The sequence below is a fragment of the Micromonospora ureilytica genome (assembly GCF_015751765.1).
Lineage (GTDB): Bacteria > Actinomycetota > Actinomycetes > Mycobacteriales > Micromonosporaceae > Micromonospora > Micromonospora ureilytica.
In genome coordinates, this window is record NZ_JADOTX010000001.1 from 57672 (window position 1) to 113280 (window position 55609).

The following is a 55609-nucleotide window of genomic DNA, read 5'->3' on the forward strand; positions in this document are numbered from 1 at the left end:
AGTTCGCGGAAGCCCATGTCTCTTACCCGCTCTGCCAGGTCAGGGGGCCCGGCGAGCTTCCCCGTGCTTTGTTTGATAGTGATCTCCCAAAGAGTGACCGGGGAGAGAAAGATGTCCGGCTCATGACGTAGCCGGTCGAGAAAGTCGGCGCCCAGTGTCGCGTCGCCGGTGATGGCCCAGAGCGCGACGTGGGTGTCCAGGAGCAGGGTCATGCGCCGATGCCGAAGTCGGCCGCGATCTCGGCGTTGGTCTGTGGTGAGTCCCAGTCGCCGGAGAGGTCCAGTTGCCCGGCGAGGGAGCCGATCGCGGTGCGGTTGGCCCGCCGGACCAACGGCACGACCTTTGCCACCGGCGTGCCGGCCCGGTCGATGATGATCTCCTCGCCGTGTTCCACCCGTTCGATGATTCGCGACAGATGGGTCTTGGCGTCGTGCATGTTGTAGTGCGCGGCCTCAGCCGACATGGCGCAACCTCCTCGGTTAGCTAGGGACTTAGTCTACCCTGCTTGGCCCCATGCGCCAGCGGTTCGCCAGCAACCACGGGATGGCCCAGAGCAGCAACCAGAGGGCGCCTGAGATGACCACATGCCCCCGATGGATGATCTGGGTGCAGAGCTGCGGCACGCTCGTACCGAGGCGGGCGGCACGCTCGCCTCCATCGCGGACAGGTCCTGCTACTCGGCAGCCCACCTCAGCAACGTCGAGGCAGGACGACGGACCGCGACGCCAGACGTGGTGCCGGACGGGCCTGGTTGCACGTCGCAGTACTCGTCTCCGGGTTCAGCTCACTGAGGCGCACGGCGATCGGGGCTGCGACGTCCACGGTCAAAGTCGGTCTACATCTGTCGGTCGTCGTTGATATCTTCAGCCCGCACACCATTGGGGACGCGCCGCCGGGTGTCCTGGCTCGACGCGTCCAGCTCAAGAAACGGGGAAATATGACGCGTAAGGCGCTGCGCATCCTCGGCGCAGTAGCGGTCGCCACCATGGTGGCCATCACGGGCCTGACCGGCCCGGCCGGCGCAGCTAGCTCTGCCGGCCTGGACGGAGTCGTGGTCGACAAGGTGACGGGTGCCCCAGTCTCCGGCGCCGGAATCGTCATCCAGCAGCAGGATGGCTCCGGCTGGAACTTCACCAACAGCGACTCGCAGGGGCGGTTCGCCTTTCCGGACACGGCAGCCGGCCAGTACATCGTGCAGGTCATGGCCAACGGTTACGTCGAGCAGTGGCTCAACGGCCACCAGAACCAGTGGGAGGCGGACCCCATAACGGTCCCCGCCACTTTGCGCGTCCCGCTCATGCCCATTCAGTACGGCAGTGTCGCGGGTCGGGTCGTCAGCAGCACGGGTGGCGCCATCGCCAACGTCAACGTTCAGTTGCGGCGTGGCAGTAACTGGGTGGCCGACACAGGTACTGACTCGAAGGGGCGGTATCGCTTCGACCAGGTCGAGACCGGTTCCACCTACACGGTGCAGTTCACCTTCCCCAGCGGTCAGGTCCTGTTCAACGGTGGGGCCAACTCGGAGTACGAGGCCCCGCCGCTGACTGTTTCCGCCACCGAGACGACACAGGTCAACCTCACCCGACCGCCGGTGGGACACCTGACGGTACGGGCGCTCGACGCGGTCACCCGCAAGCCCGTCGTCAACTTCTGCTGGTACCCACAGGAGGGTCCGCTCAACTTCCACACCACCTGCACGGATGACACCGGTCGGGCCCGGCTGCGGGACCTGCCGATCGGTACCTACCGCGGCGGCGGCTACGACCCGAACAAGGTCTATGCCAACGCCTTGTTCGGCCCGACCCAGGCGGTCGAAGGCAAGACGGTGAGCACCACGGTCCTGCTGGTCAAGTCCGTGCATCTGCGCGTCGATTTCGTGAACGCGGTGACCGGTGACCCCGTTGACGGCGCCTGTGTCACGCTGGCCCACCCGGTCCGCGCCGACGTCGGCCAGAGCGGGCAGTGCGGTTCGTCTGTCGAGTACGACTCTCTCTTCGCCGGAGAGGCGTTCCGGCTCTTCGTGGCCCCGTACGACGGGACGCACGGGGCTCAGTGGGTGTCCACGACCGGTATCGGGACGGGTGACCCTGCTGCGGCCCGGGTCTTCCGGCCGGCAGCCGGCGAGCAGGTCCAGGTGACCGTCAAGCTGGAAGCGGGGGGAACGGTCACCGGCGTGATCAAGGACGCCGCAACCGGCAACGGCGTCCGAAGTGTCTGCCCGACGGCCACCGCGCCGCCGTCCTCGTACGGCCCGAGTGCGAACTCGTACTGCACTGACGACGACGGACGATACAGCATCACGATGTTGGGCCCGTACGAGTGGAAGCTCGCATTCCCGACGTATGGCGGCCAGCACGCGTGGACCTGGTCGGGGGATGCCCCCAACCGTGCCTCCGCCACCCCGGTCCGGGTCATCGCTGGGCAGAGCACCACCCTCGACGTCAGCCTGGTCGCCACCGGCACCATCAGCGGCACGGTCACCGTGCCCGCAGGCCAGTGCGTCACGTGCGTGACCATCCAGGCGGTGGACGCGTCGACCGGTGACTATGCCGGTGTCAACCCCCGGGTCCGGGCTGATGGGACGTTCACGATGACGGGCCTCAACTCGCAGGAAATCAGGCTCTACTACAACGTCGGGGACGACCTCGTGGAGTATCCGACCCGGCTGCGTACCAAAGCGGGCGAAGCAGTGACCGGCGTCGCGATCGTCGTTCCTGCAGCCTGACCACGACGGGCGCAGGGTCCCGCCTTCCCACGGAGGGTGGGACCTTGCGCCTGCTCCGGCGTGGTTCGCCTGTCGCCATCACTGCCCCTGCGGCGCCGGAGAAGACAGTGGATCGTGCCGTGATCCGCGAGCGCCGGGTGTCGACTCGGGCCGACGTCGAACGGCGTTGGCGCGAGCGTTACATCCCCTCGCAGCAGCTCTACTTCGCTACGGTCCGCCCGACCCAGCACGCCGACATCGTCGTGCACAACGACGAGCCCCAGCACCCGGTCTGGGAGACCGCCCGACGTGTGCTTCAGCCCTGATATCGTCACCGTTCCCTTATCCGTTGCCGCCACCACGCCTGCGCGTGCCACGCGCTCAACTTGGCAGCTCGGGGGTCAGGCAGAGTCTTCCGGCGAAACTCCTCGTCCAACGGCTCGACGACACGTCGCAGCTCGCGGCGGCGGCCGTTGGCAGTCGGCGCATCGCGTCGTCCAGGACGTCTCGCTGGTACAACACATCGCAACCCGGACAGGAACAGTCATCCCCTAGATCCAGCCACCGTCCCGAGCGTCGAATGGCGCTACGGTAGCCGTCCAGCGCGGTCGCTACTGGAACGAAACCCGGATGGGTGCCTTCGAGCCTGATGATCGCCGCGTTCGCGCCTTTCGACAGGCCATCGATGGGGCGGAGCTTGACCGCATTCCGCCCGGCTGACTTCAACGGTGCGCGCAGCGCACCCGGCGACCTACGCGCCATGGACCTTTCGGGGCTGAGTCATGACGAGCACCCTGCCACACCATCGCCAAGACCTGCCAACCCATTGATCTTCTGGGTCAGCCCGGCGGGCGCCGATCGCGTACCTTGCAGGAATGCCACTGGCACCCGCTGACGTGTTGCGACGCACGGGCGTTCTCGCGCCACGTCGTCGCCTCGTGACGATCGCACTCTCCCTGGCGCTGGTCGCCGTAGGGCTGGTCGGCGGCTTCGGAGCGGCCAAGCTTGCCGACGACCCGCACACCGCCCGGCCGGAACTGCTCGTCGGGGTGGTCACCTGGTCGAACGAGCAGACCAGGTTGGTCGCCTTCGAGGAAGACGAGACCGCTCGCCGCCCTCTCGACGGCGACACCTTCTACTCGGTGGTCGCCGAGAGCTGGCAGGACGTGGGCGGGACACTGCATCACGGCGGTACGTACCCGACCTGCCTGGCCGGCGAGAAGGACGATCCCGTTTCAACGGACCGACACCGGGTCGAGCTCGAGGTCCTGCACCGCGACACTGGTGGTCAGCCACAGCACATCGCCGTCCATGTCCGCTGCCTCGACTGATGGCATGAGCCCAGTCGGTCTCAGCCGATGTTGATCAGCAGGATCTGGTCGTCGCGGAGTTCGGAGATGGTGTCGCGCAACAGCCGCAGCGTGTCCAGACCGGCTGCGCCGCTCTCCTCGAAGGCCACGCCCATCTCCTCGAAATGGGCGACCAACTCGTCCTCGCGGTGGGCGCTGGGATCGAGCTGATCCACCAACCGCCGGGCGGGAGCGACGAGCGTGGTCAGGCCGTAGGCGCTGTTGATGGCCTCCGACTCGGCATTGAGCTCCGGCTGCTCCAGGTCGATGCCGCGTTCCTCCAGATAGGTCAGGACGTAGAGCATGCAGTACCCGGACCAGTCGTACTCCTGCCGCGTTTTGCCCCCGTGTTCCGCCAGGTACGTGTGGAACGACGACGGCGATGTGCGGGCCAGGCGGGCCAGTTCGGTGATGCTGTCCCTGGGGACCAGTGTCAGTGACGCGATAGCAGACAACGCATCCTCCGTCGGTTCAGGAGAGCACGCGGTAGGTGACGTGCAGGACCGAGCTTGCCGCCCGCGACGTCACCTGTTCGAGGGTCAGCGGCGGGACGCCGTCGAACAGCCGCACGCCGGAGCCGAGGGTGATCGGCACGATGTGCAACCGCAGCTCGTCGACCAGACCGGCGGCGAGGTACTGGTTGATGGTGGTCGCGCCGCCGTGGATCAAGATGTCGCCGCCACCGGCCGCCGTGCGAGCCTGCGCGAGCGCCGACTCGATTCCGTCGGTGACGAAGTGGAAGGTGGTGCCGCCCTCCATCGGCTGCGGCTCGCGCGCGTGATGGGTGAGCACGAACACCGGCTTGTGGAACGGGGGGTCCTCACCCCACCAGCCATTCCACTGCCGATCCCAGGGGCCACGCACGGGACCGAACATGTTGCGCCCCATGACGACCGCCGAGGCGCTTTTGATCAGGTCGAGCTCGGCCTGGTTCTCGTCGGCGGCGTCGAACATCCAGGCGTGCAGCCCACGGCCCCAGCCGTCACCGCCGTCGTCGCCGAACGGGCGTTCCTCGGTCTGGTTGTGCCCGGCCGAGTACCCGTCGACAGAGATGGTCTGGTCGACGATCACCGTGCCGATACGTGCGTTCACAGCGCTCCCCATTGACGACGCGTGGGCGAGAGATCAGCCTACGACCACCCCTGCGCGCCGCACAGCCTGCCTCGCGCCCGAGCCGGTACGCCGATGGCGGACATCGCCTCCCCGTAGCGTCGGTACGCCTGTGCGGCCTCGCCGTGCCGGCCCGCATCGGTAAGCGTCCGGATGAACTCGCCGTGCACACCCTCGTCGTGGGGTTCCAGTTCGAGGGCACGGCCGAGGTGCCGGATGGTCTCGTCGATGTCGCCGGCGTCGCGGGCCAGCGAGGCCAGCTTGCGTACCACGCGCAGGTAGACCCGGCGTGCCTCCTCGCGGGTCGGTCGGGACCAGTCGTCGTACGGCTCGTCCTCCAGGAAGTCTCCCCGGTAGCGCTGCTCGGCGAGGAGCAGCGCGGCGCGGGCGTCGTCGCTCTCGCCCTGCTCGGCCAACCGGAGGCCGTGTGCCGATTCGGTGCGGAACTCCTCGACGTCGAGTTCGACGTGACCGACGTCGAGGGCAAGGCTCGGGTGCGCGGCGATGACGAAGTGGTCCGTCGGGCTGCGGCGCTGCGGATCGAGCACGCCGCGGGAGCTGCTGTCGGAGCCGCCGGCCGGCACGCCCACCCCACCGGAGCTGGCCAACCGGACCATCGCCGCGAAAGTGGTCGTCGCCGACGATCTCGCCGTGCCGACGTCGAGTGGCATGGCCAAGGCGGCGACGATGACCTGCTGGGACCTGTACTGGAACTCGTACAACTGGGCCGAGCTGCCCGGCTACCCGAACCCGGGCTCGTTGTGGCACCAGCCGAAGACGTACTACTCGTCCGACTTCGGCGGCATGAAGATGTACTCCTACAGCTACCTCGCCAACTGCGGCGGGTACGCCCGGCACCGGATCTACTACAAGTCGGCCGGTGACTACTACAAGCACCACGACTACGAGGTGGCGGCGGATCACTGGCAGGCGGTCAAGAAGGGCTCGGTGCACCGCTACCGCAAGGTGTCCTACGACGGCACCTCGGGGGACACCCGCAACGGCAAGTACACCGGCTAGCGGCGTCGGTGGCGGTAGGCCCTGCGTCACGCCCACCGTCACCCGGCGTGCCCGTGGATCGTGTCCATTACGCGACGAATAGATCGAGTTTGCTGGGCTGGGGACGTTAGTTTGATTCGGTGATGTCAATCGCTGGCACGGGCGTGCGCGTCAGGCTGCTCGGGCCGGTGGAGGTGATCGTCGCCGGCAGTCCGCAGGCGGTGAACGGCCTGCGCCGCAAGGCGGTGCTGGCGACGTTGGCCCTGCACGCGGGCCGGGTGGTAAGCGTCGACCGGCTCATCGACGTGGTCTGGGGCGACCAGCTACCGGCCACCGCGGCGAACACGTTGCAACGCCACGTCTCCTACCTGCGCGGGGTGCTCGGCGAGCCCGGATCGATAGTGGCGCGCCCGCCCGGTTATCTGCTCGACACCGGGCCGGATTCCACTGATGTCCAGGCCGCCGAGCGCCTCATCGAGCTGGCCCGGCGCTCGACGGACCGCAACGAGCAGGTGAAGCACCTGACGGCCGCGGTGGCGCTGTGGCGCGGCCCACCGCTGGCCGACGTGGCCGGATCCGCCTGGCTTGAGGAGCAGGCGGAACACCTGGCCCGCCTGCGGTTGGAGGCCGAACGATCCCTCGCCGAGGCCCGGTTGTCCGTCGGTGAGCACGCCGGGCTCGTCCCCGGGTTGGAACGGCTCGTCCGACAGCACCCCTTCGATGAGCACCTGCACGCGCAACTGATGCTCGCCCTGTATCGCGACGGCCGCCAGGGCGAGGCGGTCGCCACGTACCGGCGGCTGCGCGACAACCTGCGGGAGAACCTCGGCATCGACCCGGGTCCACGGCTACGGGATCTGGAGTGCGCCATCCTGCGCCAGGACACCGCGATCGCCGCCCCGGCGCCGGCCCCGGCAGCGGCGGTGCCGGTCGCGGCGCAACTGCCTCCGCCCGTACCCACGTTCACCGGACGTGACGCGGAGATCGCCGCCCTCGACGCGCTCGTCGACCGGGGCGGCGCGGTCGTGGTGTCCGGGACCGCCGGCGTCGGCAAGACCGCGTTTGCCGTGCACTGGGCGCACCGCGCGGCCGCGCGCTTCCCCGACGGGCAGCTCTACGTCAACCTGCGCGGCTTCGACCCGGCGGCCACGCCTACCGAACCGGCGCGAGCGCTGCACGGATTCCTGGAGGCACTCGGCGTTCCGGCGGCGCGGATGCCCAGCGATCCGGACACCATGGTGAGCCTCTACCGCACGACTGTGGCGGGCAAGCGTCTGCTGGTGGTGCTCGACAACGCGCGCGACGCGGAACAGGTCCGGCCGTTGCTGCCCGGCTCGCCGGACTGCCTCGCGATCGTCACCAGCCGCGACCAGCTCATCCCGTTGGTCGTCACCGAAAGCGCCCAACCGGTGCCCCTCGATCTGCTGAGCCCTGGCGAAGCCCGCGACCTGCTGGTCCGCCGTCTCGGGGAGCGCCAGGTCGCCGCCGAACCCGCAGCGGTCGACGACATCGCCGACCGCTGCGCGCGGCTGCCCATCGCCCTGGCCATCGTCGCGGCCAGAGCCGCCACCAACCGGCACTTCTCGTTGGCCGCCGTCGCCGGCGAACTGGGCGACCTGGACGCCTTCCGCGCGGGCGACGAGGCCACCGACGTCCGGGCGGTCTTCTCCTGGTCGTGCCGCACGCTCAGCCCACCCGCGGCCCGGCTGTTCCGGCTGCTGAGCCTGCATCCCGGCCCGGACGTCGCCGCCCCGGCCGTGGCCAGCCTGGCCGGCGCCGACGGGCAGACGACCGGTCCCCTGCTGACCGAACTGACCCGGGCGAACCTCTTCACCGAGCACACCTACGGGCGCTACGCGTTCCACGACCTGCTGCGCGCGTACGCCGCCGACCTCGCCGACGAGACCGAGCCGCCGGCCGAGCGTCGGGACGCCGTGCACCGGCTGCTCGACCACTGCCTGCACACCGCCCACGCCGCCGACCTCGCACTGCACCCGCACTTCAGCGCGATCAGCCTCCCGCCACCCAGGGCGGGAGTGACCCCGGAACGCCCCAGGAGCCGGTCGGCCGCCGCGGCGTGGTTCACCGCCGAGATCCCCGTCCTGCTCGCCGCAGTACCGCTCGCGGCGCGGTCCGGTTTCGAGGGACACGCCTGGCGCCTCGCCTGGACCCTGGCCGGCTTCCTGCACCGGCAGGGGCACTGGCAGGACTGGCTCGGCACGCAACAAATCGCGCTGGCCGCCGCGTCCCGCATCGGGGATCAGGCGGGGCAGGGCCACGCGCACCGCAGCCTCGGTCTCGCCTGCTCCCGGCTCCGACGGTACGACGAGGCCGACGACCACCTGCGGCGCGCACTCGACCTGTTCAGCGACGTCGGCGACGACGCCGGCCGGGCGCACACCTGCCTGAACCTTGGGCAGCTGGCCGAGCGGCAGGGCCAGCACCAGCAGGCACTGCACCACTCCCGGCGGGCACTGACCCTGTTCCGGGGGACGGGAAACCGGGCCGGGCAGGGGTACACCCTCAACGCGGTCGGTTGGCAGGAAGCGTTGCTCGGCGACTACCACAGTGCCCTTGCCTCGTGCGGCGAGGCGCTGCGGATGTTGCAGGAGGTCGACGACGTCCAGGGCCAGGCCGACACCTGGGACAGCCTCGGCCACGCCCATCACCAACTCGGGGACGACCGGCGGGCGATCGCCTGCTACGAGCACGCCCTCGAACTCTTCACCCAGGTCCACGACAGGTACGCCGAGGCGAGCACGTACGTCAATCTCGGCGGCAGCCACCGGGCCCTCGCCGACCTCGGCGCCACCCGTGCCGCCTGGAGTCGAGCCCTGACCATCCTCGACGAACTCGGTGATGCCGACGCCGACTCGATCCGCGCCGACCTCGAACAGCTCGACACCATGCGGCAGCACTGACGTACCCCGCTTTCAGCGCCGTTTCCGGGCCGCTTCAGCGCGGCCCGCCACTCTTCGGACACCAGTTTCTTCCGCATCAGGAATGGAGCGTTCGATGAGTCGTTTGGCACACCGCCTCGCGGTGATCGGGGTGGTCAGCGGGACGGTGCTGGCCATGTCCTCCGCCGCCGTGGCCCAGACCGAGAAGCCGCCGCAGAAGGGCGCCGACTGCGTGGTCCAGCACGTCGACGAGCGCGGCAAGATCCTCCGCACCGAGACCGCGTCCGAGGGTCGGGAGTACGGCCAGTTCCGCTGCGTCGCCGGGAAGTGGACGTTCGCCTGGGCGCCCTTCGGAGCGGACGACATGATCACGGCCGACGAGATCCAGATCAACCCGGCCGGCACCGCCTCGGTCCGACGGTTCACCGGTCCCGCGCTCGGCAACGACCTCACGGTTGGCGAGATGACCGGCATCGCCCAGGCCGTCAGCGGCAGCCGTGAGGTGCTGATCGACCGCGCGATCGTGGCGGTCGACGACGGCAAGGAGCGGACCCCGGAGCAGGTCGAGGCGCTGCTGGCCGGCAAGGACACCACAGGGGTACGGGTGCTGGACATCATCGAGAAGCCGAATGCCGCCATGTCGACGAAGGACGTCATCGACGAGGCCGGCGGCACCCCCGAAACGACAGTCGTCTACTTCAGCATCTGGGGCGCGATCAAGGCGGCCATCGCCTGGATCGTGGACACCCTCGGCGACATCGGTGAGTGGATCGACGACCACTGCGACCTGGGATCCCCCAACGACTTCGGCGACATCGTCACGTGTCGCTGGTAGCCCGCCCCACCCCGCCGACACCGATCACCGAGATGAGGACAGGATGACAACTCTGCGGGACATCGCCAGGCGCGCCACCATCGTCACGACCGCCCTGATCGTCGGGCTGACCGCGTCGTACGCCCCGTCGCAGGCCGCCGAGGGTGGTGAGGCCCGGACGACGGTCACCGACCACCCCGGCGCGCCGGGGACGATGCTGCAACAGTTCGAGGACCTGACCGGCCGGCCCGTCGGCGACCTGGACAAGGTGCTGGCCTTCGACACCGGCGGCCGGAACCTCACCGGCGACCAACTCGAAGCGCTCGCCGCCGGAAAGGAGGTCGACGGTGTCAAGGTCGTCGGCACGATTCCGGGCAGTCGGGACGTCCTCGGCACGACCATGGCCGACCTCGCCGACGGGGCGTACGACGGCAGCGGCGACAGTGCGACGGCGACGTCCCTGCTCTTCGCCTCGTCCACCCCCGACGGCCGGGAGTGGTGCCTGACCATGTGCGTCGCCTCGGGCAAAACAATCTGGGAGTGCCTGCTGTCGCGCCTGACGGGCGGACCGATCCTCGCCCTCGACCTCGCCGGCAGCACCACGGTGGGCGGTACGAAGGCCGCCTTCGAGAAGGCCAGTGGCGTCGCCGTCGAAGGCCCGTACACGGTGGAGACGCTGGTCGGCGACGGTGAGCCCTCGGCGGACGAGATCAGGACGCTCCTCGACGGCAAGGACATCGAGTCGATGCGCCGGGTGGCGACACTGGATGGACCGGACCCTGGATGGGCGCTGGCCGACATCGCCGAGAACTCCGGCGTCGTGTACGCGAAGAACAGGGGCCACGTCTTCACCCTCAACCTTCCCGTCCTCGGCAAGATCATCATTTGGTGCAACTCAAAGGATGGCGGGAAGACCTGGAAATGCTCGGCCTACAAATGGAGCGGGTTCTAACGGGTAGCCCGCCGACACCCCGCTCCGCGTCGACCCCAGGGGACGACGCGGAGCGGATTCTGCGCTCGAGTTGTGCAGTGGCTGAGCCTGGATCTACCTGCGGGTGTACTAGCGTCACAGGTGTGAAGGATCGTGCTGCGGCCTATGAGCCCCTGACGGTGGAGCGACTTGGTGCCCTGCTTGTCGGGGTTGACGAGACGCGACGGTGGCGGTTGGTGGCGGAGTTCCTGGAGGAATACCGATGGGAACCGGCCGGCGACCGCGCCGGTCTGCTGGACGCGGAGCCGGCTCTAGTCGGTGACGAGCACTGGGACGTCTTCCTGGCGGCGCTGGCGGAGCATTTGGCGGCAAAAGATGGGCGAGGCGCGCCGCCGTGGGTTGCGACGCGCTCGCTGCGGCAGTTCTGGTTCCCCTTCAACACACGTGCCGCACGTGTCGACGCGGTGGTGCACGCGCCAGCGGCGTTCCGGCGTCGCGGCATTTATGTGGCGGCCCAGGAGTTGAACGTCGCGTGAGCGCCGATGACCCACTGCTGGACCGTACTGCGATCGAAGATGCCTTCCACCGGCTGGGCGACCGGCTTGCTAAGCGGGGCGTGGTTGCGGATATCTACATCTTTGGCGGGGCAGCGATGGCTCTGGCCTACGACGCGCGCCGCGCGACCCGGGACATCGATGCTGTCTTCCAGCCGCACGGCGTCGTGCTCGACGAAGCGAGGGCCGTCGCCGATGAACTTGGTCTTCCACACTGGTGGCTCAATGAGCAGGCGAGCGCCTACGTCGCGCCGGGCGGCGATGCGATGGCTCCTCGCGTCTTCGACCACCCAGGCCTGCGGGTGTTGGCGGCGTCGCCGGAGCACCTGTTAGCTATGAAGGTGCTCGCCGCGCGTCGACGGGATGCCGATGACATCCGTTTCCTGGTCGAGCGCCTCGGTCTGACCAGTTCGGCGCAAGTCCTCAGTCTCTGTGCGGAGATCTTTCCGGACGAGGATGTTCCAGGGCGGGCGAGACTCGTGCTCGATGACGTCTTCGATGGTCAGTAATGATGTCATCGGGCTTCCAATCGACCACAAGTCCCGACCAGCAGTAGTGGCCAGCCGTCACCGAGCGGCGTTCTGCGGCCTTCTGACCCCCGGTCGGGGGTCAGAAGAGGTATGCCTGCCCGACGAGAAGATCGCTGGCGTCGACCAAGCGAGCCGCTGATACTCGTCAGGTGATCGGCAACGACCCTCGCGTCCCTTGGCCGCCTCGCGCGTCCCACCCGGCAGACAGTTCGACACTGCCGCTCTACATGGTCTTGTTCTTCCTTCTGGGCCTCGTCAGCTTCGTGATCTATGGGCTGAGTGACGGCCAGGGAGCGCTCGTTCTCGCGAGCATCATCTCGGGAATGTTCTTCGGGTGCTTCATGATCCTTTTCGCGATCTACTGGATCGGATACCTGCTCAAGGGACATGCCATCTGGCAGGCCGAGCGTCAGGCTGAGTCCGATGGGCCGTCCAGGGGCCAACAACCAGAGGATTGAGCCGTCGGGCTTGGGCCCGGCGTGCGATCTTCCACTCAACCCCGGAGGCCGCAGGTGGCGTCTCACTCTGCGTCCGCAGTTGGACGCGAGGTGGACGCGACCTGGAGGTGGAGTGAGTCGGCACGAGGACGATGAAGAGTTCCGGCTGTTCGTCCAACGACAGTGGGGATCGCTGCTCCGCACGGCGTACCTGCTGACCGGTGACCGGGGGACAGCCGAGGACCTGACGCAGTCGGCGTTGGAGAAGACCCACCGCCGCTGGGGGCGGGTGCTGCGCAGGGACGCTCCCGAGGTCTACGTACGCCGGGCGATGGTCAACACGGCGATCTCCTGGCGGCGTCGACGGCGGCCGTTGGAGGTGCCGCTGCTGACCGGCGACAGCAAGCCGACGCATGACGCGTACGTGCAGGTGGAACAGCGGCAACTGCTCCTCGCCGCGTTACGACGGCTACCGCCCCGGACGCAGGCGGTGCTGGTGCTGCGCTACTTCGAGGACCTCAGCGAGGCGGACACCGCAAAGGTTCTCGGTTGCTCCGTGGGCGCGGTGAAGAGCCAGGCGTCGCGCGGGTTGGCCCGACTGCGGAGCGATTTCGCCCCACCCGCCGCACAGTCCCCGGCACGGCTCGAGGAGGAACTGGCATGACCGGAAGCTTCGCCAATTCGACGCTCAGTCCCGCGCTGCGGGAGGCCGCGCACGGAGTCGACGTACCCGAGGATCCCTGGCCCGGGTTCGCGCGCCGCGAGCGACGGCACCAGCGGACGCGGCTGATCCGGACGGCCTTGGCCGCCGCGGTCGGGGTCGCGCTCGTCGGGGTCCAGACCAACGTGGTTCCCCTGCCGGGATGGGCACCTGGCATCGCGGTCGCCGCCACTCCGGCGGCGCTACTCGACGCGCCACCGCGGGGCGCGCTGGCCGGGGATCGGGCCTGGCTGGACACGCTCCGGGCGCGGATCAGCGCCGAGCCGCCGGTGAGAACCGACGCCCCGGTGGGTGCCTGGAAGATCGGCGACCGTGACCGGATCCGGCTGGTCTACGGCAGCGACCAGCCGGGCCACCGGGTCGCGCTGGTCGCGGTGCCGCTGCGCTTCGGCCTGCTGACCAGGGAGGCGCTTGTCTGGTACGTGGGCCCGGCCGGGGCCGATGCCCGGCAGATGCGGTACGGCGGCCACAGCGAGGGCGACGACGAGCCGGTGATGACGCTGATGCAGGCATACCCTGGCCAGGCCGGGTTCGCGGTCGTCGTCGGTCCGGCCGAATCCACAGTGACGATCAGTGGCGACCCTCGATACACGTCGAGGGGGACTGTGGAGTACCAGGACATCGCCAGGGCGGACGGAGGAGGAGTCGGGTTCGCCGTCCTGCCTCCCGAGCCGCTGTCGCAGGAACCTGTTGTCCGGGTCAGCCGAGGCGACCAGGTGTTCTTCCAGGAAGGCCTGGGCGGCGGCCCGTACGCCGGGATCGACCCGACCGGGCCGGAGATGGAATCCCTGGTTAGCGCCGCTCGCCGACCCGCCCGAGGTGCGCCGCTCGACGACGCCAACCTCCGCAACTTCGTCCAGACGGCACTCCAGGACAGTCACCTCCCGGCCGCCGGCACGACGGTGCGGATGCGGTGGTCGGGGCGCGTACACGGCCAGGCCGCCGCGCTGCTCACCGTGCAGCCGACCGGCGGGGGAGTGATCGCGTACGCCATGCACGGCGACGATCGGACCGGCTGGTGGACCGACCTGCGGCTGCTGTTGCCGGCCGACGGCGTCGACAGGCGACCGATCGGCTGGCGGGTCCGGACCGAGGACGGCGCCCGGCCCCCCACGGGCGAGGTGCGGGTGATCGCCCCGCCGGGCGCGGCCCGCGTCACGGTGACGGTCGCAGACGCACCCCCGGCCACTGTCGTCCTCGACGCGTCGAACGCCGGCACCACCCGGGTGCCGCCGGACCAGGCGGCCACTCTCACCGCGTACTCCAGGGACGGCGGTGTCCTCGGGACCACCCCGTTGCCGCCGGTGGAGTCGGACCGCGACGCGGGAGGTCTGCCGGGCGACAGCCCGGCCACCCGGGTGACACCCTGAGGCGGCGACGAGCGGGCCGAGTCGTCCGAGGGCGGCTCAGCCGCGCCGAGCATGGTGGCCAGGCGGGCCAGGCCCGGGTCGGATCAGCCGTGCAGGGTGACAGTGGGAGAACGGCCGTACGCCGCCCGATAGTCGGCCGCGAACCGGCCTGCGTGCACGTAGCCCCAGCGGTGCGCAATCGCGGCCACTGTGTCCCCCTGGGCCGGATCGGCGTCGAGCAGGTCCTGGTGGGACCGGTCCAGCCGGGTCCGGCGAAGGTACGCCATCGGAGTGGTGCCCAGGTGGCGGCGGAACGCCGCCTGCAGGGCGCGGGGCGTGACGCGGGCGGCGTCGGCGATCTGGGTGGCGGTGATCGCTTCGCCGGCATGTGTCTCGATGAACGACACGGCGCGGCGTACCGGGCCGGTCGGTAACGGGCTGGCGTCCAACCGGTAGGACAGCGTGATAGCGGTGTTCGGAAAGGCGGCGAGAGCGGCGGAGGCGGCCAGGTCGGTGGCGGCACGGATCACGAGCGGGCTTTGTAGCGGCTCCGCAGGGCCCGTGAAGAGGCGGTAGATATGGGCCGCGGTGTGGTGCCAGAACTGGCCCATCTCGTCGGACACGGGCGTCATCGACTCGAATCGGAAGTCGGCGGGGTCGATTCCTGTCCGCTCGGTGGCCGCCTCGGTCACCATGGCCAAGTCCAGGTTCACGCTGTAGAGATCGAAGTGCTGGCCAATATTGATGAGGGGACGGCCGGGCTTTTGCAGGAGCACCTGGCCGGGGCCTGTCCGTGCCTCGTTCCGGCCATCCCGTGCCTCGGCCCGCCCGCTCACCATCGCGACGATCAGCAGGTCAGCCAGGGGCTCAAGATGCATCTCGACGTCCATGGCGCACTGCACCCGGGTCGCCAGGATCGACCCGACCTGGACCATCTCCTCGCGGTAGGTGAACTGGTCGGCGACGCTGTGCGGCCAGAGCTCCAGCCCCGCGCATCTCTGCCGGATCACATCGTGCGCCTGCGAGACCTCGTGCGTGACGAACGTGTGCCGAGTGACGGAAGTGCCTGTCCCGAGGTCTTGTTGCAATCTGTCTCCCTCATGGCAAGCCGGCTGCGTCCGCCACATGCGTCTGCTCGGCGGACCTGAGGTCGGCCGAGCAGATAAGACGTGAGAACGCTGCTATTACTACGTACAACGAGGCGAAAGCATTAGCCGACACGGTCAGGCACTGTCGTGTGCCGGACGCGAAGGACCGGCCGACCGGGGTCGCAACGTCGCGGACCCCGATCGGCCGGCCGATCGGGCCGAGCCAGGATGAGTGGCTCGGACAGGCAGAGGTTAGAGCCGGTGAGCGGGGACGGCCGCGTGTGCCAAAGAGTCAAGTACCCGACAATTTTGCGATGGGAAACTCGTTACCACAACGTCACATTCATCCCGCCCGACCGGAAGACCGCCTCGGTGCAGCCGGGGGCGCGATGTGAACGATCTCGATTGTGGCCTGGTAGAGAACCATCACGCGACCCATGGTTCGCGAAACGGCCAGCCTTGTTCGGGAAGCGGATCGGCCTGCGAACTCAGCGTGTCGCGTTGACGTGGAATGTCGCTGCCGTCGTCCTGGCGTCGCCGACAGGCCGTTGCGTACCGCTGAGTATCACGTTCAATCAGTTCGGGCCGGATTAGCGGCCCGACGGAGGTGACGGCCCATGCCGTGGACGGGGAACCCTGACGGGCAGGAGCCTGTGACCCGAGATGTCGTCGAGACCGACGACCCAGAACGAGCGCACCATCTGCTCGCGGAAAGGTTTGGAGAACACCGAGTTCGCATTTCCGGGCCGCCGGCCCGGTTCCGCTACCGGCAAGCCGTGTTGCGGGCCGACGAGCTGGAGATCGGCGAGACCCGCTACACCATGCGCTGCCGCAGCGAATCGTTGCCCTATCCCGATCTGGCCGTGGCGACTGTGACGCACGGCCGGTACGCGGTGCGCACCAACGACGAGGAACTGCGCCTCGGGCCCGGCACAACCGGCCGCTACCCGGAGGCGGGTGCAGTCCACCTCGTCGACGATCTGGCGTCCGTCTTCGTTCGGCTGCCTATGCAGCGGGTCGCGGCGACCGCTTCCGCTCGAACCGGCCTGCCCGCCGCGAATTTCCACTTCACCACGATGGCGCCGCTCTCCCCGTCGATGGCCCTGCTCTGGCAGTCGATGACGGCGTTCGTCCGGCGACAACTCGCGGTCAACGCGGTGGTTGCCAGTCCACTGGCCCGAGCGGGCCTGGTGGACCTGGTGGCGACCACCGCCGTCGCGGTGTTCCCGAACACCACGATGACCGTCAACTACCTGCCTGGGCAGGCTGGCGTGGGCCGCGCGATCGTACGCCGGGCCGCCGAGTTCATCGAGGCGCATGCTGCGGTCCCGCTGACAGTGGGCCGGATAGCGGAAGCCTGCGAGGTCAGCCAACGCGCGTTACAGGTGGCGTTCCAGCGTTACCACGGCCAGAGTCCGATGGCGTTCCTGCGTGCCGTCCGATTACGCCAGGCGCACTGGGACCTGCAACACGCCAAGCCGGGGCAGACCGTGGCGGAGACGGCCCGACGCTGGGGTTGGACCCACCCCGGCCGGTTCGCCCAGGCGTACCGCGAGACCTACGGCTGCCATCCCTACGACACCCTGCGGGCAACGGGAGTATCGGCACCGGCAGAGCAGGACCGCTGACGAGTGATGTCGGCTGGATGGCTTGCCGAAATGGGTGCGAGGCGCTCGAGCAGCCTCTGGGTGCCGACCTGGTGACGGGGAGCCGCGACGCCGGCCTCTAGTATCGACAGCCTTGACAGCGAAGGCGGCCTACTGGAGCGCATGGTGACGATCGAGGCAGAACGGCCACCCGACCGGCTCGCCGACATCGCCGAGCGGGCCGAAGTCGTACTCGTCGACTTCGACGGTCCGATCTGCCGCCTGTTTGGCAGCAAGGCCGCGCCGCGCGTCGCCGCCGACCTGCGTCAGCTGATCCTCAGCCGGGGCGTCGTCCTGCCCGATGAGCTGCGCGACGGAATCGACCCGCTGGAGCTGTTCCGCGCGACAGCTGTGTTCGCACCCGAGTTGGTAGGCGTCGTCGGTGCGGCCCTGGAGGCGGCGGAGGTCGAGGCAGCGGCGTCCGCGGAGACGACGATCGGAGCCTTCGACATGGTCGCGGCGTGCCTGGCGACCGGACGCCCGCTCGCCATCGTCAGCAACAACTCGGCCGCCGCCATCGACGCCTACCTCGGGCGCCGCGACCGTGCCCGCTACTTCGCCGCCGTCGTCGGCCGAGGCGAGCATCCCGATCTGCTGAAGCCCAACCCGGCGCCCGTTGTGCAGGCCCTGCAGGCGTTGAAGGTCGCACCCGATGCCGCCGTTCTGGTCGGTGACTCCGCCACCGACGTCGCAGCCGCCCGAGCAGCCGGTGTCGCCTGTGTCGGGTACGCCAACAAGCCCGGCAAGGCCGAACGTCTCGCCGCCGCCGGTGCCGACGCGATCGTGACCGACATGACCGATCTGGCTGGCGTCCTCGCTCGTACGCGCAGGCCGGTCAGCCAGCTGCCGTGGGTTGATTCGGGCGGCGGGCCGCTCATCGCCGTGCCGACGTCAGCGCTCGGCGAGTGGACGGGCGCGTCGATGGACGACGGTGATTCCTGGGGTGACTACGACCGGGCCTGCCAGGTCGACGGTTACATCGGAGTGCTGGATGTCGGTGCCGACCAGGCGCTTGTTCTGGCCGACGAGCCGGCTTCCACCACGTACCTCCCGGACCGGCGGATCTTCGTGCGCTGGATCTACGCCAACTCCGAGGCGGAAGTCGTCCGCCTCGTTCCCCGGGCGCTCAAGATCGCCGACTGGAAGGACGCGGGCACGTGGACGACCAGTGGGCCAGCCCAGCTGTTCGACTCCGGCTACACCGGCGACGGGCTGGAGCACACCACCCACCTCACTGTGGACGTGGCCGCCGGCACCTACCTGATCCGCACCGCGTCTGTGCAACCCGACAGGAGAACGGCGCTGGTGCTGGTGCAACTGGTCGAGCAGACGCAGCCGGTTCGAGTGGTCGAACAGGTCCGAACAGGCCCGTGAGCAGCCCGGACAGGCGCACGGCTGTTCGGAACAGGCACTGACCGTAGCGAAATCCTGACTGGCGTCAATACGCTGACGTCCAATCACCCAGGACGCCGGCGAACGACATTGGGTGACGAGTTTCGCGACATGTGGGGGCCTCCAACCATCCGTCAAGGCTGTCGCCTATTCACACGGCAGCAGCACACACCCTTGAGAGGGAAGCTCATGCGAATTCGTCGTTTCATCTACGCAGCGACCGTCGGCGCCATCCTGGCGGCCACCTGGATGGCCGCGCCAGCTCAGGCCGGTTGGGGCCACGGCGGGTAATCGACTCCCGGGCCGAATGCGGGCGGGCCGCTCCCAGCGGGATTCCGGCCCGCCCGACCGCCGCGCTGTGCCTGAGCCGCTTGTCCTTGGTCTCCACGGAGAACCGCACCGACAGCGGCTCCGGCCGGAACGCGGTCGCGAACTCCAATCAGGACGCGGCTGTGCGGATCTCCGTTCGGGTCGGGACGGTCCGGTGGCGGCGGACCGGGTACAGGACCGGGTGCGTGATGCCCCAGGCTGCGCCCGTGCAGACGAACTCCTTGTACCGGGCTGCCAGCTTGCCGGTGAGGAGGGACGGCCTGGCCCGGTCGTCGGCGGTCACGTACTGGATGATGCCGTCGTGCCGGCCGAGGCTGATGCACTGGTTGAAATAGCGCAGCGGGGCCTTCGGAAACTTCGCCCGACCGGTCAGGCGGGCGGCGATGGCGTCGGCTGCCTGCCAGGCCATCGGGATGCCCGAGGCGCAGGACATCCGCAGTGGCTTGCCGCCCGGTCCTTCGGCGATGGCGGCGTCGCCAACGGCGTACACCTCGGGGTGGGATACCGACCGCATCGAGGCGTCGACGATGATCTGCCCGGTTTCCGCGACAGCCAGGGTCGTGGCGGCGGCGATGGGGTGGACGGCGAAGCCGGTCGTCCACACGGTCACCTGGGCCGGGATCTCCCGACCGTCGCGGGTGACCGCACCGGTGGCCTCGACCCGCGCGATGTCGCTGTGCTCGTGGACGGTGATGCCGAGCCGGTCGCAGACGCCGCGAAGGTGCTGCTGCGCCTTGCCGGTGAGCCAGTCGCCGAGACCGCCGCGGGCGGCGAGCGCGACGTCGAGGTCCGGTCGGGCCTCCGCGATCTCGGTGACCGCTTCGAGGCCGGTGAGGCCGCCGCCGACGACGAGCACCGTCCCGCCGGCCGCGAGGTGGGCGAGGCGGTCGCGCAACCGCAGCGCCGAGGGCCTGCCGGCGATGTCGTACGCGTGCTCGGCGACCCCGGGGACGCCGTGGTCGGCGGTGGCGCTGCCGAGGGCGTAGACGAGCGTGTCATAGGCGATCTCGTCGGTGCCGTGGTCGTCGGCGAGCGCGACTGTCCTGCGGTCGGCGTCGACGGCGGTGACCCGGGCCAGCCGAGGCTTGACGGCGGTGCCGGCGTAGACCTCGCTCAGTGGGCGTGGTTTGAGGTCCTGCCCGGCGGCGAGTTGGTGCATGCGGACCCGCTCGACGAAGTCGGCGTCGGCGTTGACGACGGTGATCTCGGTGTCGTCCGGGTGTAGCCGCTTGGCGAGGCGCCCGGCGGCCATGGCTCCGGCGTAGCCCGCTCCGAGGACGACGATGCGGTGCTTCATGGTGGCACTCCTGTCTCGGTGGGTGGTCGCTTCCTGAACCGGACAGCGACGCGATTCCTGACAGGAGTTGGCTATGACCTGGGTCACCAGACGTGGAGGGTGGGTTCCTCGTGCTCGGAGGCGGACCACTGCCGGCTGGCGCGGCCGAGCTTGTCGGGGTTGACCTGGTTGTGGATGGCCGTGACACCCTCGGGCGTCACCTCCACGGACATCACGCCGATGACCCGGTCGTCGATCACGACCACCACCGCCGGAGCGCCGTTGGCGGTGGTGACGTACATGGCCGGGCTGCCACCCACCAGGTCCCGTTTGACGTCGGCCGGCTTGAACAGGCCACGCAGGAACTTCGCCACCGCCAGCGCGCCGACGATCGGCGCGGCCCGGGCCGGGATCGTGCCGCCGCCGTCGGCGGTGCTCGTCGCGTCGTCGGTCAACAATTCCACCAGCCGCTGGATCTCGCCGTTGTTGGCCGCCGTGAGGAACTCCGCGACGATCTTCCGGGCGGCGGCCTGGTCGACCTCGGCGCGGGCCCGCTCCGCGGTGACGTGCTGCTTGGCACGGTGGTAGGTCTGCTGGCAGTTCGACTCGGTGATGCCGAGGATCTCGGCGATCTCACCGTGCGAGTAGTCGAAGGCCTCCCGCAGCACGTACACCGCGCGCTCGTTGGGCGACAACCGCTCCAGCAGGGTGAGCACCGCCATCGAGACCGACTCGCGCTGCTCGGCGGTGTCGAGCGGACCGAGCATCCGGTCCCCGGCGAGGACCGGTTCGGGCAGCCACGTGCCCACATAGGTCTCCCGCCTGGCCCGCGCCGACGTCAGCTGGTTCAGGCACACGTTGGTGAGGACCTTCGTGAGCCACGCCTCCGGCGTCTCGACGTGCTCCCGGTGGGCGCCCTGCCAGCGCAGGAAGGTGTCCTGGACGGCGTCCTCCGCGTCGCTGGCCGAGCCCAGCAGGCGATAGGCGATCGCCTCCAGGCGGGCCCTGGAGTGCTCGAACACCTCGACCTCGTCCGGACTGAGCGGCATGACTAGACAGTATCCAGGCGGATGGCTCAGAGCTGGCTCACGCTCGGGCTGGAAGCCCGGCTCGGTTCCCGTCGCCCGGCGTAGAAGATCACCCCGGCCCACAGCAGGACGAGCGCCACCGGCACCAGCACGGGGGCGAGAGCCGGCCAGATCGTCCACGCCGGCTCCGTCAATCCATGCGCCATCAGGCCCTGCCAGGTGGGGACGACGCCCGGGAGGAGAACGATCGTCACAAGCGTGCAAACCAGTCGGGGTACGGGTGGACGCTGTCGTCCTGTCAGCCAGAACAGCGCCGCCCCAGCGGCGGCACCCAGGGCGGCGGCGGCCAGGGTGACGGCGAGGTAGCCGTCGGGCGCGGCTGGCGTGAACCTCAGGATCGCCAGGCGGTCCACCTGGGTGAGCCTGGCCGCCAGCCCGTCCCGTTCGGCTCGCCAGCCACCGCATGGCGTGCCCGTCACCCGGTGGCTGCCCTGCCAGCCCACCGCGGTGGCGTTGCGCTGCACCAACTCGGAGTGCGCGCAGGCGGCCGTGTCGCGGTAGTGGAATTCCGCAAACGACGACCCGAAGTCGTTGGGGCCCAAGACACCGTAGACGTAGTCGTGGCCCTCCCCTGACGCGACTGGTTCGCTGTCGGGAAGCAGCTCCGCCGCCATGCTCTGTGCCTGGTCGAAGGTGACTGGCGCGGTGCCGCGGCCGGCGTACCAGGAGCCGAGGCTCAGGCCGGCGGTGCCGAACAGCGCCGCGCCGAGCAGCACCATTGCGACCTGCCGTAGTCGATTTCTCACCGATGAGCCCCTTCCCTGGTGCGGGGGAGCGTAGCCAAGACGAACCGGCTCTGGCTGCCCCGCGAGAGGGGAGGGGAGCGCGAGGTGGTCGTACCCTTGGCGCGGTGACGTCCGATTCGTTGCGCCGCGCCCTCACCGCCCCCGCGGACCCGCCGCTCCGGCCTTTGCCCGACCAGGTCGTGGCCCTGCTGGAGGCGCTGCACGCGCCGCCGCGCCTCGCCGCGCACCTGCGGGCCGTGCACGACGTGGCCGCGCAGCTCACCGATGCGATGGCGCACCGGTTCCCGCAGCTCCCGTTCGACAGCGAGGCGGTGCTCTTCGGCGCCGCCACCCACGACATCGGCAAGGTCCGGCATCCGGAGGAGCTGTCCGGGCCCGGTTCCGCGCACGAGCCCGCCGGTTACGAGCTGCTGCTCCAGCACGGCGTCACCGAGTCGTCGGCCCGGTTCGCGCGCGACCACGCGTCCTGGCACCAGAACGGCGTCGGCGTCGACGACCTGCTGGTCAGCGTGGCCGACAAGGTGTGGAAGGGAAAGCGGGTCACCGACCTGGAGGAGTTGCTCGTGGACCGGCTGGCCGACGTCACCGGCCGCGAGCGGTGGTCGGTCTTCCTCGACCTGGACGACATCCTCGACCAGATCGCGGCCGACGCGGATCGCCGACTCGCCTTCCAGGCAACCCATCCGGTACGCGGGTGAACCCGGTCAGCGGCTCGTCGGACCCGTTCCCGCCGTTCGGCGCGGCGCCGGCGCGGTCGACGTATCGTCGGACGGCGTCGACCGGTGGTGGAGCGTGGCCGCCACCACGGCTGTCAGGCAGATCGCTGCGGCGGCGATGAGCGGCGGGCGGGCGCCGAGGTGGACGGCCGCTGAGCCGAGGGGGATCGCCACGACGAGGGGCCCGAACATCGCGGTGTTGGCTGTCGCGGAGACGCGTCCCAGCAGCGCCGACGGCGTGTGGGTCTGTACGGCGGTCACCGCCGCGACCAGGGCCCAGGGCAGGCCGACGCCGATGACCACCGCTCCGACGACAGTGGCCGGCCACCACGGCAGGCAACGGACCAGGCAGCCGATCGCGAACAGCGTAGTCCCGGCGACACCGACGGCGACGGGACCTCGTGCCGTGATGAGCCGGCCGACGATCAGGCCACCGAGAATGGAACCGGCGCCCTGCGCGCTGGCCAGCACACCCAGGAACGTCGTCGGCAGGCGCAGTTCGGTGACGACGATCGCGTAGGCCCCCGCCGTCGTGAAGCCGGACATGGCGATCGACACCGCGGCGAGCACGATCGGCAGACGTGTCGCTCGCTGTCCGAACAGGACCACCAAGCCGGTACGCGGGCCGCCGGCGCGTTCGGTGGGCTGGTCGGGGGGCGTCCGGTTCAGGCGGAGCACCGCGTACAGGATGGCGACCAGGACCGGCATGGCCGCGCTGAGGACGGCGACCGCGTGGCCGCCCCGCCACGCGTAGAGGCCGGCCCCGGCCAGGGGAGCGACGAGCTTCATGCCCTCCTGCGCGCTGGAGCGCCACCCGTTGACGTCGCCGAGTTCGGTCGGTGCCACTGCCGACGGCAGCAGCGCCGTCTCGCCGGCGTCGATCAGCACGTAGCTGACGCCGTAGGCGCACGAGACGGCGAAGATGAGCCAGGTCTGTCCCGGCCCGCGCACAGTGAGGAGTGCCAGCAGGGCGGCGGCCAACATGAGGTTGACGGCGATGACCAGGGGCCGTCGGGGCGCCCGGTCGAGCAGGCCGCCCAGCCACGGGCCGGCGAGCACCGGGGCGTACACGCAGAGCCCGGCGAGGGCGGCGAGGCTGGTGGAGCCGGTGAGGTCCAGGATCCAGATGCCGGCGACCAGGGACATGGCGCTGCTGCCGAAGCCCGACAGCACTGAGATCGCCACGAACAGGCCCGCGTTGCGACGCATGAGCACTCCGAGTTGAGTCGAGGTGACTCACATTCTCTAGCTTGAGTTCAGCGGGGGCAATGCTGCTGCGCTCTGTCAACGGGAAGTTGACAGGGCGGCGTTGATCTTGGTGGCGACGGTTCGAGCGGGCGCGGGCAGTCGCTCGCCCGCTTCGGCGAGATCGGCGGCCAGGTGTAGGGCCAACGCGTACAGCGAGCCCGGGGCGGAATCCAGGGCGGCGTCGACAGTGCTGCGCACGAGTGCCGCTCGACGAAATCGGTCGTCCCACCGCTGGTCGGCACCGATCCACCGGCCGAGGTCGGCCACCGCCGTCCGCAGCGCCGCAATCTGCGGAGGCAGTCGGAGGTCACGTTGCTGCCGCCGCGACCACCGCGCCGCCACCAGCCGCTGTCGACGCTGCTCGGCGGCCTGCCGGCTGCCGAGGCCGAGTGCCGTGGCGATCTGCGCCCACGTCGCGCCGTCCTGGCGTGCGCGGTCGATGATCTCCAGCTCCTGCTCGTCCAGGCGAACGCGGGTGGCGCGAACCTCCGCCAACCGGGCCAGCTCCGACGTCATCTGTCAACTTTACATTGACACTGTCCGAGCCTCGACGGTGATCGTCCCGGGTGCGCGGACCATGAACACATCCACCTGATCCTCGGTCTCGAGCGTGAAACCGTGCCGCTCGTACAGCCGCCGGGCCGGGCTGCCCCGCAGCACGTTCAGCCGGACCAGCGTGCCGTCGCGGTCGCAGCGGTCCAGCAGCTCGCGCAGCACTGCCGTGCCGATGCCACTGCCCTGCAGATGTGGGGCCAGATAGAAGTGCTCCAACCAGTGGGCGTCCGCGCCGGGCCGCAGCGCCACGCAACCGGCGAACGCGCCCGCCACCTCGACAACCCAGGTGTACGCCGGTACGAAACCGTCCCGCAGGCGCTGCCGCACCCGCCGTTCGTCGTACCGCCCGAGCCGTTCCAGATCGGCCCGCAGCACTACCGCCCGCAACTCGGCCACCGCCTCGACGTCCGCCGCCGAGGCCGGCCGAAGCTCCCAGTCCGCCATGATCAATAAGTTATCGCGGCCCGGCACCCTGGCGTTGGCGCAGACCCGCGACGAGGAGTTCGACCATGCGACGCGCGTCGTAGCGGGGTTCGCCTGCGCCGATGCAGAGATTGCCGACACCGCGTAGCAACTCGAAGGCGGTCACGTCGCGCCGGATCTCACCGGCTGCGATGGCGGCGTCGAGCAGTTGGGCGCACACCGGCACGAGGCGGTCCAGGAAGTAGGCGTGCAGCGTCTCGAAGGCCGCGTTGTCGGACTGGAGCGCCTCGGCGAGGCCGTGCTTCGTGACCAGGAAGTCGACGAAGAGGTTGATCCATTGGGCCAGGGCGGCGTGCGGTGTGCCGCTGGCGGTCAGCAGCGCCGGGCCCGCCTCCGCGCATGCCTCGACCTGGTGCCGGTAGACGGCCACGATGAGGTCGGCGCGGGTCGGGAAGTGGCGGTAGATCGTGCCCACACCGACGCCGGCTCGGGCGGCGATGTCGCGTACCGGCGCGTCCACGCCCGAGGTGACGAAGGCCGAGGCGGCGGCTTCCAGCAGTGTCGCCTCGTTGCGCCGGGCGTCGGCCCGCTTCCGCGGGGTCGAGCGTCCTGATCCGCTGTCGATGTCGGCCACCGTGCCGTTACCCCCATCACTCGGCTTGGCAAACGGAACACTGTTCCGTATTGTTCTTAGCGGAACATGGTTCCACTTGCTCAGGATGCCAGAGCGGGTGGGGCCAGTGCCACCTCACCCTTCCGTGGAGGAGCAGCCATGCAGTACCGCACTCTGGGGCGCACCGGCGTCCAGGTCAGCACCCTCGCGCTCGGCGCGATGAACTTCGGCAAGCTGGGGCAGACCACCCAGGACGAGACGACGGCGATCGTCGACGCCGCCCTGGAGGCCGGAATCAACCTGATCGACACCGCCGACATGTACAGCCAGGGCCAATCGGAGGAGATGGTCGGCAAGGCCATCGCCGGCCGCCGCGACGACATCGTGCTGGCCACGAAGGCCGGCATGCCGATGGGCGACGAGCGCAATCAGCGGGGCAGCTCGCGCCGCTGGCTGGTCACCGAGTTGGACAACAGCCTGCGCCGTCTCGGCCTCGACCACGTCGACCTCTACCAGATCCACAGGTGGGATCCGACCACCAGCGACGAGGAGACCCTGTCGGCGCTGACCGACCTGCAACGGGCGGGAAAGATCCGCAACTTCGGTTCCTCGACCTTCCCCGCGTACCGCATCGTGCAGGCCGAGTGGGCCGCACGGGAGCACCACCTGAGCCGCTACGTGACGGAGCAGCCCAGCTACTCGATCCTGCAACGAGGAATCGAGGCCCACGTCCTGCCCGTCACCGAGCAGTACGGGCTCGGCGTGCTCGCCTGGAGCCCGCTCGCCTCGGGCTGGCTGTCCGGTGCGATCCGAGCCGGCCGGGAGATCACCACCAGCCGCTCGGTGCTCCTGCCCGCCCGCTTCGACCTCAGCGTCCCGGCCAACCAGGCTCGGCTCGACGCCGTCGAGCGGCTGGCCACAGTCGCCGACGAGGCAGGGCTCAGCATGATCCAACTCGCGCTCGGGTTCGTCACCGCGCACCCGGCCGTGACCAGCGCGATCATCGGCCCCCGCACCATGGAGCACCTGCACGCCCAGCTCGCCGCCGCGGACACCGTGCTCCCCAACGACGTGCTCGACGCGATCGACGCCATCGTCGCGCCGGGGGTCGACCTTGCCGCACACGAGAAGTTCGACACCCCGCCCGCCCTGCTCGACCCGGCGCGGCGGCGCCGCTGAGCCTGAGGGTGCGGCGGTCGGCGTCGCTGGTCACCGGTAGCCGTCGCAGCGAGCCTCGCCGGGCGCTGTCGCAATCCGGACAAGACGGTAAAGCCCCTGGTAGAGCACCCTTGGGGCAGGTGGAGGTAGACGGGTGGCGGGCCACATCCCGATCTTCCGGCCCGGCGGGGACAACATCGTCCCCACCGGTGCCGCCCTCACCCAGCCCGGCCTCGAAGCCGTGGCGGTCGCGGCACAGCTGCCGTACCGATCGCACGTGCGACAGGCCGTTGCTGCCACCGACACCCCTGCGGGCGCCCGCAGCGGTGCCTCCGCCCACCGGGACAAGGACGTCAGCACCGCCGGCAGTCAGGCGACGCAGCCCACCGGCCGTGCCATCCGTTCCCGTGCCCCACCGGCCTTTCGCACTGTGGACCCCGCCCGGGTCCGGCGTCGCTGAACCGCGCGCCGAGCCCTGGCGACCGAGCCAGAAAGGGCCCGACATGGCCGCTCCCACCGTGACCGCAGCCTTGAACGCATCCGTCTTCACGCCGGGTGAGCAGATGCTGCTGACCGTCACCTACTCAGACGCCGACACCAAACCGCTGACCGTCACCATCGTGGTCACCGACGCGCAGGGCAACAGCAGCGCGCCGGTCAAGGTCACGGCGGTCATCGACCCGCTCACCGTGACCATCACCGACAACTCCGGGCGTACCTGGACCCGGGTTTCCGACAACGGCTCCGTGGCCGTGTATCGGTCGGTGGCGTGATGCCCCGGGTAACCGTCCAGGTCCGCGACGCCTCCGGCAACACCGCGACGGCCGCCGCCGACTACAGCCTGGGCCAACCCGTGCTCGGCGGCTACTACCTCTCCGGCGGCGCCGATCCGACCGCCGACATGGCCGGCGGCAACTTCCGGTCCCTCACCCAGTACCGCAGCTTCGCCGACGGTTACATCTTCCCCGGCTACAACCGGCCCTGGCTGGTCAGCCTGGGCAAGGCCGGGGTGCAGATGAACATGGTCCTGGAGTTGAAGCACTACGGCGCTCCGAACTACGGACCGCAGAGCTTCGTGGTGGACGGCACCAGTTACACCGTGCCGGCGCCGACAATGACCATCCAGCAGCGCCCCGGTACGACCTGGCCGAGGGCGTACGGGTACGGCCAGGTGCTCAAGGGGCAGTGTGACGGGTTGTTCGCCCGCGCCCTGTCGCAGTACCGGACGCTCGGCTTCGGGGTGAACATCCAGCTCGCCTCGGAGTTGGACACCGATCACGAGTTCGGCACCACCGAGGACGGCAAGGCGTACACCTGGGCCGAGTCGGACGCCAGGGCGGTGCAGGCGATGAACTACATCCTGACGTGGTTCAAGACCCGGACCCTGCCGGCCGGGACGACCTTCTCGGTGGGGCTGGGTGGCTTCGACCGGGCCTGCTTTCAGCGCACCCACCCGGAGTCGCTGATGTCCCGCCTCGACTATCTCCAGTGGAACGCGTACGCGACCAACGCCAGCCACACCGCGCTGGCCCGGTTCCGTCGCACCAAGGACTGGGCGGTGGCGGATCTCGGCCCGGTGGCGCTGTCCCGGCCCGTGATCATCGCCGAGTGGGGGGTCAGGTCGGCCGAGATCCCGGACCAGGCGGCCTGGATCGCCACCGTGCCGGCGGCGATCGCCCAGCTCAACGCGGAGCGGGGGCCACGGATCGTGCGAACCAACTACTTCAACTCCGGGTGGGGCACCCTGACGCCGAAGGCGGTCGGATTGACAGCGCTCCGCGAGGCGTACGCCAAGCGGCCGTACGTCTGACCGGGTTCCGGCGGCTCCGGGCTCCGGGGCCGCCGGGACTGTACCGGTCAGCCCTCACCGAGCTGTTCGGCGTACGCGTCGCGCATCTCGGGCCAGCCGAAGTCCTTGGCCTCCGCGCCGCGGATCGGGCCGACCGGGTCGCCGTCGAGCAGCCGGTCGGCCACGTCGAGGCAGAGGTGCCAGCCGGCCGCGACCATCGGCAGCATGCCCCGCTCGGCGAGGGTGTGCCGCAGGGTGAGCCGGGTGCCGTTGCCCTGCGGGCTCAGCTCCCAGCGCAGCAGGTCGTCGCCCCAGGTGTACTCCAACAGGTGCGGCGGCTCGGCCCGGCGTACCGTCGCCGGGTCCTCCTGGGTGGTCTCGCCGTCGACGAGGGTGAGCACGGCGGCGCCGGATTTGCCGAGATCGCGGTCGGCGAGGAACGGTGCCCACTGCGCGAGCTGCGCCGGGTCGGTCAGTGCCGCCCAGACGGTGGCCGGCGGATGCCGCAGGTCGCGGACGAAGACCAGTGTCGCGCCGTCGTCGGCGGGCTCGGCGCGCACATCGGCGGGTGGGCTCGGGCGGAACGCGTCGCGGTCCATTCACTGCTCCTGACTGTCGAGGTGTCGTTCCAGGGCGTCCAGGTGTCGGGTCCAGAGCCGCCGGTACGGGTCGAGCCAGCTGTCGACGTCCCGCAGCGGGCCCGGGTCGAGGCGGTAGATCCGCTGTCGAGCGGCCGTTCGGCAGGTGACGAAGCCGGCGTCGCGAAGCACCCGCAGGTGTTTGGAGACGGCTGGCTGGCTGACTCCGAGCCCGTCGACCAGCTCGCCGACGCTGCGTTCGGCGTCGCGGAGCTGGTCGAGAATCCTGCGTCGGGTGGGCTCGGCGAGGACGGTGAAGGCGTCGGTGGACACCTCCCCAATATGCCTCCTCGTTCATATGACTGTCAAAGCATACGACTGTCGTCGGCGTCCCGACGCGGCGCCGCCCTGCGGCTCCCTATGCTCGGATCATGGAACTTCGGATCTTCACCGAGCCCCAGCAGGGCGCCAGCTACGACCAGTTGCTCGCCGTCGCCCGCTGTGCCGAGGACGCCGGCTACGGCGCGTTCTTCCGGTCCGACCACTACCTGATGATGGGTGACGTGAGCGGCGAACCCGGCCCCACCGACGCGTGGACCACGCTCGCCGGCCTGGCCCGGGACACCAGCCGTATCCGGCTCGGCACGTTGATGACCGCCGCCACCTTCCGGCTGCCCGGCCCGCTGGCGATCACCGTGGCGCAGGTCGACCAGATGAGCGGCGGCCGGGTGGAGTTGGGCATCGGCACCGGCTGGTACGCCGAGGAGCACAGCGCGTACGGCATCCCGTTCCCGCCGCTGGCCGAGCGGTTCGACCGGCTGGAGGAGCAGCTCGCCGTCATCACCGGGCTCTGGTCCACGCCGCCGGGGGAGCGGTTCGACCACGACGGCCGGTACTACCCGGTCCGTGACTCGCCCGCCCTGCCCAAGCCCGTGCAGCAGCCGCGTCCACCGATCCTGCTCGGCGGGACGGGCCCGAAGCGCACCCCTCGGCTGGCCGCCCGCTACGCCGACGAGTTCAACCTGCCGTTCGCCTCGGTGCCAAACACGGCTGCGCAGTTCGACCGCGTCCGCGCGGCCTGCGTCGAGATCGGTCGGGACCCGGCCGAGATGGTGTGGTCCAACGCCCTGGTGCTCTGCTGCGGGCGCGACGACGCCGAGGTGGCCCGCCGGGCCGCCGCCATCGGCCGCGAGCCGGACGAGCTGCGGGCCAACGGTCTGGCCGGGACACCCGCCGAGGTGCTGGACACCATCGGCCGGTACGCGGAGATCGGCAGCGAGCGGCTCTACCTCCAGGTGCTGGACCTCAGCGACCTGGAGCACCTGGAGCTGGTCGCCAGCGAGGTGATGGCGAAGCTCTGAGTCGACAGCGCCTCCGGTCAGGCGCGGTGGACGCCCGTCCCGACCGCGTTCGGATCGCCCAGCACGGTGTCCAGACGCCCGTCGTGGTCAGTGTCCACATAGGTGATGTCCGGGATGCCGTCGCCGTCCACGTCGATCTGGACGACGTCGGCGACACCGTCACCGTCGAGGTCGGTGACCACCTCCACCGAGCCGTCCAGGTGGCGGGTCACGATCGACTGCGCGCCCGGAGCGCGCGGTGGCGGGCCGGGCGCCGGCACCGGCGTCGGAGCGGGCGCGGGTGCCGGTGTCGGTCGAGGGCCGGGAGTGGGTGACGGGTGGCTCGGAAACCCGTCGGCCGGCGGCGCGCTGGCCTGCTCGACCTCGGTGCCGGTCGGGTCCAGCTCCTCCTCGGAGGGGAAGACGTCACCTCGTGCGGCCGGATCGCGGTAGCTGCTCATGGGCGTAGGGTTCCCCGACGACGACGAGAACAACCGTGCCCGATCGACCGGTGTCCTTGGTGCCCGGTCTGGCGGAAGATGTCGGGACCGACGCCACGGTCATGAAACGGGGGTCCGAGCGTGGAATTGCGCCGGAATCGGGGGGCCCGTGCGCTCGCCCTGGTGTGCGTACTCGGTGGAGTGCTCTTGTTGGTCTATCCCAGCGACGGCGCCCTGCTACGAACGATCATCGCGGTGGGGGCGATCGCGCTCGGCGTTGTGGTGCTGGTCAGCGCTCTGCGGCCGTTCCGGTTCGGGATCCATGCGGACGGGCTCAGCATCCGGCGGCCCGGCCTGCGCCGGGAGATCCGGTGGGCCGAGGTCGCCACGCTGGTGCTCGACGAGCCACCGCGACGCGACGGCTACGCGAAACCGCCACGACTGCTGCTGGTGCCGGCGCAGGGTGTGCCGAGTGAGCTGGTGACCGCCCGCCACCCGCTCGACGGCCGCCCCGCCATCGAGCTGCTCGTCCTCGACCAGGTCCGCGAGCAGCCCGAGCAGGTGTCCGCCGCGCTCGCCCGCCACGCCGGAGACCGGTTCGTCGACCTGCTCGCGCTGCGTCGCGCCGCCTTCGAGGCCCCGGAGCTCACTGTCGGCCTGCGCGGCTACCAGATGGACCGGGTCGACCGGTTGATCCGACGCGGCCAGGACGCGCTGATGTCCGGGGACGCGTCGGCCCGGCAGGCGGCCCGGGGGGAGATCGAACGCGCCACCTCGGCCGGTCTGCCGATCGCCCAACGTGGTTACAGCACCTTCCAGACGGATACGGTTCTGGGCGCCCTCGTCACCGCGTTGGCCGACCACCAGAGCACCGATCGGGAGACCGCCACATGACCGCGCAGGGATCGCACGCCGCGTCGACCACTGACGTTCCGCGCCGCAACTGGGCCGGCAACGTGCGATACGCCGCGAAGGCGTTCCACCGGCCCACCTCCGTCGACGAACTGCGTCGGCTCGTCGACGGCAGCAGCCGGATCCGGGCGGTGGGCAGTGGGCACTCCTTCAACCGTCTCGGTGACACCGACGGCGACCTGGTCAGCCTCGCCGGGCTGCCCCCGGTCATCGAGGTGGACCACGAGCGCGGGCAGGTCACCGTGAGCGGCGCGCTGCGCTACGGCGACGTGGCCCGACAGCTGCACACCCAGGGGTACGCGCTGGCCAACCTCGCCTCGCTGCCGCACATCTCGGTGGCCGGAGCGGTGGCCACCGCCACCCACGGCTCCGGCCAGACCCACGGCAACCTGGCCAGCGCGGTCGCCGGCCTGGAGCTGGTCACCGCCGACGGCGATCTGCTCCGGGTCGACCGTGACACCGACGCCTTCGCCGGCATGGTGGTGGGGCTCGGCGCGCTCGGCCTGGTCACCCGCGTCACAGTGGACGTCGTGCCGACCTTCGCGCTGCGGCAGTACGTACGCCTCGACCTCGACCGGACGGCGCTGGACGAGGCGCTCGGCTCGGCGTACAACGTGAGTGTCTTCACCGACTTCCGTACGCCCCGGTTGCGTGAGGTGTGGCGCAAACAGCTTGCGGACCAGCCGCCACCCCCGGCGGACTGGCTGGGCACCACCGCCGCCGACCAGCCCCGACACCCGGTCCTCGGAATGCCGGCGGAGAACTGCACCCCGCAGCTCGGCGAGCCGGGCCCGTGGCACGAGCGGCTACCGCACTTCAAGCTCGGCTTCACCCCGAGCAGCGGCGACGAACTGCAGTCCGAGTACCACGTCGCGCGTACGGCGGCGGCCGACGCGCTCGCCGCGCTGGACGACGTGGCGGACCTGATCGCCCCGGTGCTGCTGGTGTCCGAGCTGCGTACCGTCGCGGCCGACGAGCTGTGGCTCAGCCCGAACTACCGGCGGGACAGCTTCGTGCTGCACTTCACCTGGGTCGACGACACCGCGGCGGTGCTGCCGGTGGTGGCCGCGGTGGAGGAACGCCTGGCGCCCTTCGCGCCCCGCCCACACTGGGGCAAGGTCTTCGTCACCGACCCGGCCGAGTTGTCCACCCGCTACCCGAGGTACGCCGACTTCGCCGCGCTCCAAACCAACCTGGACCCGAAGGGCAAGTTCCGCACCGACGCCCTGGACCGCTACTTCCCCCGCTGACCGCCCTGGCCAACCAGGGTGCCGCGTTGGACGGCTCGGCTGATGTCGCTGGGGGAGACTATGCCGGTCAGGTGGCCGTCCTCGGTCACCACCAGGGCTCGGCCGTCGGCGCACTCGGTGAGCCGGGGGAGTAGGTCGTTGAGCTGTTCACCGGGCTGGGCCAGCACCAGTTCGTCGGCTCGGCAGGCCACCTCGGCCAGCGTGGTCGATGCCCGCCGCTCGGGCGGTACGCCCCGCACCCGGTCGACGGTGACCAGACCGGTCGGCCGGCCGTCCTCGGTCAGCGGCAGCGCCGAATGCCGGTACGCGAACAGGTAGTTGTCGACGAAGTCCGCGACAGTCATCTGCGCCGAGGCGGTCTGCGGTTGCGAGGTCATCACGTCGCCCACCCGGATCCCGCGCAGCGCGTTGCCGGTGCGGGCCTGCCGTTCCTCCATCCCGGCCGCGCCGATCAGGAACCAGCCGATCAGGGCCAGCCAGAGCCCGCCGAAACCGACCCCGGACAGGAACTGCCACAAACCCAGGCCGATCAGCAGCACACCCAGCACCCAGCCGGCCCGGGCGGCGACCACTGACGCGCGGGTCCGGTCGCCGGTGGCCTTCCAGACCGCGGCGCGCAGCAACCGACCACCGTCCAGGGGCGCGGCCGGCAGCACGTTGAAGACGGCCAGCAGCACGTTGATGCCGGCCAGCCAGGCCACCGCCCCGAACAGCAGCCCGCCCTGCCCGGCCAGCGCGAGCAACGCCGCGATGGCACCGAAGAACGCCCCGATCAGCAGGCTGACCAACGGGCCGACGCCCGCGATCCGCAACTCCGCGCCCGGGTCACGCGGCTCACCCCGCAACTCGGCGACGCCACCGAACAGCCACAGCGTGATGCCGTCGACCTCCAGCCCGTTGCGTTTGGCGACGATCGCGTGCGAGACCTCGTGGGCGAGCAGGCCGACGAAGAAGACCACCGCCGCGGCCAGCCCGGCGACCACGTACGCCACTGACGAGCGGTCGGGGTACGAGCGGGGGAACTGGTTCGCGGCCAACCCCCACGCGATCAACGCGAAGATGACCAGCACGCTCCAGTTGACGCCTACCGGAACCCCCGCGACCCGGCCAAGCCGGAAACTGGCCCTCATCCCACCGGGATACCCCAGGCGGGCCCGCCCATGCCAAACCCGGCTGAGCCGCCCTCTCACGTTCGGCAACTGACGCCAGCTTCACTGTGAGCGTGATGACTCTGAGGCATATTGATGCCTGAGAGTCATCACGCTCGTTAGCACCCCTCTTCTCAGCTCCGGCGCGGTTCAGCGGCGGGGGGTTTCGCTGGCGATGGTCGCTTCCCGGGGCAGGGCCGCCGCGCGCAGCGCCCAGTCCAGCGCGTAGTCGGCGATCTGCTCCCAGCCGTCCTGGCCGACGGTGAAGTGTGACCGGCCGGCGAACTGCTCGTACGCGGTGAGGGCCCGGGACTTCTGGTAGAGCCCGGCGTTGGCGCGGACCACCGACGCAGGCACCACGTGGTCGACCTCGCCGGCCATCAGCAGCAGCGGTGCCCGGTCGTTGCGCCCGAAGTCGACCCGGGCCGGCGAGCGTGGGTCGAGGTTGGCGAAAGCACCCTCGAAGAAGACCCGTCCGGCGCCGGGGACGGCGTAGCGCTGCCAGGCCCGGTCGGAGTCCTCGCGGCTCATCGTGTTGCCGAAGGCGTAGGCGAAGTCGTCCGGGGTGAACGGGACGGCCTTGTTCCGGTTGGCGGGGCTGCGCAGGATCGGGAAGCCGGAGCGCAGCTGACTCAGCGGCACCTTGAGCACCCCCTTGATCGCCGCGGGGTGCACTCCCACCACCGCCGCGCCGAGACCCCGGTCGGCGAGGACCTGGGCGAACAGACCGCCGAACGAGTGCCCCATGATGATCGGCGGTCGGGGCAGCGCCCGGATGATCTTGTCGTAGTGCGCGACGATCGTGGCCATGCTCTGCTCAGCGATCGGGCCGGGGTCGTCGCGCAACTGCTCCACGGACCGGTCCATGCCGGGCCAGGCAGGGGCGATGACGTGCATGCCGCGCTCGGTGTACCGCTGGGCCCAACCCTCCCAGCTGCGTGGCGTCATCCAGAGTCCGTGGATCAGCACGACCGTGTCGACCTGACCCTGCGGCGTGGCACCCATCGCGTCCTCCCGGTGTCGCGGCGTTCGGCCCGGCGGTTACCCGCTGTCGGGCCGGGAAACCCTCCGGGAAACGGGCCCCTGACAAATGTCACGGTCGGGGCGTGACGACCGCTCCGGGCATCGGGGTACGCGCTGCCGGAGCATCAGTGACATGACCAGTACGCATCCGGCTGTCGAGTTGGACGGCCTCACCAAGAGCTTCGGCGCTGTCACCGCTGTCGACGGGTTGAGCCTACGGGTGCAGCCCGGCGAGGTGGTGGCGTTCCTCGGCCCGAACGGCGCAGGCAAGACCACCACCATCGACATGCTGCTCGGGCTGTCCCGCCCGGACACCGGCACCGTCCGGGTCCTCGGCGGCACCCCGGACGACGCGGTGGCCCGAGGTCGGGTCGCGGCCGTGCTCCAGACTGGTGGGCTGCTCAAGGACCTGACAGTGGGCGAGACGGTGCGGATGACCTCCCACTTCTACCGGCACACCCGCCCGGCGGCGGAGGTGCTGGAGCGGGCCGGTATCACCGACATCGCCGACCGGGTGGTCGGGCGCTGCTCGGGTGGTCAGCAGCAGCGACTGCGCTTCGCGTTGGCCCTGCTGCCCGACCCGGACCTGATGGTGCTCGACGAGCCGACCACAGGCATGGACGTCGAGGGTCGGCGGGACTTCTGGCAGGCCCTACGCCGCGACGCTCGGGGCGGACGGACCGTCATCTTCGCCACCCACTACCTGGACGAGGCGGACGCGTACGCCGACCGGATCGTGCTGGTCCGGCAGGGTCGCATCGTCGCCGACGGCACCACCGCCGAGATCAAGAACCTGGCCGCCGGCCGTACGGTGCGGGCCACCCTGCCCGGCGCCGACCAGGCCGCCCTCGCCGCGCTGCCCGGCGTGGACGCCGTGGAGGTGCGCGGCGACAGCGTGCTGGTGCGGACCGGCGACTCGGACGCGATTGCCCGGCACCTGCTGACCAGGACCGCCGCCCGGGACGTCGAGATCACCTCCCGCAACCTCGAGGACGCCTTCCTCGCCCTGACCACCGCGCAGACCGGAGCCTGAGATGACCACCTCCACCTCCACCCCCACCCGCGCCGGTGCCCCCGCGCCGGACCGTCGGCTGCCCGCGCTGGGCGGGTTCGCCCCGGGCGCCCTGCTCATCGAGCTGCGCCGGGTGCTGCGCAACCGCCGCACCCTCGCCTTCACGCTGATCATGCCGGGCGTCTTCTTCCTCATCTTCGGCCTGCCGCAGGGCGGGCAGTCACTGGACAACGGTCGGCCGGTGACGGCGTACGTCATGATCAGCCTGGCCGTGTACGCGGCAATGGTGGCGACCACCAGCGTCGGCGGTGCGGTGGCCACCGAGCGGGCGCTGGGTTGGAGCCGGCAGCTGCGGCTCACCCCGCTACGCCCGGCGGCGTACGTGGCGACGAAGCTGATCACCGCGATGAGCCTCGGTCTGTTCGCTGTCGTCGTCGAGTTCCTGGTGGGCGCCGTGGCCGGCGTCCGCGTCCCGGCGTACGTCTGGCTGCTGTCCGGGCTCGCCGCCTGGGTCGGCTCGCTGGTCTTCGCCGCGTTCGGTCTCTTCATCGGCTACCTGGCGCCGGCGGAGAACGTCATGCAGATCATCGGCCCGGTGCTGGCGGTGCTGGCCATGTTCGGCGGGCTGTTCGTCCCGGTCGAGGTGCTGCCGGACGTGCTCCAGCAGGTCGCGAAGTTCACCCCGGTGTACGGCATGGGTGTGCTGGCCCGCGCCCCACTAACGGGTGACGGGGTGAGCATGGCGGCGGTGGCCAACCTCGTCGTCTGGGCGCTGCTCTTCGGCGTCGGCGCGGCCCGGCTGTTCCGCCGGGACACCGCGCGGGTCTGACCGGCCGGGCCGATAGCGTGATCCCGATGGACCTGTCGACGGGGCAACCCTGGCCGGTGAGCCGCCACTGGCGGTTCATCGGCTGGCTGCTGGCCGCCGTCTGGCTGTTCTTCCTCAACGTGCCGCTCGCCACCGCGCTGCACCAGCCGGAGCTGTGGCGGCGGGTCCTCGGCGTGGTGGCCATTGTCGTCTTCGGCGTCGGGTACGTGCTGCTGTTCCAGTGGGCCCGCAAGCTGCGCCAGGCCCTGCAGCCGATTCCGACGGGACGGGCGCGGGCCGGGCTGGCGCTGCTGCTCGCGGTGGGTCTGGCCAGCCTCCCGGGCACCGGCGGGGACTGGCTGGCCACCCTGGTCTACGTGGCCGCGGCCGCTGTGTTCCTGCTGCCGCCGTGGGAGTCGTTGGCCGCCGTGGTGCTCTGCGCCGTGACGCCTGCGCTGGCGTCCTGGCTGGTGCCGGGGTGGGAGGCGGAGAACGGCATCGTCTTCGCGGTGCTGCTCGCCTCGTTCGCCATGTTCGGGGTGTCCCGGCTGGCCCAGCGCAACAGCGAACTCCGGGCCGCCCAGCAGGAGATCGGTCGGCTCGCGGTCGCCGAGGAGCGGGCCCGCGCCGCCCGCGACCTGCACGACATCCTCGGGCACTCGCTGACCGTGGTGGCGATCAAGGCCGAGTTGGCCGGGCGTCTGATCGAGGTCGACCGGGAACGGGCCGCCGCCGAGATCGCCGAGGTGGAGGCGTTGGCTCGGGCCGCGCTGGCCGACGTACGAAAGACGGCCGGGGCGTACCGCGAGGTCAGTCTCGCCGCGGAGCTGGCCGGCGCCCGCTCGGCGCTGGCCGCGGCGGGCATCGCGGCCGACGTGTCGACCGAGGTGCCGGACCTGCCGGAGGAGTGGGACCGGTTGTTCGGCTGGACGGTACGGGAGGGCGTGACGAACGTGGTCCGGCACAGCGGGGCGCGGTGCTGCGTGATCCGGGTGCACAAGGATCAGGTCGTGATCAGTGACGACGGTCGTGGCCCGTCCACTCCCGATGCGAGCGGGCACGGGCTGGTCGGCCTGCGGGAGCGGGCGCGGCGGCTGGACGCGGTGGTGACCGTCGGTAGTCGACCGGCGGGCGACGGTTTTCTGCTGCGGGTGCACGCGCCGGGGGAGGCCCGGTGAGCGCCTTGCCCACGCCGATCCGGCTGCTGCTCGCCGATGACCAGGCGCTGGTCCGGGGTGCGCTGGCCGCCCTGCTCTCGCTGGAGGAGGACCTGACAGTTGTCGCCGAGGTCGGCCGGGGCGACGAGGTGGTGCCCGAGGCTCGACGCAGCGCCCCCGACGTCGCCCTGCTGGATGTGGAGATGCCCGGCCTGGACGGGATCGCCGCCACCGCGGCGTTGCGGGCCGCGCTGCCGACCTGCCGGGTGCTTGTGGTGACCACCTTCGGTCGACCCGGTTACCTGCGCCGGGCGATGGAGGCCGGAGCGAGCGGTTTCGTGGTCAAGGACACCCCGGCCCGACAGCTCGCCGACGCGGTCCGCCGGGTGCACGCCGGCCTGCGGGTGGTCGACCCGACGCTGGCCGCGGAGACCCTCGCCGCCGGGGTCAGCCCGCTGACCGAGCGGGAGACCGAGGTGCTGCGGACCGCGCGCGGTGGCGGCACGGTCGCCGACCTGGCCCGGGCGCTGCACCTGTCCGAGGGGACGGTACGCAACCACCTGTCCGCGGCGATCGGCAAGACCGGTGCCCGTAACCGGGCCGACGCGATCCGGGTCGCCGAGCAGAACGGCTGGCTGCTCGGCGAGTGACCGCGCAGCGTCGGCGCTCAGGCGCTCAGGCGCTCAGGCGGTCGGCGGCGGGGCGGCCAGTTGGTCGACCACGACGACGCTGCTGCCGGGGCGGACCTCGGCGAGCAGCTCCCGCTGACCGCTGCGGGTCAGCCGGATACAGCCGTTTGTGGTGTTCTCGCCCAACTCGCCGTCGTGCTGCCAGGTGTGCACCCCGATGTGCGCGCCCTGCAGCCCGGACGGCACCGACTCCGGGTCGTCGGGCACCGAACCGAGAGCGTAGATGTCCACTCCGCCGTAGACCTCCTCCGGCGGTGGGGTGCGGCCCAGGATGAAGGTCCGCCCGAGTGGAGTCTCCTGGCCCGACTGGCCGAGGCTGACCTCCCAGGAGCGCACCGCCTTGCCGGCCCGGTACCAGGTGAGCCGGTGGACCTTGCGTTCGACCACGATCTGGTCGCGCAGCGGCACCGTCTCGAACCCGCCGGGAGGCAGCCAGGCGAGCCGTCGGTTGGCCGAGGGCAGCAGGACGGCGGTCCAGCCGGCACGCCGTTGGGCGATCGGCATGGTCAGCTCGACACCGCGGATCGTCGGTTCGAGGAAGGCGCGCGGACGACCGCCGGGCGCGTCGTACGCGGCGATGCGTCTGGTCGGGTGCGCGCCCTCGGTCAGCGGCGTGACGTCCATGCTGGCCGGATCGGCGGGGAACCCACCGGGCGCGGGGTCGTAGTCGACCACGGCCAGGCCGTCCGGGGCGGGCGCGGCCGGGGGGATCGACTCCTCCGGGCTCTGCTCCACACTGCTCGGAGTCGGGTCGGCGGCCACCACGTTGCGGTCGTCGGGGGCCGTCGAACTCGGGGTGAGGGCCTGGCCGACCAGCAGCGCGGTCACCAGCAGCGCGGGTACGCCGATGGCGGCGGCCACCCAGACGCCGCGACGACGGGACGGAGTCTTTCGGTCAAACTGCACGAAACCACTCTATGGTGGCGGATGCTTCGGGGCCCCCGGTTCGGCGAGACCCGCGGTCCAAATCGGTGGGTGGGAGCGGGCACAACGCACGGCTGCGCCCCTCGGTTCGATTTCGGCAGAGAAATTTCCGTCGGCGGGTGATCCGCGCGCCCCGCCGGTCCGTACTGGATGGGGGAGCAGGGGTCGGCCGGTGGTGCGCCGCCGCGAGACGATCGAGGAGCAGATGGCCCGGGCACAGCAGGACAACAAGGCGGCGACCGTCCGGACCAGCGCCAGCAGTCGGGGGGTGCGCACCCCGTCCCGGTCGGCGAGCACTCTGCTGATCGCGTCGCTGCTCGCCGCGCTCTGGGCGGCGGTCATGCTGACCGGCGCCGGTCAGACGGCGTACGCGTACGGCTTCTTCTTCACCGAGTTCTTCGCCGGGGTTGTCTCCCTGGTGACGCTGAGCCTCACCGTGATGCTCGGCCTGCTCGCCACCGACCGGCTGGTGCTGCGCATCTCGCACCGGGTGCTGATGCAGTCGGCGCACCGCGCCACCGGCGTGCTGGGCGTGGCCGGGCTCGGTTTCCACGTCCTCACCAAGATCGCCACCGGGCGGGCGGCCGCGACCGACGCGCTTGTGCCGTTCGTCGGCGGTCGGGGGCTCTACATCGGGCTCGGCACGGTGGCCGCACTGCTGATGGTCAGCGTGATCTGGACCGGCATCGTCCGGGCCCGCTTCGCCGACGTCGGTCCGAAGTGGCTGTGGCGCACGCTGCACTCCGCCGCGTACCTGGCCTGGCCGTTCGCTGTCTTTCACGGCCTCAACGCCGGTCGGGCCGCAGCGCCCTGGGTGATGTTCAGCTACCTCGGCTGCATTCTGCTGGTGGTGCTGGCCCTGCTGGTCCGGTTCTCGGTCACCATCGGTCGGCGCAGCCGTGAGCAGCACCAGGCCGCGGTGCGCAACGCGGTGATGGTCGGCCGGGCCGAGGAGGCGAAGACCGCCCGATCGCTCCTGGCCGGGTTGGGTCGGCGCAGCAAGGCCGCCGACAAGCGTCCCGCCTGGGCGGAGACCACCACCGCCACCTGGGCCGCGCCGGCCGCGCGGCGTGACCCCGAACGGTTCACCGTCCCGGTGGTGCCCGAGCCCGGTTCCCTCGTCGAGCCGACCCGGCCGAGCCGACGTCGACGGGAGGAGGAGCCAGCGGCCCGCCGCGACACCGAACGGTCCTCGCGCAGCCGGCGTACCGAGGAAACCACTACCAGCCGATCGGCCCGCCGCAGCGTGGAGGACACCGGCACGTTCCGACGCGACGAGGAGGAGTTGGAGCCGGTGACCCGGCGGCGCGGCTCCCGCACCCGCGACGAGGCCGTTCCGACCGGCCGGCGACGCGCCGACGAGCCGGCCGCCGAGCGGTCCCGTCGCCGGTCCCGCAGCGAGGACGAGGGCAGCCGCTACTCGGCGCCGCCGCAGCCGACCCTCGCCGAGCCCGAGGAGCCGTGGGACAGCCCGCGTCGCTGGCAGGCCGACGACCCGATCTCCGCCGGCCCGATCTCCGTCGAGCCGATCTCGGCCGGCCCGGTCTCCAGCAGCCCGATCTCGTCGGCGCCGCGCAGCGGCAGCGGCCGGCACAGCATTGAGGACGACCTGCCCGAGGAGCCGGACTACTGGCGCCCGCCGGCCCGGTACGTGCCGGACGAGGTGGCGCCGCCCGTCGACGACACCCCGACCCTTGTCGACCTGGCGTCCCGCCGTGCTCGACGGGCAGCCGGCGAGGGCAAGTCCAAGCGCCGCAAGGCCAGCGCCGACGCGGTGGACGGGGCGTACTGGGCCGGGCTGCGGGGTGAGGCGAAGTGATGCGGACCGCCGTGCCACCGGTCGCCTGCGTGGGCGAGCCGCGGCTCACCGCCGGCTTCGCCGAGTACGGCCGACTTGACCTGCTCGCGCACGAGGAGGTGCACGGACCCATCGGCCCGATGGAACCGGCGCAGTTGCTCCAGCTCGCCGAGGGCATGCAGCTCAAGGGCAAGGGCGGGGCGGGGTTCCCGTTCGCCCGCAAACTGCGCGCGGTGCTGGAGTCCTGCAAGCGGCAGGACCTCGCCGCCGTGGTGGTGGTCAATGCCACCGAGGGGGAGCCGGCCAGCTGGAAGGACAAGGTGCTGCTGACCCGCGCCCCGCACCTGATCCTGGACGGCGCGGCGCTGGCCGCGTACGCGCTGGACGCCGACGAGATCGTGATCGGCGTCGCGGACGACGGGGTCGGCCGGGACTCGCTGATGGAGGCCCTCGAAGAGCGCCGGATGCCGGTGCAGACGACGATCGTCACAGTGCCGCACCGGTTCATCTCCGGCGAGGGTGGTGCACTCGTCAACGGGATCAACGGGCTGCCGCACATCCCGCCGGGCACCAAGAAGCGTTCCAGCGACTCCGGGGTCAGCGGCCTGCCCACCCTGCTGTCCAACGCCGAGACGTACGCCCAGCTCGCCGTCGGCGCCCGACTGGGCCCGTACGAGTACGCGGCGCTCGGTACCGACGACGAGCCGGGCACCGTGCTGCTCACCGTGACCGGCGCGGCGGGCCGACCGGCAGTTGTGGAGTGCACCGCCGGCATGCCGCTGCGTGACGTCCTCGACCTCTGCGAGGTGCCGGACGTCCAGGGCATCCTGATGGGCGGCTACCACGGCAAGTGGATCACCCCGGAGGCGGCGGAGAAGGCCGAGGTCTCCCGCAAGGGCCTGGCCGCGGTCGGCGGCACCCTCGGTGCGGGCATCATCGTCCCGCTCGGTGTCGACACCTGCCCGCTGGGTGAGGCCGCCCAGGTGGTGCGCTACCTGGCCGGCGAGTCCGCCGGCCAGTGCGGTCCGTGCAAGATGGGCCTGCCGGACCTGGCCCGCGCGGTGGACCTGGCCGTCGCCGGCAGCCAACCGGCCGACGTGGTGCGCGCCGCCGCTGGCGAGGTGAAGGGCCGGGGCGCGTGCAGCCATCCGGACGGCACCGCCCGGTTCGCGCTCTCCGCGATCGAGGTCTTCACCGAGGACCTGCGGCTGCACAGCACCGGCGACGGTTGTGGCCGACGGGTCAAGGGAGTGATGGGGCTGCCCGGCGCGCCCGACGCGAACCCGCAGAAGCTCACCCTGGACTGGTCGCGCTGTGACGGGCACGGCCTGTGCGCGCACGTCGTACCGGACTTCATCCGGCTCGACGCGAACGGATATCCCGCCTTCCCCGCCACCCCGGTGCCGACCTGGCTGCGGGAGGGCGCGCTGAAGGCGGTCAAGGTCTGCCCGGAGCTGGCGCTGCGACTGGCCAAGGCCGAGTAGCGAAGCCTCGGGTCCAGCAAGGGTCCCTTCCGGACCGGAAACGGAGAAGCGGATGCGGATCGGCATGGCGTGGACAGGGGCCGGGCGACTGCGCCGTGCCGCGACAATCGGGTCGCTCGTGGTGGCCCTGTTCGGCGTTGCCGCCTGCACCGGCACCGCGCCGGGTGGGCCCGTCGCCGCCGGATCGGCCCCCGCCTCGACCGGCGTCCCGCCCGCCCCGACCGCAACGGCGACCGGTGCCCCACCCGCCCCGACCGCAACGGCGACCGGCGGGCCACCCGCTGCCCCGAAGCAGGTCCCGGACGTGCTCCGCTTCACCGGGACCACCCTCGGCGGGGCCGCGTTCGACGCGGCACAGCTCGCCGGCAAACCGGTGGTGCTGTGGTTCTGGGCGCCGTGGTGCGCCACCTGCGCCAGCCAGGCCTGGACGGTGGCCGAGATCGCACCCAAGTACCGGGACACCGTGCCGATCGTCGGTGTCGCCGGGCTGGGCGAGCGGAAGGCCATGAAGGAGTTCGTCACCGAGTTCGAACTCGGCGGCACGCCGCAGATCGAGGACAGCAAGGGCACGCTCTGGAAGCGGTTCAAGGTGACCGAGCAGAGCATTTTCGTGATCATTGACCGGAGCGGCGCTGTCGTCCACGAGGGCTTCCTGGACGGTGAGGCGCTCACCGCCAAGGTCGCCGCACTGGCCGGGGCGTGAGTGCCACACTGCTGCTCGCGCTGACCGCCGGCATGCTCGGCGCGGTCAACCCGTGCGGCTTCGCGTTGCTGCCCGCGTACCTCTCGCTGTTGGTCGCCGGGGAGTCAGACACCCGCGGCGCGGTCGGCCGCGCGCTCACCGCGGCGGCCGGGCTGACAGTGGGGTACGTGCTGGTGTTCGGCGCGTTCGGCCTGGCGCTCGCGCCGCTGGCCGGCTGGCTGCGGCCCCGGCTGCCGTGGCTGACCGTGGCGCTCGGCGTGCTGCTGGTCGTGGCGGGCTGTTGGCTGCTCGCCGGCCGCCGGCTGCCCGCCCCCGGCTGGCCCGCCCGCGCGCCCCGGCTGACCCGGACCTGGCCGTCGATGGCGCTGTTCGGCGCGGTGTACGCGTTGGCGTCGCTCGGCTGCGCCATCGCGCCGTTCCTGGCCATCGTGGTGACCAGCCTCCAGGCCGGCTCGACCGGTCAGGGGTTGGCGCTGTTCGGCGCGTACGCCCTGGGGATGGGTCTGGTGGTCGCTGTCGCCGCGCTCGGGGTGGCGCTGCTGCGCGACGGTCTGGTGGCCCGGCTGCGCGTCGCCGGGGCGCTGGTGCCCCGCCTCAGTGGCCTGGTGCTGCTGCTCGCCGGCGGCTACGTCGCCTGGTACGGCTGGTACGAGCTACGCCTGGCCTCCGGGCGCCGCGACGCCCTCAAAGACCCGGTAATCCAAGCAGCGTCCCAGCTACAACAAACCCTGACCAACACCCTGGACACCATCGGCCCAGCGTTGCTGCTGGCCGCCCTCGTTCTGCTCGCCGTGTTGGGCGTGCGGACGCGTCGACGGGGGCGCGGGGTGGAACCGGCCCCCGTCGAACGATCCGGTTAGCGGGGGGAGAGGCGGTCGGTGCCTAGGCGGTCTTGGAGGACCTTGGGGATCAGGACACTGCCGTCGGCCTGCTGGTACTGCTCCAGGATGGCCGGGAAGAGCCGGCTCGTCGCCAGCGCGGACCCGTTGAGGGTGTGCACGAAGCGCGTCTGCTTGCCGCCCGGCTCGCGGTAGCGGATGGCCGCCCGACGAGCCTGGTAGTCGCCGGCCCAGGACACCGACGACACCTCCTTGTACTTGCCGGTGCTCGGCATCCACACCTCGATGTCGAGGGTCTTCTTCATCGAGGCGCTGGCGTCGCCGGCCGAGAGCAGCGTGCGCTGGTAGTGCAGACCCAGCCCCTCGACCAGGCCCTCGGCGTGGGCGAGCATCTCCTCCAGCGCCGCGTCGGCCTGCTCCGGCAGGGTGAACTGGAAGATCTCCACCTTGTTGAACTGGTGCCCCCGCACCGTGCCGCGCTCGTCCGAGTGCGAACCGGCCGACTCGCGGCGGTAGCACGGGGTGTACGCGAACGCCTTCAGCGGCAGCTTCGGGGTCTCCAGGATCTCGTCCTGGTACGCGCCGAGGATCGCCGTCTCCGACGTGGGCAGCAGGAACTGCCCGCGCGGCGCGGACGCCGAGTCCAGGTGGTAGACGTCGTCGTAGAACTTGGGGAACTGCCCGGCGGCGAAGCCGGCCGAGTCCAGTAGCAGGTGCGGCGGGAGCAGGAACTCGTAGCCGGCCTTGATGTGCTGGTCGATGAAGTAGTTGAGCAGCGCCCACTCCAGCCGCGCGCCGACACCCGTGTAGATCCAGAAGCCGGACCCACCGAGCTTGACGCCCCGCTCGTAGTCGACAAGGCCCAGCGCGCGGCTCAGCTCCACGTGGTCGCGGACCTTCTCGATCACCGGAGGCTCGCCGAAGGTCTTCACGACCCGGTTGGCTTCCTTGCCGCCGGCCACGACGTCGTCGCTGGGCAGGTTGGGCAGCTCACTCATCGCGTCGCGCAGCCGGGCCTGCACCTCGTCGAGCTGGGACTCCAGCTCGGCGAGCTGCTTACGCTCCGCGTCCGGCGCGGCGGCCTTCGGTTCCTCGCCGGCCCGCTTCGCCTGCGCGTACGCCCGGGCCTCGGCCTTACGGCGCTGCCGCTCGGCGTCGATCTCCGTGATCAGGGCGCGGCGTTCCTGGTCGAGCCGCTGGATCTCGTCCAGGGCACGGGTGACCTCGGCGGGATCCAGACGCTTCGCCAGCGCGGTTGCCACCGCCTCGCGATCCTTCCGGATCAACTCCATGTCGAGCATGCTGCTCCGTACGCCTCCGTCCGGGGTCACAGGTGAACCACCAGATGCTACCGTCGCGGGCTTTTCGTCAGGGGACGGGGAGTGCTGGCCGTCGGCTCAGAGCCGGATCGGCATGAGCACCGAGTAGGTGTCCGCGTCGTCCGGCCGGCGTACGGCCAGCGGGGCGATCGGCCCGTCCAGCTCCAACACCAGTTGCGGCGCGCCGGCCGCGTTCAGCGCGTCCAGCAGGTAGCCACCGTCCACCCCGACCCGCAGCGCGTCGGTGCCCAGGTCGGCGGCGGGGAGCAGGCGCAGCTCACCCTGGTCGTCGACGCCGAGCACGGTGACCGCCCGGGTCGTGCCGTCGTGGTCGCAGGCGACAGTGGGGGCCGCCGGGTCGGCCAGCGCGGCGCGCAGCGTCGCCACGTCCACCGGGATCCGGCGCGCGGTCGGCCGCTCACCGACGGACTTACGCAGCAGCCGGTGGTAGTCCGGGAAGTCGTACGGGAGGGCGGTGCCGGTCACCGTGCGGTCGGCCGCCCGCACCCGCAGGTCCGCGCCCGCCACGGTCAGCCGGATCGGCCACGTGTCGGCGGTGTCGAGCAGTGGCCGGAGCTGGTCGACGAGGGCCACCGGCACGAACACCCGCACCGGCGGTCCGTCGACGTCGGCCTGGGCCCGTGCCAGCGCGAGCCGGTACCTGTCGGTGGCGACGAGCCGGACGCCATCGGGCTCCACGTCGAACAGCACGCCGGCGAGCATCGGCAGCTCCCTGTCGACGCCGACGGCGAAGCGCACCGCGTCGAGCGCGGCGGCCAGGGCGGCGGGGGCGATCAGGAGCGTGGTGGCGGTCGGCGGGGTCGGGTCCACCAGGGCCCGCAGCCGGTCGACCTCGCGGCGGGCGTCGCTGAGCCCGTCGGCCAGCCGGCGCAGGTGCGCGTCGAGCAGCTGGTGCACCACTGCCGGCTCGGCGCGCACCGCGGCGGCGATCTCCGGCACCGGCATGCCGATCCGGCGCAGCCCGGCCACCAGCCGGGCCGGAGCGATCTGCCCCTCCGTGTACCAGCGGTAACCGGTCACCGGGTCGACCAGGGTCGGCTCCAGCACCCCCGCCGAGTCGTAGAAGCGCAGTGCGCTGACGGTCAGGCCGCTGGCCCGGGCCAGCTCGCCGATGCTGTGCAGGTCGTTCACGCTGGGCATCCTGCCCCCTCGACCCGGTCGAGGGTCAAGCCGAACGCTCAAGCACCCGGAAGGTGAGGCCGGCCCGGACGAGCCGGTCGAGCAACGCGTCACCCATCGCGGCGACCGGGGTGAGTTGGCCGGCGGTCGGCGGCAGCTCGTCGAGCGCCAGGCACAGCGCCGACTCGCCGAGCATCTTCGCCGTCTCGTCGTAGCCGGGGTCACCGCCGGCGACCTCGGTGACCACCCGCTGCCCGCCGCCGGTGCCGACGAACCGGACCCGGAACCAGGACGACGCCCGCTGCTGCGCGGTGGGCCCCTGCCCGGACGCGAGCCGGCCGAGCAGCCAGCGTCGGCTGGGTGGCAGCTTCACCAGCCCGATCAGCGCGCCGAGCCCGGCAGCGCCGGCCAGCACGGTGGGCAGCCGCTTCACCGCTGCGAAGTGCCGGTAGCGGAAGTCCGGGCCGTACTCCGGGCGGGCCGCGGCCGAGCGGCGGACCACCTGCGGGTCGATTGTCGGCAACGGCACGGTCCAGATGCCCAGCTCCGCCGAGCGGGCGAGCCGGCCGGGCACCGCCCGGACCCGACGGTCGGTGGGACGCGGCTCGACCGCCCGGCGGTCCCGGGCGGCCTGGCTGGCCTGCCCGGTACGGGAGAACGCGGTGAGCGCCGAGTGGTAGGTGCCGGCGGAGAACCGGCCGCCGGCACGCACGTACCCGTCCACGGTGATCGGAACGTCGGCGGGCAGCTGCTTGACGGTGAACCAGGCGCCCAGGTCGTGCGGGATGGAGTCGAAGCCGCAGGCGTGCACCAGCCGCGCGCCGGTGCGTGTCGCCTCGGCGTGGTGACGCACGTACATGAGGTCGACGAACTCCGACTCGCCGGTGATGTCCAGGTAGTGGGTTCCGGCCCGGGCGCAGGCCGCGACCAGCGGCTCCCCGTGGTGGACGTACGGGCCGACCGTGCTGGCCACCACCCGGGCGCTCTCGGCCACCGCCCGCAGCGAGTCGGCGTCGGTCACGTCGGCGGTGAGCAGCGGCAGGTCGGCCAGTTCCCTGTCGATCGCCGCGAGCCGGTCCCGTACGGCGGCGAGGCGCTGCGGGTTGCGCCCGGCCAGCGCCCAGCGCAGCCCGGCCGGCGCGTGCCGGGCCAGGTACTCGGCGGTCAGGCCGCCGGTGAACCCGGTCGCTCCGAACAGCACCACGTCGTACGTTCGCTCGCCAGTCATCCTCGGAGTCTGCCATTCGTGCTCGCCGATCAGCGATCACGAATGGGCGGTCACGGGGTGAACACGGCGCGTACGCAACCGTCGGCCCGGTCCCGGAACAGCGCATACCCCTCGGGGCCCTGCGCCAACGGCAGCCGGTGGGTGGCCAGGTGTTCGGTCCGCAACTCGTCGCTGGCCATCCGGTCCAGCAGCATCGGCACGTCCCGCAGATTCGGCCGAGCAGCGCAACGCAGCGTGAGCCGTCGCTCGGTCACCGCACCCAACGGGAACGCGTCGACGAACCCGCCCGTTCCGCCGAGCACCACCACCACGCCGCTCTTGCGACAGGCGTGCACGGCCTCGCGCAGCGCGTCCGGTCGGTCGGTGTGCTGGCCACCGAACCTGTCGGCCAGAGAGCGGGACGGCGGCGCGCCGACCGCCACCACGCACACGTCCGGCCCGCGCCCACCGCTGCGGTCGCGCAGCTCGGCCGCGACGTCGGTGCGACGGTAGTCCAGCGGCTCGGCGTCGAAGTGCCGCTCGGCCATCCGCAACCGATCCTCGTGCTGGTCCACGACCAGCACCCGGGCCGCGCCGCGCAGCACCGCCGCCCGGGCGGTCAACTGGCCCACCGCCCCGGCGCCCCAGATCGCCACCACGTCGCCGGGGCGCACCGCACCCAACTCGGTGGCGAGCCACCCGGTCGGCGCCGCGTCCGCGGCGAACACCGCCCGGTCGTCGTCGACGGCGTCCGGCACCCGGAACGCGCTCACGTCGGCGTACGGCACCCGCACGTACTCGGCGTGGCCGCCCGCGAAGCCGCCCGCCGCCCGGGGCCGGCCGAAGCAGCCGGCGTCCGTTGAGGCCCGGTCGGGGTCGGCGCTGGCCAGGTCGGCATGGGCGTTGTCGCAGCAGGAGTGCAGGCCCTGGCGGCAGTACCAGCAGCCGCCGCAGGCCACGCTCGCGCCGACGACCACCCGGTCGCCGACGCGGTGTCGGCGGACCCCGGGGCCCACCTCGACCACCTCGCCCAGGAACTCCGCGCCGAGCACGTCGCCGGCCCGCAGCAGCGGGTGTCGGCCGGCCAGCAGCGGCAGGTCACCGCCACTGGTGGCGCTGCGCCGGACCCGGACGATGACGTCACGTTCGTTGCGTAGCTCGGGGTCGGGCACCTCGCGTACGCCCAGCTCACCGGCGGCCAACCAGCACAGCGCCCTCACCCGCGGACCTCGGGGCGGTCCAGCGCGCAGCGGTCCGCGCGCAGCACCTCACCGGCCTCCACCCGTTGCTTGAGCTGGCGCAGCATCCGGCGGACCAGCAGCCCCGGGTCGTCGCCGACCAGGTGCGCGGCCAGCCCGGTGGGCGGGGTGACGCCGGCCACCGGCCGGGCGGCCAGCTCGGTGCCGCGGTCGCCGGGCGCCGGCCGCACCCGCACCTCGACCGCCCCGTCCAGGCGGCGCAGCGGCTCCGGCCAGCGGCCGTCGGGAAGCACCTGCTCCGGCGGCCGGTCGACGGTCACCACCTCCCACCGGGCCGGCGCGACGACGTCGCCGTCCGCGCCGGGCCGGCCACCCCGACGGGGTACGCGCAACAACCGCGCCGCCCCGGCCAGCGCCGCGCCGCCGAGGGTGGGCCCCGCCCGCGCCAGCCGTCCCATCGGTACCACCCGTCCTCCCGGTTCACGTCCCTCGATCGTTCGTCGCGGCCGGGTGAAGCGCGCTCGCCCGGAAGGGGTGAACCGGCCCGGGTCGGGTAACCGCTCGCCGACCGGGGGCGGAGCGCGTGGTGGGGGTGGGGCTGGGTGCCGGAACAGGATCGCGTACGGGTCGAGCCGGCACCGGGGCCAGCGCTGCTGGCGTCCCGGCTGACGCCGGCCGTGCCGCCGGAGCCGGTGGTGGCCCGGCCCCGCCTGCTGCGACGCTTGGACGAGGGCAGTGCGGGACCGGTCACCCTGGTGGCCGCCCCCGCCGGCTGGGGCAAGACCACCCTGCTCGCCTCCTGGGTGCGGCTGGGCGGCGCCCCGCCCGACGTCGAACCGGGCGCGACCGTGCCCGACTCCGGCGACCTGTCGGTTTCGTCAGCTGACCGCCCGGTCTCGGCCTGGATGTCGGTGGAGGCCGGCGACGACTCCGACCGGCTCTGGGCGTACCTCGCCGCGGCGCTGCGATCGGCGACCGGGTCGGCGGAGAGCGGGCCGGTGCCCGACCGGCCGCCGCGCCCCGACCAACTGGAGGCGCTGGCCGCCACGCTCGCCGCCGCCGACCGGCCGGTGCTGCTGATCCTGGACGACCTGCACCGGGTCGCCGACCCGGCGGCCCTGACCGGCCTGGAGTTCCTGCTGCGGCACGCCGGGCGACGGCTCCGCCTGGTGATCGGCGCGCGAGCCGGACTGCACCTGCCACTGCACCGCCTCCGCCTCGCCGGCGAGTTGACCGAGATCGGCCCGGACGAGCTGGCGTTCACCGACGACGAGGTGGCCGACCTGCTCACCGCCCACGCCGCCGCGCTGCCGGCGACCGCTGTGCACCGGCTGCGTGAGCGCACCGGCGGCTGGCCGGCCGCGCTGCGTATCGCCGCCCTGGCGGTACGCGGACGGCCCGACCCGGAGCGCTGGGTGGGGCAGTTCGGCGGGGACCAACCGGAGATCGCCGGGTACCTGCACGAGGAGGTGCTCGCGACGCTCGACCCCGCCCAGCAGGACCTGCTGCGCCGTACCGCCCTCGTCGACACCGTCTGCGCCGACCTGGCCGAGGCCCTGACCGGCCGCGCCGACGCCGGGCAGGCGCTGGCCGACCTGGCCGGGACCGGTGGTCTGCTGCACCGGGAGGACACCCGGCCGCCCTGGTACCGGTGCGAGTCGCTGCTCGCCGACCTGCTCCGCGCCGACCTGGCCCGGTTGCCCGCCGACGAGCTGCGCGAGCTGCACGTCCGGGCCGCCGAGTGGTACGCGGGCGCCGGCCGTCCCGCCGACGGTCTGCGGCACGCGCTGGCCGCCGGTCGCTGGGACCTGGCCGGCGACCTGTTCGTGGCGCACTGGCCGGAGCTGACCCGCTACGACAGTGACCCGGTGCACGTCCCGGCACCCGCGTCGCCGCCAGCGGAGGTGATCCGCGCCGACCCGGAGGTGGCGTTGGCAGGCGCCGCCGAGCGCGCGTACGCCGGTGACCTGCCGGCCGCCACCGGTCACCTGCGGGCAGCCGCCGGGCACGCCGCGGGCCTGCCGGTGCCGCGCCGGGACCGGTTCCTGCGGTTGGTCACCGCGCTGGAGCTGACAGTGGCCCGGCTCGCCGACGACCGCGCCGAGGTCCGGGCCGCCGCGGCCCGCCTGCTGCGGACCCGCCCGGCAGAGGCCACGCCGACCCGGGTGCCGGACAGCTCGCCGGCCGGGGCGGCCAGTTCCGCCCCGACGGCCGGTGGCGGCGGCGCGGCCGACGACCTGGACCTGCGGGCGTTCACCGGCACCGCGCTGGGGCTTGTCGAGTTGGCCGACGGCGCGTTGCCCACCGCCCGGTTCGTTCGGGCCCGGGCGGCGGCTCGGGAGGCCGGCCGACCGCGTACCGAGCTGGTCGCCGCCAGCCGCGCCGCGCTGCTGCTCGCGGTGCGCGGGGAGCTGCGGACGGCCGAGCAGGCGGCCCGGGACGTGCTGGGCATGCCGCCCAGTCGGGGCTGGTCCTGTCGGCTCGACTGCGGCTACGCGTACCTGGCGCTCGCCGTGGTGGCACTGTTGCGCGACCAGCCGGAGGAGGCCACGACGAACCTCGCCCTCGCTCTCCCCGCGCTCGACGCGGCGGGCTGGTCCGGCAACCCCGAGGTTGGTGACGACTGGCTGGGAGCCGGTGAGCCGGTGGCGGCTGCGGTGGCCGCGCTGTGCCGGGCTCAGCTGCGCCGTGACTCCGGCGACCCGGCGGCCGGCCAGCGCCTGCTCGTCCGGGCCCGGGAGGCGCTGGCCGACCGACCGCCCGCCGCCAGGTTGACAGGTCTGCTGCGGGCGGCCGAAGCCGAACTACGGGCCGCACGGGGCGACCTGGACGCCGCCCGCGACCTGCTGGCCGGCGCCGCCGACGAGGGGGCCGACCCGGTGCTCGCGGTGACGTTGGCGAAGGTGCAGCTCCTGGACGGTGACGCCGCCGCCGCCGAGCGGACCCTGCCGGACTGGCAGGCGCCGGCGGCCACGGCCTGGCCGCTACCGGTACGTCTGGAGGCGGGTCTGCTGGACGCGGTGCTGGCCGACCGCGCCGGGGACGGGCGTCGGGCGGGCCGGGTCCTGGAGCAGACGCTGGACCTGGCCGGCCCGCAGGGCTGCCGAAGGGTCTTCACCCGCGCCGAACCACAGGTGCGGGACCTGCTGGCCGCGCACCTGGATGCGGGCACCGCGCACTTCGCGCTGGTCAGTGACCTGGTGCGCGGCGCGGAGCAGAGCACCGCCGCGCCGACCGCCGGACCGAGGGGAGCGCTCGACGAGCCGCTCACCGAGCGGGAGCTGACCATCCTGCGCTACCTGCAGAGCATCCTGTCCAACGTGGAGATCGCCAGCGAGCTGTCCCTCTCGGTCAACACGGTGAAGACGCACGTCCGCAACATCTACCGCAAACTCGACGCGACCCGCCGGCGTGAAGCGGTCCGGCGGGCGCGCGAGCTGCGGCTGATCTGAGTGGATGGCGTCAGGCGTTCGCGGCGGCGTCCGCGGCCGTCAGCAGGTCCGGCAGGTCGTACCCGCCGTCATGCCGGATGCCGTTGACGAACAGGGTGGGGGTGCCGTTCACCCCGCTGCGGATGCCCCCCACGAAGTCCCGGCGCACCCGGTCGGCGTGCGCGCGGTTCTCCACCTCGGCGTTCAACTCGTCCGGCGGCAACCCGACCTGCTCCACACCGAGCGAGAGGTGCACCGGGTCGAGCTGGTCCTGATGCTCGTAGAGCCAGTCGTGCATCTCCCAGAACCGGCCCCGAACCCCGGCGGCCTCGGCCGTCTCCGCGGCGCGTTCGGCATACGGGTGCACGTTCGCGATCGGGAAGTAGCGGTACACCAGCCGTACGGTGTCGGCCCGCTGCCGCAGCAACTCGTGCAGGTTCGGGTACGCGGCACCGCAGAACTGGCACTGGAAGTCGCCGTACTCGACGATTGTCACCGCCGCGTCGGCCGGCCCCCGAATGTGGTCGTCGGTGGTCACCGGGTCCCGAAGTCGGGCGGTGACCTGCAGTGGCGTGCTCATCGGGCCATCACCTTCCGATCGGCGGCGAGTTGGTCCAGCGCGTCGAAGACGCCGTCGGCGCCGGGGTTGACGTCGGCCGGCGACAGGTAGCTCCAGGTCACCTTGCCCGTCGGGTCCAGCACCACCAGCGCGCGGGCCGCCTCGCCGTTCGGCATGTACGCGCCGTAGCGGCGTGCCACCTCGCCCTTCGGCTCGAAGTCGGCCAGCAGAGGGAACTCGATGCCCCGGCTCTCCGCGAACGCCCGGTGTGACCAGATGCCGTCCACCGACAGGCCGAGCACCACCGCCTGGTACTGGGCGAAGACGGGTGCCGCCGACTGGTAGAGCGACATCTGGTCACCGCAGACCGGGCTCCAGTCGGCGGGGTAGAAGGCGAGCACGACCGGCCGGCCACGGAACTGCTCGGGCCCCAGCAGAGCCCCGTCCGGGGTGGCCGGCAGGGTGAAACCGGGCGCGGTACGCCCCGGCTGGATCAGCCCGTTCGGATCACTCATGCCACCAGCCTGCTCCCGGGGTGGGTGAGGCTGGCTCACCCACCCCGGGTGGTTCCGCGCCCGGTCGACACGCGCCCCGCGCCGCTCAGCGCAGCACCGGGGCGACAGCGATGTGGTTCTGCACCTCGCGGATGCCGGGCGCGGACCAGGCCACCTGCTCGACCTCGGCCCGTTCGGGCATCGAGTGCACCAATCCGGCGAGTATCGCGGTGTCGCCATGCACCCGGACGCTGACCCGTTCGGCCTCGGTCGCTCCGGCCCGGGCGAGGGCGTCGACGATCCGATCGGCCAGGTCCCGGCCGTCCGGAGCGGCGGCCGGTCGGACGGTGATGCCGTTGCTCACCCCGCGTACGCCGGTCAGCCGGGCGACCGCGCGTTCGGCGGCTCGGCGCTGGTACTCCCACTCGACGTCGCCGTGCAGCGTCACCCAGCCGGCCGAGACGGTGACCTGGAGCTTCTCGATGGGCACGAACGCGTCCCACTCCAGCCCGTGGCTGGCCGCGGCGGCCAGGTCGCTGTCGGCGCGCTCGGTGCCGTTGGTGAGCTGCACGGCCACGTCGTTGGCGACCGCCCGGACCGAGGCGACCCGGTGGGCGGCCCGCTCGGCGGCCCACTTCTTGGCGTAGCTGTCCACGCGGCCGGTCAGGGTTACCACGCCCTCGGCGACGGTCACGCCGATCTCGTGCGGCTGCACCCGCGGTTCCCAGGTCAGCTCGTCGAGCACTGCGGACTGGATGTCCTGGTCGGTGCGGTGGATCTCCGCGATGGCCATCTGTCCCTCCTCCGCTGTTCCGATGGCGGACCGGCTGCGGCCGGAGGTCCGCCGTGCCGCGATCCTGCCGCCGCTCCGGGTGAGCCGCCCTCGCCCGGACCGGGTGACGGCGCGGCCGGACCTGGGCGGCGGTGTCGGAAACTACCTACGAACATCGATGATGGGAGCGCTTCCAAAGCGAGCTGCTTTCGGTTACGGTAATCGCGTTCCTCGATCGCGGGAGCCGTCGCGTCGGGTGGTGGAGCCAGGGCAGCTCCGCCCGTCCCCGTCGTCGTGCTCGTCCCCCGGGCCACGGCGTCACCCAGGCGATCGACCCCGTCCCCCGGGGCTCCATCCCGAGAGGAACCGCAGATGCGGAGAAGTCTCGCCGCCACGGCCGTGTCCGTGTTGGCCGCCGCCACAGCCGTCGTGGTGGTCCCGTTCACCGCCGCTGGGTCGGCCCCCACCCCGGCCGCAGCGGAGGCATACACCTGGCGAAACGTCCCGGTGGGCGGCGGCGGCTTCGTACCCGGCATCGTCTTCAACCCCACCGAGAAGAACCTCATCTACGCGCGCACCGACATCGGCGGTGCGTACCGCTGGGAGCAGACCAGCCAGTCCTGGACGCCTTTGCTCGACTGGGTCGGCGCCGACCGGTGGGGTTACAACGGCGTGGTCAGCGTCGCCACCGACCCGGTGCAGACCAACCGGGTGTACGCCGCGGTCGGCATGTACACCAACGGCTGGGACCCGAACAACGGCGCGATCCTGCGCTCGGCCGACAAGGGCGCCACCTGGCAGGCCACCGAACTGCCGTTCAAGAACGGCGGCAACATGCCGGGCCGGGGAATGGGGGAGCGGCTCGCCGTCGACCCCAACCGGAACAGCATCGTGTACTACGGCGCCGAGGGCGGCAA

General features: G+C 71.5%; 58 protein-coding genes and 2 pseudogenes (2 of these 60 only partly in view). 33 read left to right on the forward strand and 27 right to left on the reverse strand.

Features of this window, described 5'->3' with window-relative positions:
- Both IW248_RS00275 and IW248_RS00280 read right to left on the reverse strand, forming a co-directional pair.
- Window positions 1-212, reverse strand: the 5' portion of a protein-coding gene (locus IW248_RS00275) for a type II toxin-antitoxin system VapC family toxin (protein WP_196925157.1). 163 nt of this gene lie to the left of the window's left edge; the window shows 212 of its 375 coding nt (coding positions 1-212); it begins with the start codon at window positions 210-212; its stop codon lies beyond the left edge, outside the window.
- On the reverse strand, window positions 209-463 hold the full coding sequence (locus IW248_RS00280) for a type II toxin-antitoxin system Phd/YefM family antitoxin (RefSeq protein ID WP_196925158.1): 255 nt from the start codon (window positions 461-463) through the stop codon (window positions 209-211). The genes IW248_RS00275 and IW248_RS00280 overlap by 4 nt, the downstream gene beginning before the upstream one ends.
- 130 nt (window positions 464-593) lie before the next feature.
- On the opposite strand from IW248_RS00280, the pseudogene IW248_RS00285 reads away from it, so the two are divergent.
- The 4 genes and pseudogenes from IW248_RS00285 to IW248_RS00300 all read left to right on the forward strand — a co-directional run.
- Window positions 594-737, forward strand: a pseudogene (locus IW248_RS00285) (helix-turn-helix domain-containing protein); the annotation flags it as partial.
- Window positions 738-937: 200 nt separating this feature from the next.
- Window positions 938-2725, forward strand: a complete 1788-nt coding sequence (locus IW248_RS00290) for an MSCRAMM family protein (RefSeq protein WP_196925160.1) — start codon at window positions 938-940, stop codon at window positions 2723-2725.
- 92 nt (window positions 2726-2817) lie between these two features.
- Window positions 2818-3030, forward strand: a pseudogene (locus IW248_RS00295) (hypothetical protein); the annotation flags it as partial.
- Between the two features lie 549 nt (window positions 3031-3579).
- Entirely contained in the window at window positions 3580-4035 is a 456-nt protein-coding gene (locus IW248_RS00300) for a hypothetical protein (RefSeq protein WP_196925161.1), read from the forward strand.
- A gap of 20 nt (window positions 4036-4055) precedes the next feature.
- Here the strand turns inward: IW248_RS00300 and IW248_RS00305 are convergent, their stop codons facing one another.
- The 3 genes from IW248_RS00305 to IW248_RS00315 are packed head-to-tail and all read right to left on the reverse strand — an operon-like array spanning window position 4056 to window position 5834.
- Window positions 4056-4508, reverse strand: a complete 453-nt coding sequence (locus IW248_RS00305; protein ID WP_124818640.1) for a hypothetical protein — start codon at window positions 4506-4508, stop codon at window positions 4056-4058.
- Window positions 4509-4524: 16 nt separating this feature from the next.
- The gene (locus tag IW248_RS00310; protein ID WP_307787589.1) at window positions 4525-5145 is read right to left on the reverse strand and encodes a dihydrofolate reductase family protein; all 621 of its coding nucleotides are present in this window, start codon (window positions 5143-5145) and stop codon (window positions 4525-4527) included.
- Between the two features lie 38 nt (window positions 5146-5183).
- Window positions 5184-5834 carry a bacterial transcriptional activator domain-containing protein gene (locus IW248_RS00315; protein WP_231396535.1) on the reverse strand — a complete coding sequence of 217 codons (651 nt, stop codon included), beginning with the start codon at window positions 5832-5834 and terminating at the stop codon, window positions 5184-5186.
- Between IW248_RS00315 and IW248_RS00320 the strand changes: the two genes are divergently transcribed.
- From IW248_RS00320 to IW248_RS00360, 9 genes are all read left to right on the forward strand, one after another.
- Window positions 5815-6183: a hypothetical protein gene (locus IW248_RS00320; RefSeq protein WP_196925164.1), complete on the forward strand. Its 369-nt coding sequence runs from the start codon at window positions 5815-5817 to the stop codon at window positions 6181-6183. The genes IW248_RS00315 and IW248_RS00320 overlap by 20 nt on opposite strands.
- A 122-nt stretch (window positions 6184-6305) precedes the next feature.
- A complete protein-coding gene (locus tag IW248_RS00325; protein ID WP_196925165.1) occupies window positions 6306-9083 on the forward strand; it encodes an AfsR/SARP family transcriptional regulator in 2778 nt (925 codons plus the stop codon).
- Between the two features lie 94 nt (window positions 9084-9177).
- On the forward strand, window positions 9178-9897 hold the full coding sequence (locus IW248_RS00330) for a hypothetical protein (RefSeq protein WP_196925166.1): 720 nt from the start codon (window positions 9178-9180) through the stop codon (window positions 9895-9897).
- 43 nt (window positions 9898-9940) lie between these two features.
- Window positions 9941-10828 carry a hypothetical protein gene (locus tag IW248_RS00335; protein ID WP_196925167.1) on the forward strand — a complete coding sequence of 296 codons (888 nt, stop codon included), beginning with the start codon at window positions 9941-9943 and terminating at the stop codon, window positions 10826-10828.
- A gap of 122 nt (window positions 10829-10950) precedes the next feature.
- Window positions 10951-11343 (forward strand): hypothetical protein, encoded by a 393-nt coding sequence (locus tag IW248_RS00340; RefSeq protein ID WP_124818652.1) that lies wholly within the window; start codon window positions 10951-10953, stop codon window positions 11341-11343.
- Entirely contained in the window at window positions 11340-11870 is a 531-nt protein-coding gene (locus IW248_RS00345) for a DUF6036 family nucleotidyltransferase (protein WP_196925168.1), read from the forward strand. The genes IW248_RS00340 and IW248_RS00345 overlap by 4 nt, the downstream gene beginning before the upstream one ends.
- Window positions 11871-12040: 170 nt before the next feature.
- On the forward strand, window positions 12041-12349 hold the full coding sequence (locus tag IW248_RS00350) for a hypothetical protein (RefSeq protein WP_196925169.1): 309 nt from the start codon (window positions 12041-12043) through the stop codon (window positions 12347-12349).
- 112 nt (window positions 12350-12461) lie between these two features.
- Window positions 12462-12992: a SigE family RNA polymerase sigma factor gene (locus IW248_RS00355; protein ID WP_210820169.1), complete on the forward strand. Its 531-nt coding sequence runs from the start codon at window positions 12462-12464 to the stop codon at window positions 12990-12992.
- Complete coding sequence (locus IW248_RS00360) at window positions 12989-14419, forward strand: hypothetical protein (RefSeq protein WP_196925171.1); 1431 nt, start codon at window positions 12989-12991, stop codon at window positions 14417-14419. Before IW248_RS00355 ends, IW248_RS00360 begins: the two co-directional genes overlap by 4 nt.
- Before the next feature lie 83 nt (window positions 14420-14502).
- On the opposite strand, the gene IW248_RS00365 is transcribed toward IW248_RS00360, so the two are convergent.
- Window positions 14503-15525, reverse strand: a complete 1023-nt coding sequence (locus IW248_RS00365; protein ID WP_196925172.1) for an AraC family transcriptional regulator — start codon at window positions 15523-15525, stop codon at window positions 14503-14505.
- Between the two features lie 737 nt (window positions 15526-16262).
- On the opposite strand from IW248_RS00365, the gene IW248_RS00370 reads away from it, so the two are divergent.
- Window positions 16263-17114, forward strand: a complete 852-nt coding sequence (locus IW248_RS00370) for a helix-turn-helix transcriptional regulator (protein ID WP_196925173.1) — start codon at window positions 16263-16265, stop codon at window positions 17112-17114.
- A gap of 144 nt (window positions 17115-17258) precedes the next feature.
- Window positions 17259-18506, forward strand: coding sequence for an Imm21 family immunity protein (locus tag IW248_RS00375; protein WP_196925174.1), 1248 nt, complete (start codon window positions 17259-17261; stop codon window positions 18504-18506).
- 457 nt (window positions 18507-18963) lie between these two features.
- Here the strand turns inward: IW248_RS00375 and IW248_RS00380 are convergent, their stop codons facing one another.
- From IW248_RS00380 to IW248_RS00390, 3 genes are all read right to left on the reverse strand, one after another.
- Window positions 18964-20151 carry an NAD(P)/FAD-dependent oxidoreductase gene (locus IW248_RS00380; protein ID WP_196925175.1) on the reverse strand — a complete coding sequence of 396 codons (1188 nt, stop codon included), beginning with the start codon at window positions 20149-20151 and terminating at the stop codon, window positions 18964-18966.
- 83 nt (window positions 20152-20234) lie between these two features.
- The gene (locus IW248_RS00385) at window positions 20235-21179 is read right to left on the reverse strand and encodes an RNA polymerase sigma-70 factor (protein WP_196925176.1); all 945 of its coding nucleotides are present in this window, start codon (window positions 21177-21179) and stop codon (window positions 20235-20237) included.
- 26 nt (window positions 21180-21205) lie between these two features.
- On the reverse strand, window positions 21206-21964 hold the full coding sequence (locus IW248_RS00390) for a hypothetical protein (RefSeq protein ID WP_307787590.1): 759 nt from the start codon (window positions 21962-21964) through the stop codon (window positions 21206-21208).
- Between the two features lie 104 nt (window positions 21965-22068).
- Here IW248_RS00390 and IW248_RS00395 point away from each other — a divergent pair, with 104 nt between their 5' ends.
- Window positions 22069-22662 (forward strand): HD domain-containing protein, encoded by a 594-nt coding sequence (locus IW248_RS00395; RefSeq protein ID WP_196925177.1) that lies wholly within the window; start codon window positions 22069-22071, stop codon window positions 22660-22662.
- Between the two features lie 6 nt (window positions 22663-22668).
- On the opposite strand, the gene IW248_RS00400 is transcribed toward IW248_RS00395, so the two are convergent.
- The 4 genes from IW248_RS00400 to IW248_RS00415 all read right to left on the reverse strand — a co-directional run bounded on the left by IW248_RS00400 (window position 22669) and on the right by IW248_RS00415 (window position 25540).
- A complete protein-coding gene (locus IW248_RS00400) occupies window positions 22669-23889 on the reverse strand; it encodes an MFS transporter (RefSeq protein WP_196925178.1) in 1221 nt (406 codons plus the stop codon).
- Window positions 23890-23964: 75 nt separating this feature from the next.
- On the reverse strand, window positions 23965-24444 hold the full coding sequence (locus IW248_RS00405) for a hypothetical protein (protein WP_196925179.1): 480 nt from the start codon (window positions 24442-24444) through the stop codon (window positions 23965-23967).
- Between the two features lie 9 nt (window positions 24445-24453).
- Entirely contained in the window at window positions 24454-24927 is a 474-nt protein-coding gene (locus tag IW248_RS00410; protein WP_196925180.1) for a GNAT family N-acetyltransferase, read from the reverse strand.
- 10 nt (window positions 24928-24937) lie between these two features.
- Entirely contained in the window at window positions 24938-25540 is a 603-nt protein-coding gene (locus IW248_RS00415) for a TetR/AcrR family transcriptional regulator (protein WP_196925181.1), read from the reverse strand.
- A gap of 138 nt (window positions 25541-25678) precedes the next feature.
- Here IW248_RS00415 and IW248_RS00420 point away from each other — a divergent pair, with 138 nt between their 5' ends.
- The 4 genes from IW248_RS00420 to IW248_RS00435 all read left to right on the forward strand — a co-directional run bounded on the left by IW248_RS00420 (window position 25679) and on the right by IW248_RS00435 (window position 28487).
- On the forward strand, window positions 25679-26698 hold the full coding sequence (locus IW248_RS00420; RefSeq protein ID WP_196925182.1) for an aldo/keto reductase: 1020 nt from the start codon (window positions 25679-25681) through the stop codon (window positions 26696-26698).
- Between the two features lie 133 nt (window positions 26699-26831).
- Complete coding sequence (locus tag IW248_RS00425) at window positions 26832-27137, forward strand: hypothetical protein (RefSeq protein ID WP_196925183.1); 306 nt, start codon at window positions 26832-26834, stop codon at window positions 27135-27137.
- 43 nt (window positions 27138-27180) lie between these two features.
- Window positions 27181-27450, forward strand: coding sequence for a hypothetical protein (locus IW248_RS00430; protein ID WP_196925184.1), 270 nt, complete (start codon window positions 27181-27183; stop codon window positions 27448-27450).
- The gene (locus IW248_RS00435) at window positions 27450-28487 is read left to right on the forward strand and encodes a hypothetical protein (protein ID WP_196925185.1); all 1038 of its coding nucleotides are present in this window, start codon (window positions 27450-27452) and stop codon (window positions 28485-28487) included. The genes IW248_RS00430 and IW248_RS00435 overlap by 1 nt, the downstream gene beginning before the upstream one ends.
- Window positions 28488-28534: 47 nt before the next feature.
- Here IW248_RS00435 and IW248_RS00440 read toward each other — a convergent pair whose 3' ends face one another.
- Window positions 28535-29065: an SRPBCC family protein gene (locus tag IW248_RS00440; RefSeq protein WP_196925186.1), complete on the reverse strand. Its 531-nt coding sequence runs from the start codon at window positions 29063-29065 to the stop codon at window positions 28535-28537.
- Window positions 29066-29377, reverse strand: coding sequence for an ArsR/SmtB family transcription factor (locus IW248_RS00445; RefSeq protein WP_196925187.1), 312 nt, complete (start codon window positions 29375-29377; stop codon window positions 29066-29068).
- Window positions 29378-29475: 98 nt separating this feature from the next.
- On the opposite strand from IW248_RS00445, the gene IW248_RS00450 reads away from it, so the two are divergent.
- Entirely contained in the window at window positions 29476-30405 is a 930-nt protein-coding gene (locus IW248_RS00450) for an LLM class F420-dependent oxidoreductase (RefSeq protein WP_196925188.1), read from the forward strand.
- A gap of 17 nt (window positions 30406-30422) precedes the next feature.
- Here the strand turns inward: IW248_RS00450 and IW248_RS00455 are convergent, their stop codons facing one another.
- Window positions 30423-30845 (reverse strand): hypothetical protein, encoded by a 423-nt coding sequence (locus IW248_RS00455; protein WP_196925189.1) that lies wholly within the window; start codon window positions 30843-30845, stop codon window positions 30423-30425.
- A 186-nt stretch (window positions 30846-31031) separates the two neighbouring features.
- Between IW248_RS00455 and IW248_RS00460 the strand changes: the two genes are divergently transcribed.
- Together IW248_RS00460 and IW248_RS00465 are read left to right on the forward strand one after the other, a co-directional pair.
- Window positions 31032-31718: a hypothetical protein gene (locus tag IW248_RS00460; RefSeq protein ID WP_196925190.1), complete on the forward strand. Its 687-nt coding sequence runs from the start codon at window positions 31032-31034 to the stop codon at window positions 31716-31718.
- Window positions 31715-32986 (forward strand): FAD-binding protein, encoded by a 1272-nt coding sequence (locus IW248_RS00465; RefSeq protein WP_196925191.1) that lies wholly within the window; start codon window positions 31715-31717, stop codon window positions 32984-32986. The genes IW248_RS00460 and IW248_RS00465 overlap by 4 nt, the downstream gene beginning before the upstream one ends.
- On the opposite strand, the gene IW248_RS00470 is transcribed toward IW248_RS00465, so the two are convergent.
- Together IW248_RS00470 and IW248_RS00475 are read right to left on the reverse strand one after the other, a co-directional pair.
- Window positions 32971-34116 carry a site-2 protease family protein gene (locus IW248_RS00470; RefSeq protein WP_196925193.1) on the reverse strand — a complete coding sequence of 382 codons (1146 nt, stop codon included), beginning with the start codon at window positions 34114-34116 and terminating at the stop codon, window positions 32971-32973. The two genes, IW248_RS00465 and IW248_RS00470, sit on opposite strands and share 16 nt — an antisense overlap.
- Window positions 34117-34284: 168 nt before the next feature.
- Window positions 34285-35139, reverse strand: coding sequence for an alpha/beta hydrolase (locus tag IW248_RS00475; protein WP_196925194.1), 855 nt, complete (start codon window positions 35137-35139; stop codon window positions 34285-34287).
- A 151-nt stretch (window positions 35140-35290) separates the two neighbouring features.
- Between IW248_RS00475 and IW248_RS00480 the strand changes: the two genes are divergently transcribed.
- Genes IW248_RS00480 through IW248_RS00495 form a run of 4 tightly spaced genes read left to right on the forward strand, consistent with a single transcriptional unit; the run spans window position 35291 to window position 38784 of the window.
- Complete coding sequence (locus tag IW248_RS00480) at window positions 35291-36190, forward strand: ABC transporter ATP-binding protein (RefSeq protein ID WP_196925195.1); 900 nt, start codon at window positions 35291-35293, stop codon at window positions 36188-36190.
- A gap of 1 nt (window position 36191) precedes the next feature.
- Window positions 36192-36998 (forward strand): ABC transporter permease, encoded by an 807-nt coding sequence (locus IW248_RS00485; protein WP_196925196.1) that lies wholly within the window; start codon window positions 36192-36194, stop codon window positions 36996-36998.
- Between the two features lie 26 nt (window positions 36999-37024).
- Window positions 37025-38155, forward strand: coding sequence for a sensor histidine kinase (locus IW248_RS00490; protein WP_196925198.1), 1131 nt, complete (start codon window positions 37025-37027; stop codon window positions 38153-38155).
- On the forward strand, window positions 38152-38784 hold the full coding sequence (locus IW248_RS00495; protein WP_196925200.1) for a response regulator transcription factor: 633 nt from the start codon (window positions 38152-38154) through the stop codon (window positions 38782-38784). The genes IW248_RS00490 and IW248_RS00495 overlap by 4 nt, the downstream gene beginning before the upstream one ends.
- A 33-nt stretch (window positions 38785-38817) precedes the next feature.
- Here the strand turns inward: IW248_RS00495 and IW248_RS00500 are convergent, their stop codons facing one another.
- Window positions 38818-39729, reverse strand: coding sequence for a L,D-transpeptidase (locus IW248_RS00500; protein ID WP_196925202.1), 912 nt, complete (start codon window positions 39727-39729; stop codon window positions 38818-38820).
- A gap of 190 nt (window positions 39730-39919) precedes the next feature.
- Between IW248_RS00500 and IW248_RS00505 the strand changes: the two genes are divergently transcribed.
- From IW248_RS00505 to IW248_RS00520, 4 genes are read left to right on the forward strand one after another with little or no spacing between them, the layout of a single operon-like run.
- Window positions 39920-41566, forward strand: a complete 1647-nt coding sequence (locus IW248_RS00505; protein WP_307787592.1) for a ferric reductase-like transmembrane domain-containing protein — start codon at window positions 39920-39922, stop codon at window positions 41564-41566.
- A complete protein-coding gene (locus IW248_RS00510; RefSeq protein ID WP_196925204.1) occupies window positions 41566-43029 on the forward strand; it encodes an NADH-quinone oxidoreductase subunit NuoF family protein in 1464 nt (487 codons plus the stop codon). The genes IW248_RS00505 and IW248_RS00510 overlap by 1 nt, the downstream gene beginning before the upstream one ends.
- 52 nt (window positions 43030-43081) lie before the next feature.
- On the forward strand, window positions 43082-43732 hold the full coding sequence (locus tag IW248_RS00515; RefSeq protein WP_231396122.1) for a TlpA family protein disulfide reductase: 651 nt from the start codon (window positions 43082-43084) through the stop codon (window positions 43730-43732).
- Window positions 43729-44592, forward strand: a complete 864-nt coding sequence (locus IW248_RS00520) for a cytochrome c biogenesis CcdA family protein (protein WP_196925206.1) — start codon at window positions 43729-43731, stop codon at window positions 44590-44592. The genes IW248_RS00515 and IW248_RS00520 overlap by 4 nt, the downstream gene beginning before the upstream one ends.
- Here the strand turns inward: IW248_RS00520 and serS are convergent.
- From serS to IW248_RS00545, 5 genes are all read right to left on the reverse strand, one after another.
- Complete coding sequence (gene serS, locus IW248_RS00525) at window positions 44589-45872, reverse strand: serine--tRNA ligase (RefSeq protein WP_196929976.1); 1284 nt, start codon at window positions 45870-45872, stop codon at window positions 44589-44591. The genes IW248_RS00520 and serS overlap by 4 nt on opposite strands.
- Window positions 45873-45968: 96 nt before the next feature.
- Window positions 45969-47051, reverse strand: a complete 1083-nt coding sequence (locus tag IW248_RS00530) for a DNA polymerase III subunit beta family protein (protein ID WP_196925208.1) — start codon at window positions 47049-47051, stop codon at window positions 45969-45971.
- A 25-nt stretch (window positions 47052-47076) separates the two neighbouring features.
- Window positions 47077-48258, reverse strand: a complete 1182-nt coding sequence (locus IW248_RS00535) for a saccharopine dehydrogenase family protein (protein WP_196925209.1) — start codon at window positions 48256-48258, stop codon at window positions 47077-47079.
- 50 nt (window positions 48259-48308) lie between these two features.
- A complete protein-coding gene (locus IW248_RS00540) occupies window positions 48309-49457 on the reverse strand; it encodes an alcohol dehydrogenase catalytic domain-containing protein (RefSeq protein WP_196925211.1) in 1149 nt (382 codons plus the stop codon).
- Window positions 49454-49894, reverse strand: coding sequence for a hypothetical protein (locus tag IW248_RS00545; protein ID WP_196925212.1), 441 nt, complete (start codon window positions 49892-49894; stop codon window positions 49454-49456). The genes IW248_RS00540 and IW248_RS00545 overlap by 4 nt, the downstream gene beginning before the upstream one ends.
- Before the next feature lie 144 nt (window positions 49895-50038).
- On the opposite strand from IW248_RS00545, the gene IW248_RS00550 reads away from it, so the two are divergent.
- Complete coding sequence (locus IW248_RS00550) at window positions 50039-52888, forward strand: winged helix-turn-helix domain-containing protein (RefSeq protein ID WP_196925213.1); 2850 nt, start codon at window positions 50039-50041, stop codon at window positions 52886-52888.
- Window positions 52889-52898: 10 nt separating this feature from the next.
- Here the strand turns inward: IW248_RS00550 and IW248_RS00555 are convergent, their stop codons facing one another.
- The 3 genes from IW248_RS00555 to IW248_RS00565 all read right to left on the reverse strand — a co-directional run bounded on the left by IW248_RS00555 (window position 52899) and on the right by IW248_RS00565 (window position 54713).
- Window positions 52899-53447, reverse strand: coding sequence for a DsbA family protein (locus IW248_RS00555; RefSeq protein ID WP_091409221.1), 549 nt, complete (start codon window positions 53445-53447; stop codon window positions 52899-52901).
- Complete coding sequence (locus IW248_RS00560) at window positions 53444-53941, reverse strand: redoxin domain-containing protein (protein ID WP_196925214.1); 498 nt, start codon at window positions 53939-53941, stop codon at window positions 53444-53446. Before IW248_RS00560 ends, IW248_RS00555 begins: the two co-directional genes overlap by 4 nt.
- Before the next feature lie 85 nt (window positions 53942-54026).
- Window positions 54027-54713 (reverse strand): BON domain-containing protein, encoded by a 687-nt coding sequence (locus IW248_RS00565; RefSeq protein ID WP_196925215.1) that lies wholly within the window; start codon window positions 54711-54713, stop codon window positions 54027-54029.
- Window positions 54714-55064: 351 nt separating this feature from the next.
- Here IW248_RS00565 and IW248_RS00570 point away from each other — a divergent pair, with 351 nt between their 5' ends.
- Window positions 55065-55609, forward strand: the start of a protein-coding gene (locus IW248_RS00570) for a cellulose binding domain-containing protein (RefSeq protein ID WP_196925216.1). The gene runs 2164 nt beyond the window's last position; 545 of the gene's 2709 nt are visible here — the first part of the coding sequence; the start codon lies at window positions 55065-55067; its stop codon lies off the right edge, out of view.

Bases quoted from the DNA above. Each gene is read 5' to 3' on its own strand.
- IW248_RS00280 (WP_196925158.1), bottom strand. From the start codon at position 463: ATGTCGGCTGAGGCCGCGCACTACAACATGCACGACGCCAAGACCCAT.
- IW248_RS00290 (WP_196925160.1), top strand. From the start codon at position 938: ATGACGCGTAAGGCGCTGCGCATCCTCGGCGCAGTAGCGGTCGCCACC.
- IW248_RS00300 (WP_196925161.1), top strand. From the start codon at position 3,580: ATGCCACTGGCACCCGCTGACGTGTTGCGACGCACGGGCGTTCTCGCG.
- IW248_RS00315 (WP_231396535.1), bottom strand. From the start codon at position 5,834: ATGCCACTCGACGTCGGCACGGCGAGATCGTCGGCGACGACCACTTTC.
- IW248_RS00325 (WP_196925165.1), top strand. From the start codon at position 6,306: ATGTCAATCGCTGGCACGGGCGTGCGCGTCAGGCTGCTCGGGCCGGTG.
- IW248_RS00330 (WP_196925166.1), top strand. From the start codon at position 9,178: ATGAGTCGTTTGGCACACCGCCTCGCGGTGATCGGGGTGGTCAGCGGG.
- IW248_RS00335 (WP_196925167.1), top strand. From the start codon at position 9,941: ATGACAACTCTGCGGGACATCGCCAGGCGCGCCACCATCGTCACGACC.
- IW248_RS00360 (WP_196925171.1), top strand. From the start codon at position 12,989: ATGACCGGAAGCTTCGCCAATTCGACGCTCAGTCCCGCGCTGCGGGAG.
- IW248_RS00365 (WP_196925172.1), bottom strand. From the start codon at position 15,525: ATGTGGCGGACGCAGCCGGCTTGCCATGAGGGAGACAGATTGCAACAA.
- IW248_RS00380 (WP_196925175.1), bottom strand. From the start codon at position 20,151: ATGAAGCACCGCATCGTCGTCCTCGGAGCGGGCTACGCCGGAGCCATG.
- IW248_RS00385 (WP_196925176.1), bottom strand. From the start codon at position 21,179: ATGCCGCTCAGTCCGGACGAGGTCGAGGTGTTCGAGCACTCCAGGGCC.
- IW248_RS00400 (WP_196925178.1), bottom strand. From the start codon at position 23,889: ATGCGTCGCAACGCGGGCCTGTTCGTGGCGATCTCAGTGCTGTCGGGC.
- IW248_RS00405 (WP_196925179.1), bottom strand. From the start codon at position 24,444: ATGACGTCGGAGCTGGCCCGGTTGGCGGAGGTTCGCGCCACCCGCGTT.
- IW248_RS00410 (WP_196925180.1), bottom strand. From the start codon at position 24,927: ATGGCGGACTGGGAGCTTCGGCCGGCCTCGGCGGCGGACGTCGAGGCG.
- IW248_RS00420 (WP_196925182.1), top strand. From the start codon at position 25,679: ATGCAGTACCGCACTCTGGGGCGCACCGGCGTCCAGGTCAGCACCCTC.
- IW248_RS00430 (WP_196925184.1), top strand. From the start codon at position 27,181: ATGGCCGCTCCCACCGTGACCGCAGCCTTGAACGCATCCGTCTTCACG.
- IW248_RS00435 (WP_196925185.1), top strand. From the start codon at position 27,450: ATGCCCCGGGTAACCGTCCAGGTCCGCGACGCCTCCGGCAACACCGCG.
- IW248_RS00440 (WP_196925186.1), bottom strand. From the start codon at position 29,065: ATGGACCGCGACGCGTTCCGCCCGAGCCCACCCGCCGATGTGCGCGCC.
- IW248_RS00450 (WP_196925188.1), top strand. From the start codon at position 29,476: ATGGAACTTCGGATCTTCACCGAGCCCCAGCAGGGCGCCAGCTACGAC.
- IW248_RS00455 (WP_196925189.1), bottom strand. From the start codon at position 30,845: ATGAGCAGCTACCGCGATCCGGCCGCACGAGGTGACGTCTTCCCCTCC.
- IW248_RS00465 (WP_196925191.1), top strand. From the start codon at position 31,715: ATGACCGCGCAGGGATCGCACGCCGCGTCGACCACTGACGTTCCGCGC.
- IW248_RS00470 (WP_196925193.1), bottom strand. From the start codon at position 34,116: ATGAGGGCCAGTTTCCGGCTTGGCCGGGTCGCGGGGGTTCCGGTAGGC.
- IW248_RS00475 (WP_196925194.1), bottom strand. From the start codon at position 35,139: ATGGGTGCCACGCCGCAGGGTCAGGTCGACACGGTCGTGCTGATCCAC.
- IW248_RS00480 (WP_196925195.1), top strand. From the start codon at position 35,291: ATGACCAGTACGCATCCGGCTGTCGAGTTGGACGGCCTCACCAAGAGC.
- IW248_RS00485 (WP_196925196.1), top strand. From the start codon at position 36,192: ATGACCACCTCCACCTCCACCCCCACCCGCGCCGGTGCCCCCGCGCCG.
- IW248_RS00490 (WP_196925198.1), top strand. From the start codon at position 37,025: ATGGACCTGTCGACGGGGCAACCCTGGCCGGTGAGCCGCCACTGGCGG.
- IW248_RS00510 (WP_196925204.1), top strand. From the start codon at position 41,566: ATGCGGACCGCCGTGCCACCGGTCGCCTGCGTGGGCGAGCCGCGGCTC.
- IW248_RS00515 (WP_231396122.1), top strand. From the start codon at position 43,082: ATGCGGATCGGCATGGCGTGGACAGGGGCCGGGCGACTGCGCCGTGCC.
- serS (WP_196929976.1), bottom strand. From the start codon at position 45,872: ATGCTCGACATGGAGTTGATCCGGAAGGATCGCGAGGCGGTGGCAACC.
- IW248_RS00530 (WP_196925208.1), bottom strand. From the start codon at position 47,051: ATGCCCAGCGTGAACGACCTGCACAGCATCGGCGAGCTGGCCCGGGCC.
- IW248_RS00535 (WP_196925209.1), bottom strand. From the start codon at position 48,258: ATGACTGGCGAGCGAACGTACGACGTGGTGCTGTTCGGAGCGACCGGG.
- IW248_RS00545 (WP_196925212.1), bottom strand. From the start codon at position 49,894: ATGGGACGGCTGGCGCGGGCGGGGCCCACCCTCGGCGGCGCGGCGCTG.
- IW248_RS00555 (WP_091409221.1), bottom strand. From the start codon at position 53,447: ATGAGCACGCCACTGCAGGTCACCGCCCGACTTCGGGACCCGGTGACC.
- IW248_RS00560 (WP_196925214.1), bottom strand. From the start codon at position 53,941: ATGAGTGATCCGAACGGGCTGATCCAGCCGGGGCGTACCGCGCCCGGT.
- IW248_RS00565 (WP_196925215.1), bottom strand. From the start codon at position 54,713: ATGGCCATCGCGGAGATCCACCGCACCGACCAGGACATCCAGTCCGCA.